Genomic DNA, 57,671 nt, shown 5'->3' with positions numbered 1-57,671 from the left:
TCCAAGAATGCCGCGCAGTCCTCGACAGACATGCGACTGATGTCCGCGATCGAGCGCTCCTGGCCCCCGGGTCCGGCGAGGGTGACGGCGAGGATCTCCGGCTTGAGGCGCGTGCCGTTGCAGCCCGGGCACGGCACCTCGCGCATGTAACCCTGGTAGCGCTCCTTCTGCGACTCCGATTCAGTCTGCTCCAGGCGCCGCTTGAGGAAGGACATCACGCCTTCGAACTTCGCGTCGTAGGTCCGGACGCGGCCGAACCGGTTGCGGTACTGCACTCGGACCTTGGTCGGGGCACCGCCCATCACGGCCTTACGCACCTTCGCGGGCAGATCCTGCCATGGAGTGCGGAGGTCAAATCCCATATCGCCGGCGAGCCCGGTGAGGAGCTGCTGGAAGTAGTCGGCGCTCTGACCACCCGACCAGGGAGCGATCGCGCCGTCAGCGAGCGACCGTTCGGGGTCCGGCACGACCAGGTCTGGGTCCACCTCGAGATGGGAGCCGAGACCGTCGCACACGGGGCAGGCGCCGTAGGGGTTGTTGAAGGAGAACGCCCGGGGCTCCATGTCGTCCAGGGCGATGGGGTGTCCGTTGGGGCAGGCCATGTGCTCGGAGAACCTGCGGTGACGGGCGGGGTCCGACTCGTCGAGGTCGACGTACTCGATCACGATCACACCGTCCGCCAGACCTAACGCGGTCTCCACGGAGTCAGTGAGCCGTTGCCGCGAGGACGGCTTGGCCGCCAGCCGGTCCACGACCACTTCGATGTCGTGCTTCTCCTGCTTTTTCAGGGTCGGCGGCTCGGCGAGCGTGTGCAACTCCCCGTCGACCCGCACGCGGCTGTAGCCGTCCGCCGCGAGCTGGGCGAAGAGGTCGACGAACTCGCCCTTTCGCGTACGGACGACGGGGGCCAGCACCTGGAACCGTGCGCCCTGGTCCCCCTCGAGGATCTGGTCGACGATTTGCTGCGGGGTCTGACGGGAGACCACCTCCCCGCAGGTGGGACAGTGCGGAACACCCGCGCGGGCGTAGAGCAGGCGCAGGTAGTCGTGGACTTCAGTGATGGTGCCGACGGTCGATCGGGGGTTGCGGTTGGTCGACTTCTGGTCGATCGACACCGCCGGCGACAAACCTTCAATGAAGTCGACGTCCGGTTTGTCCATCTGTCCCAGGAACATCCGGGCGTAGGAGGACAGTGACTCGACGTAGCGGCGCTGCCCCTCGGCGAAGATGGTGTCGAACGCCAGCGAGGATTTGCCGGATCCCGACAGCCCTGTGAACACGATCAGCGAGTCCCTGGGGACGTCGATGTCCACGCCCTTGAGGTTATGCTCCCGTGCGCCGCGGACGACCAGACGGTCCACCATGGGTTCTCCTTCCGAGTCGGGAGGCCGCCACGTCACCGTGGCGAGAGCCGTACTTGCCGCATGGCTGCCGTTCCCGCAAACGAAGGTACCAACGAAGTACGACATGCTTCCGATCACGGACTGAGCTCGACCTCGGTAGCCTGCAGTTATGGCGAATCCAACAGAGCCCCTACCCGACAGCATCACCCTCACCGAGGGCTACTCCGGCCGCACGGCCGGCCGACTGACCGGCGAGCGCTGGACCGTGGGCCCCGCACGCCTGACCAAGATCTCCGTCGGCGAAATGGACAACAACGTCTACGTGATCGAGTCGACCGCGACGGGCGAGGTGCTGCTCGTCGACGCCGCAAACGACGCGCCGCAGCTCATCTCACATCTGAGGGATCGCGCGCCCGGGGTCAAGGCGGTACTCACCACGCACCTTCACGCCGACCACTGGATCGGGCTCGCCGAGACGGTCGACGCCCTGGGACTGACCACCATTGCCTCCTCCGGTGACGCCGAGGGGATCGACGTTCCCACTGACCGCCACGTCTCGCACGGGGACGAGCTCGTGGTTGGCGACCTGCGACTCGGGGTGATCGGGCTGCGGGGACATACCCCCGACGGCATCGCGCTGCTTCTCCGCACCGAAGTGGGGACGCACCTGTTCTCCGGCGACTCCCTCTTCCCGGGCGGGCCAGGAAAGACTGGGTCGGAAGATGCCTTCACCACACTGATGAGCGACCTGGAGACCCGGATCTTCGATTCCCTCGGAGACGACGTGGTAGTCCACCCCGGCCACGGAGACGACACCACGATCGGCGCAGAGCGGCCGCATCTGGCCGAGTGGCGCGAGCGCGGCTGGTGACGGTGCCGGCGACCCCACCCCCATGGCCCGGCGGCTCGAAACCCAATCGTTATCAAACCGCCGCCGAATGCGGTCACCGCAGCGTAATCCCCCGGTGACAGCCCGAGCGCGGGCTGCCCCGCATCGCGACCGGAGGCGCCTTCACCGGGTTCAGACTAGGTTCGAGCACGCACTCCCAACTATTCAGGAGGAACGATGATCCGACGACTCGCACGACCCATGCTCGCCACGGTGTTTGTCATCGACGGCGTTGAGACGCTCCGCAATCCGCAGGCCCATGTCACCGACGCGGCGCCGCTCGTCGACAAGGCCGCCCCCCTGGTGGAGAAGGGCGAGCAGGCCGTCAATGAAGCGGTATCCGCATCTATCCCGCCTGTCCCCAAGGACACCGAGACCCTCGTGAAGGCTCTCGCCGGGGTCAAGATCGGCGCGGGAGTCCTGTTCGCGCTGGGCAAGGCCCCCCGGCTCTCCGCCATCGCGCTCACCGCCGCGCACGTGCCCTCCACCCTCAGCCGCCATGCGTTCTGGATGGAGTCCGACCCCGCCGCCCGCAGTCGTAAGACCACCGGCCTGGCGACCGACGTGGCCCTCCTCGGCGGGCTCATCCTCGCGTCTGTTGACACCGCGGGGCAGCCCGGTCTCGCGTGGCGTGCACGTAAGGCGGGCGACAAGGTTGCCGCGAAACTGCCCGGCGCGAAGGCCGAGTCCGCAGCCGCAGGAGCCGCGCTCGCCGGTGTCGCCCATACCGTGGCCGACCAGGCGCGAGGCGCCGCGGACACCGTCCGCGACAAGGCTCCCGAGGTGGCCGATACCGTCCGGGCAAAGGCCCCAGTGGTCGCCGATCAGGTCCGTGAACAGGCGACCGGCTTCGCAGAGGTCGTCCGCGATACCGCACCGGTGGTCGCTGCCCGAGTGCGGGAACGCGCGGCCGCCGCCCGCGATCAGGCCGCCCCGATCGCCGCGCAGGTCCGCGATCAGGCAGGTGCCGTGGCCCACTCCGCCGTCGAGGAGGCCCGGCCCTACGCCGCGCAGGTCCGCGAACAGGCCGGTATTGCTGCCCGGATCGCCTCAGATCAGGCCGACGATGCCCGCACGATCGCTCGTGCGGAAAAGAAGGACGCGCAAAAGAAGGCCGCCAGGGCGGGAAAGGACGTCAAGAAGAAGGCCGCCCAGCTCGAGAAGGACGCCGGCAAGAAGTTCGTCCAGGTACAGAAGAAGACCGATGAGATCCGCGCCAGGGCGGCCAACGCCATCCACCCCTGACGCCCGGACCGGTCCGACCTCCCGGATCACGGTCGGCCGCCGCTGCGGCCCTCCAACGACCCCGCCCGCACCCGGGCGGGGTCGTTGTCGTCGGAGGACTTCCCACGGTTCCCGGTAGCCTGGTCATCCTGCTCGAACCCCCACCCCGGAAGGAGCGCCCGTGACGGGACACGACGCCGTCGACGAGGAACAGCGTCACCTCGGCCGTCTCCTCGATCGCCTCGAGGAGCTGCGGGCGGATACCCGCGCGCGCCTGGACGGCGTCTTGCGTGAATCCGGCGGCACCCCTCAGGCACGCTCGGAGCGGGAGTCTTTCGCCCGGCTCTACTCCTCCGAGCTCGCGGCGTACAGTGCCGCGAACCTGGGCCTGTACTTCGGTCGGCTGGACATGGGGGACGGTGAGGTTCGGCGGATCGGACGTGTGGGTCTGCGGGACGACGACGAGGACCTCACGACCCTGCTGTTGGACTGGCGCGCCGACCACAGCCGACCCTTCTATCTAGCCACGACCGCGCGACCCGAGGGCGCTCATCGGCGCCGCCACCTGCGTACGATAGGCCGCCGGGTGATCGGTATCCACGATGAATACCTCACTGCCCCCGCCGACGGCGAACTCCCCGAAGACCACGACGATGTGGTGGGCGAGTCCGCGCTACTCGAAGCGCTGGACACCGCCCGCACCGCGCACATGACGGACATCGTGGCCACCATCCAGCGGGAGCAGGACGAGATCATCCGCAACCCGCACGCAGGGGTCCTGGTGGTCCAGGGTGGGCCGGGCACCGGCAAGACCGCCGTGGCCTTGCACCGCGCGGCCTACCTCCTCTACACGCATCGTCAGAGGTTGGACCGAAGCGGTGTACTCATCGTCGGGCCCAATGCGCGGTTCCTTGACTACATCGCGCGCGTACTGCCGTCCCTGGGCGAATCTGGCGTCGTCCTGCGCACTCTCGCCGACCTCTATCCGGGCGTCCGGGCCACCGGTCCGGAGACGCTTCGGGGCGAGGAGGTCAAGGGCTCCGACGAGATGGTGGGCATCCTCAAAGCCGCGGTTCGAGCCCGTCAGCTCGCCCCTGAGACCGACGTCGTCGTTCAGGTCGAGGGACACGAACTGACCCTGACCCCGGCGACAGTGCGCGCGGCGCGCGGACGTGGCCGGATGACCCGCCGACCCCATAACCAGTCCCGCGCCGCGTTCGCGACACGGATCATCGATGCCCTCACAGAGCAGTACGTGGCCGTGCTGACCGAGCCGGTCGGTCGGGCTGAGGACGACGCGTGGGCGCCGGAGGGCGACGGTGTCGGTGACCTCGGAGACCCCGCGCGCCCCCTGCTGGACGCGGGCGACCGTGCCGAGCTCCGGCGTGAGGTCGAGGCCTCCCGTGAGGTCGCAGAGATGATCGATGGCTGGTGGCCCGTCCTGCGCCCGGAGCAGGTCCTCGCCGACCTGCTGTCGAGCCGTGAGCGGATCGCCGAGGCGGCGGGCGACTATGTCACGGAGGACCAGGCAGCGCTGTATCGCGCCGACGGCGCGGCGTTCTCCGTCGCGGATGTGCCGCTGCTGGACGAACTCGCGGAACTACTCGGCGACGACCCGACCGCCGAAGACAGTGAAGCGGACCGCGCGTGGGCGGAGCAACTGCGTCAGGCGGAGGAGGCTCTCGAGATCCTCACCGGGTCGGCCGTCCAGGACATCGAGGACGATCTCGATCCCGAAGTGCTCATGGCCTACGACGTCGTCGACGCCGAATCCCTCGCCCGTCGCCACAGTGCGGATTCCGACCTCACAGTGGCCGACCGGGCGGGTGCGGACCGGACGTGGGCGTTCGGACACGTGATCGTCGACGAGGCCCAGGAACTGTCCGCCATGGCGTGGCGTGTGCTTATGCGCCGCTCCCCCAACAGATGGATGACCCTGGTCGGGGACGTCGCCCAGACTTCTAGTCCGGCAGGCATCGACTCATGGGACGACGCCCTGTCGCCGTACGTAGACGACCGGTGGGTACTCACCGAACTGACGGTCAACTACCGCACCCCCGAGACGATCTCCGCTGTGGCCCAGACGCTGCTTGCCGAGATCGACCCGGGCGCAACCTCGCCGCGGACGGTGCGTCCAGGGCACCGGCCGGTGGCGTGGCTCGAGCCGGATGCGAGGTCGGTTGCGAAGACGGTCGCCGAGGAAGTCGCGGCGGTACCCCCGGAACGGGCAGTTGCTGTGCTGGTGCCCGATACCGGCGGCGACGAGGACCAGGACGACGACGAGCGCGCAGACACGGGGCAACCCGGCCTCAGCGCGGCTGTCGAACACGCACGGCCGGGGACTTCGGTGCTGCCGCTGGCGTTGGCCAAGGGGCTGGAATTCGACGTGGTCGTAGTGGTGGATCCCGAACGGGTCCTCGCGCGCTCACCGCAAGGGATGCAGGATCTCTACGTCGGCGCCACCCGGGCAACCCAAGAGCTGGTCCTAGTCCAGGCCGGAGGCTTCGGCCCGTTACTCTCGACTATCCGGGACAGCCTCGGCGACCGTACACAGGAGCTCACCGCATGACCGACACCCGATACCGCGTGCTGGCGGCCTCGGCCATCGTCGCGGTAGCAACCGTGGCCGGCGCGTGCGGAACGGGCGGAGAGGCCCCCGACAGCACGATGTCAGCGGCCGCCGCAGCCGAGCCCGGTTCACGGACGTCGGAACCGACCCCCGTCAGTAGTCGAACTGCTGCCCGCACCGACGATGAGCAGGAGTTCCTCGCCGATCTGTCCGGGTTCGGTCTCCCCACCGAAATGACCGCTGACACCACCGTAGAGGTGGGGCTCGGCATCTGTAGGGGGATCGCCGACGGGGCGGACACGGAGACTATCCTCGACCGGATCCGCCCTCTGACCAGTGCGATCGCAGCCCAGAGCCCGGGTCTGGACACCGCCGCGGTGGGTGGAGCCCTCATTGAGGCGAGCCGGAACCACCTCTGTGAGTGAATCCCGCGAGACGGGTGCTTCGCCCCAGACCTAAGTGGTGTGAATGATGAGCACGTCGCAGGTCGCGCGACGCGCGGCATCGGCGGGCACTGATCCGAGCAATCGCCCGGTCAGGGAGTTCAGTCCTTTGTTGCCCACCACGAGCAGGTCGGCCCCCACCTCGTCGGCCAGCTTGATGAGTGATTCGACGGGAGCCCCCTTCACCGTTCGCGCCTCGATCTGGGTGGCCCCGGCCTTCAGCGCCCGTTCGCGGGCGCTGCGGACAATTTCCTCGGCGGGGTTGTCCCCGCGGATCTGATAGGCGTCTTCACCGAGCTGATCTGCGGCCTGGCTGACCGACCTCGGATCGGCGGGCACGTAGGCGCAGGCAATTACGAGGTCCGCCGAGGCATCGGCTGCCAGTTGGGCGGCGCGGTCGACGGCACGGTAGGACGACTCGGAACCGTCGGTTCCTACCACCACCTTGGTGTAGGCGCTCATTTGCTTCCTCTCCTCGGGAACACGTGTCATTCAGAGTAGTCCGCGGACGACGCCGACGCGCAGGGTAGCGCGGGAGAATGAGCAGAAGGTCAGTCGATTCCGGCCTCGCGCATCCCCTTGAGCTCCTTGCGTAGCTCGGCGATCTCGTCGCGGAGACGCCCCGCCAACTCGAACCGCAGGTCTGTGGCAGCAGACATCATCTGCTCGGTCATCTCCTCGATGAGTTTCTCCAACTCCCTGCGGGGCCGGGCGGCGCCACCGACCGCCCGCGCGCCCACCAGTTCCGGCCGGTCCCTGGCGTCTGCACTGTCTCCGCGGTCCTCGCCGACCCGGTCGAGGATGTCGGCGATCTTCTTTCGCAGCGGCTGGGGATCGATGCCGTGTTCGGTGTTGTAGGCGATCTGCTTCTCGCGGCGCCGCTCGGTCTCCTCCATCGCGTGCTGCATGGAATCCGTGACGCGGTCTGCGTACATGTGGACCTCACCCGAGACGTTTCGGGCGGCGCGGCCGATCGTCTGGATGAGCGAGGTGCTTGAACGCAGAAAGCCCTCCTTATCCGCGTCGAGGATCGCGACGAGGGAGACCTCAGGCAGGTCGAGGCCCTCCCGCAGCAGGTTGATGCCCACCAGGACGTCGTACTCGCCCCTCCGCAGATCTCGCAACAGTTCGACGCGCTGAAGGGTGTCGATCTCCGAGTGGAGGTACCGCACCCGGATCCCCAACTCGAGCAGATAGTCGGTGAGGTCCTCGGACATCTTCTTGGTCAGGGTCGTGACCAGCACTCGTTCGTCGCGTTCGGCGCGCTCACGGATCTCACCGATAAGGTCGTCGATCTGACCCTTAGTGGGTTTAACCACGATCTTCGGGTCGACCAGTCCGGTCGGCCGGATCACCTGCTCGACGAACTCCCCGCCGGCGCGGCCCATCTCATAGGGCCCCGGAGTGGCGGAAAGATAGACGGTCTGTCCTACCCGGCCAGAGAATTCCTCCCAGGTCAGCGGGCGGTTGTCCAGTGCGGACGGCAGCCGGAACCCGAAGTCGACGAGATTGCGTTTGCGGGAGGCGTCGCCCTCGTACATCGCGCCGATCTGGGGGACGGTCACGTGCGACTCGTCTATCACTGTGAGGAAGTCCTCGGGGAAGTAATCGATGAGCGTGGCGGGGGAACTTCCCGCCGGCCGACCGTCGATGTGCCGCGAGTAGTTCTCGATGCCTGAGCAGAACCCGACTTGCTGCATCATCTCGATGTCGTAGGAGGTCCTCATTCGTAGCCGCTGCGCTTCGAGTAGTTTGCCCTGATTCTCGAGCTCGGCGAGCCGCTCCTCGAGCTCGGCCTCGATGGAGGCGATCGCCTTGGCCATCCGTTCCGGACCTGCGACGTAGTGGGTGGCCGGGAAAATGCGTACCTCATCGACCCTGCGCACGACGTCACCGGTGAGCGGATGGATGTAGTACAGCGCATCGATCTCATCCCCGAAGAACTCGATGCGGATGGCGAGCTCCTCGTAGGTGGGGATGATGTCGACGGTGTCGCCTTTGGCCCGGAACGTGCCACGCGTCATGGACATGTCGTTGCGCTCGTATTGGACGTCCACCAGCAGCCGGAGCAGCTGGTCGCGGTCGACCTCTTGACCGATCGCTAGGGCAACGGACCTGTCGAGATAGGACTGGGGGGTGCCGAGACCGTAGATGCACGACACGGAACTGACGACGACGACATCGCGCCTGGACAACAGTGACGATGTAGCGGAGTGCCGAAGCCTCTCGACATCATCGTTGATTGATGAGTCCTTCTCGATGAAAGTGTCCGTCTGTGCGATGTACGCCTCTGGTTGGTAGTAGTCGTAATACGAAACGAAGTACTCGACCGCGTTGTTGGGCAGCATCTCGCGCAGTTCGTTGGCCAACTGCGCGGCGAGCGTCTTGTTGGGCGCCATCACGAGGGTCGGTCGCTGCACTTTCTCGATGAGCCATGCGGTTGTCGCCGACTTGCCGGTACCGGTCGCACCGAGTAGCACGACATCTCGCTCCCCCCGCGCCAAGCGCTCGGTCAGCTCTGCGATCGCGGTGGGTTGGTCCCCCGACGGCGTGAATTCGCTCACTACCTCGAACCGGGTCGTACTGCGTTCGACGTCGCCGATCGGTCGGAACTCCGAGTACGAGAGCACTGTCGGGTCGGCGGGGACCCCGTCGTCGGGGATCTCGGTCGCGAAAGCCATAGTCTCCAGCGTACGAGTCCGCGGCCGTAGTCGTCCCCTCGCGGTTACGCGACTGTCGGACCGAGCCACTACCCTGTTCGATGAATCATCGTTTACATCACTCACTCGTCTGGAGCCCCCCAGTGCGCAGCCGTTCTCGTCGTCGTCCCCAGCGGGGCCCCCATCCGGTCGCCGCGGTTATTACGGCCTCGCTCATCGCCGGCTCGCTTACGCTCTGGAGTCCGATCGCCGCGGCGGCCCCGTGCGATCCCTGGCCACCGACCGGCGACGGCACCGGTAGCTCGACGGGCTCGCTGAGCGGATCGCAGGGCGGTTCCCTCGGGGCGCCGTCGACTCCGGCCACCCCCTGGCACGACGGTGGTTCCGGGTACATCCCCATTCTCAAGGGGCTCACCACCACCGTCGAGCTACTGACCGGTCCGACCAGCCCCAACGACACGGTCGACCGCTTCGGGATCAGCGGAACAGACCTGGGCATCCTCTGGGACAACGGCGCCTCCGGCAACGACCGGCGGATCATGATGGCGCTCGGTGACACCATGGGTGATTGCAGCGTCGACGGCGATGAGTGGCGTAGCAACATCCTTTTCCGCTCGTCCGACCGCGAACTGTCCGACGGCATGCGCATCAACGACGCACCGATGGAGCGGGAGGGCATGGCCAAGTCGATCCTTCCCAGATCCAGTCTCCCGGGTGAATTCACCGTGATCCCGACGGCGGGAATCGAGGTCGGGGGGAAGCAGTACCTCCGGTACATGTCCGTGGCCAGCTGGGACGAACCCGGTGAGTGGACCACGAACTACTCCGCCCTCGCCAAGTCGGAGGACAACGGCGAGAACTGGGCGCCGGTCGCGGGCAGCGGCCGGATCGGTGAGGGCAACGCGGCCCTCGTGCCCGAGAACGTCGGGACCCCGTACGTCACGCAGCCGACTGGTCAGATGAGCGCGTTCCTTAAGCACACCGACGGCGGAGTCGACTACGTCTACGAGTACATGACCCCGTCCGGCCGTAGCGGTTCAGCCAAGCTCGCCCGCGTCCCCGCAGCGCAGATCGAAGATATGGGGGCGTACCGGTTCTGGGACGGCTCCACGTGGGTCGCGGACCACGCCGACGCCAGGGTCGTGCTCGACGGACAAGTAAGCGAGTTGTCGGTCACCTGGAGCGCCCGCCTCGGCCGGTTCATCGCCCTCTACACGGACGAGAACAACAACATCGTCATGCGACAGGCCAGCACCCCAGAGGGACCGTGGTCCGGCAAGGACATCCTGCTTTCGTACCAACACGTCCCCACCCTCTACGGCGCGTTCGCCCACCCGTGGAGTCCGGCAGTCGAGTCCAATGGCAAGGACCTGTACTTCACCATGTCCACTTGGGACGCCTACAACGTTTTCCTCATGAAGACCGATCTGTCGAAGCTTCAGACTCGCCGCCCGCCGGATCCGAACTCGCGGATGCGGACTGCGGACGACAGCTGGACCCGCGACACTCCCGACCCCGCCGATACCGGCGAGACTGTGCTCGTCGACACGATCCCCATCCCGGAAGGCTGACGCATGACCCGCCCCCTCCCCCGACGTCTTCACCGTCGCCTCACCTCGGCCCTCACCGCGACTGCGACCGTCGCGGCAACGGTCACCGCGATGGGCACCTTCGGCTCGGGCACGGCTTCCGCAGGCCCCTGCAGCGAGATGTTCGGCAACTTCGGCTCACTGCTCGAGCACCGGACCGGCGCGGGGATGGCTACGGGCTCCCTCGGATCACTCGGCTCCTCCGGAGGCTCAGGATCGATCGGCTCCGTCTCAGGTTCGCTGGGTTCCGAGGACCGAAGCGGTTCGCTGGTGCAGCAGCTCGAAACCGGGTCGCTTGGAAACGGAATCTCCGGCTCGCTGGACCTGATGGTCGGGTCTGTCTACGGAATGCCACCGTGGATCACCGGCGAGGAGGGCACCGTGCCCGTCCTGCGCGGCCCAACCCAGTTCCTGCAGCTGGTCACCGGCCCGACGAGCCCCACCGAATCGATCAATAAGTACGGTGTCGCGGGCACCGACCTGGGCATTATGTGGGACAACGGGGCAACCGGGGACAACCGGCAGGTACTCATGGCCTTCGGCGACACCATGGGTGACTGCACTGTGCCAGGAAACCAGTGGCGGTCCAACGTTCTGTTCCGCTCGGGCGACGCCGACCTCTCCGACGGCATCACCGTTGACTCCGCCGCTATGGACACCGACGGCTTGGCCAAGTCAATCGTGCCGCGGACAGGGCTGCCGGGAGAGGTCACCATTATCCCCACTGCCGGAATATCGGTTAACGGGGTCCAATACCTGCGGTTCATGTCCGTCGCGCACTGGGGCCAACCGGGATCGTGGACCACCAATTACTCGGGGATGGCCTACTCCACCGACAACGGCGAGAACTGGACGGTCGTGCCCGAGCTGGCCCGACCGATCACCAACGCCGTCCCGCTCGACGACGGTGCCCCCGCCGCGGACAGCTCCTGGCGCACTGCGCAGATGAGCTCGTTTCTCAAGACGAACGATTATTTATACGAGTACCTGACGCCCTCAGGCCGGCAGGGCCATGCGATCCTCGCCAGGGCTGCGCTCGACGGGTCCCCCACGGCTGACGAGCTGGACGCCTCGGACACCGCGCTGCTCAGTGGGGTGCTCGACCCACAGGGCTATGAGTACTGGGACGGCTCACGGTGGAGCGCCGACATCGCCGACGCCTCGAAAGTTCTTCCCTCCCCCGCCAGCGAGCTGTCAACCATGTGGAACGAGCACCTCGGCAAGTTCACGGCGATGTACTCCCAGGGCTACAACTCGGTAGTCATGCGCACCGCTGACCGGCCAGAGGGTCCTTGGAGCCCGCCGACCGTTCTCATCGACTATTCGGTACTGCCGGGTGTGTACGGGGCATTCATGCACCCGTGGGCCCAGGAGGATGATCTCTACTACCTAGTCACCACCTGGAACGCCTACAACGTGTTCCTCGTGCGCACCCGGCTATCGGAGGTCTTCCCCAGCCCGAACCTGCGCCGCGCGGCCCCGCAGGGAGCGACCACCGAGGTCATCAGGCAGGTGCCGGTCACCGAACTGGTGAACGGCGTGGTGCCAACCGAGTGACCCCTGCCGTGGGCGGGTCTACAGACCTGCCCACGGCACTACATGCCCCGCAAAGAAGCCTCAGTCAAGGTGCGCTCCCACTGACGCGTCTCCTCGCGGTTAGCGCGGCGCAAGATCTCCGCGTACTCGGATCGGGCGCCGGGATCCGAGCCGATCACCTCCGCCATGAGAAGAGAGAACTTGTGCTCCGGGTCATCCTCCGCGAGAATCGACACCTCCAGGGGCCGCGCAGGGTCACACCAGTGCAGTAATGGGCGTTCGCTCAGACGGTCGCGTACGTAACCCGCCTCGGTGAGCTTGCGCAATACAGCCCCGACCGCCGATGCATCCTGAACTGTCACCTGCAGGTCGATCACATCGGGCGCGTCCAGTCCCTCCACTGCTGTCGGACCGACGTGATCGATCCTGCGAGCGATGTCCCCCACTACATGGCGCAGTCTGGCGCACGCCCGTTCCGCCTCACCCGTCCACTCAGGCCGGAACGGGACGACGGTACGGTCGCCCACGACCGGGGTGCCGGTACGCAGATTGTGCTCGAACGGACTCAGACGGACCTCCACAAGGGCGCGGGTCAGGTCCACGACTGTCTGCCGATCGCCGGAGTTGTCAATCAGGATGTCCGCGGCGGCGCGCCGGTCCTCATCGGTCGCCTGCCTCGCCATTCGTGCGCGCGCATCGTCCTCCGGCATACCTCGCTGCTCCACGAGTCTCTGCAAGCGAATCTCCGCCGGGGTATCGACCACGATCACCAAGTGGTAGCCGGGTGTCATCCCGCCCTCGACGAGTAGTGGCATGTCATGAACGACTATCGCGTCTTCCGGCGCGGAGCCGAACAGCTCCGCGGTGCGCTCCCCGATCAAAGGGTGAGTGATGGCGTTGAGCGCCGCGGTCCGTTCGGCGTCGACGAACGCCCGGGCGGCAAGGGCCGCTCGATCTAGCGCACCGTCCGGCCTCAGGATGTCCTCACCGAACTCGGCCACGAGCATCGCCAGGCCTGGGGATCCCGGCTCCACGACCTGTCTCGCGATTCGATCGGCGTCGACGATTACCGCGCCGGACTCCTCTAGCACTGCCGTCACCGTCGACTTGCCGGCGCCGATCCCACCGGTCAGACCCACCATCAGCATGATGCGGATTCTAGGTGACCAGTGGCCGAGTCTGCCGGAGCGACGAACTATAGAGTGTCACGTGTGAACCTGATTAACTCTGTGCCACGTGCCCTCGCGGCAGTTCCACTTGCAGTTGCGCTCGCAATCGCGGTTGCTCCAGCGCATTCAGCGGCTCAATCCGAAGGATCGCTCGGATCCTCCGGTTCCACCGGATCAACGGGCTCCACCGGATCCTCCGGCTCGACCGGTTCGCTGTTCGGAGAGAGCGGTCCGTGCAACAGCTTCTTCGGGAACCTCCCCCCAGGCTCCCTCGGCCCCCTGCCCGCGACGGGCTCACTCGCCAACGCCACCAATTCGGTTCTCGACGCCACCGCATCCTCGGTTCGTCGCTTCCCACGATGGGTCACTGGCGCCAACGGCACGATCCCTGTCCTCAAGGGCGCCACGTCGGTGCGGCAGCTCGTCACCGGCCCCACCAGTCCCGCGAAGACGGACGAACTATACGACATCCACGGCACGGATCTCGGGATCACCTTTACCCACCAGGGTAAGACGATGGCCCTGTTCGGCGACACCTTCGGGGACTGTACCCCAAACGGAAACCAATGGCGGTCCAACGTCATGCTCGCCACCAGCGGCGGCAGCCCCGATGGCGGGATGAACGTCCTCAGGGCTGTTCCCGCTGATGCGCAGGGCAAGGCCACCGCCCTCGTCCAGGGTGCGCATCAGCCGAACGGTGTCGGCGAGGTGACCGTGATCCCGACGGCCGCGGTCAGCAACGGCACGGACATGTACATGCGGGTCATGTCGGTGCGGGACTGGAACGCCCCCGGCGGTTGGAACACCAACTACTCAGGGCTGGCCAAGTCCACAGATGGTGGGAACACGTGGAAACTGCTCCCCGCCACGATGCGGCGGGTCACTGATTTCTCCGGATGGCACAGCAGCGAGATGCTAGCGCCCGGCGACCTGCCCGCTCCCGATAAGAAGCAGTGGTACGGCGCCCAGATGAGCGCGTTCCTCCAGGACGGCGAGTGGCTGTACGAGTACGTCACGCCGTCGGGTCGACGCGGACCGGCGATGCTGGCCCGCGTGAAGCTCGCTGACATCGAGGACCCCACCGCCTACAAGTGGTACGCGGGTCCTGGCCTGGACTGGGCCGACGCACCGACCGGTTACGAGGTCATCCCGGCACGCGTCGAGGAACTTTCGGTGCAATACAACAAGCACCTGGACAAGTACACCGCCATGACCCCCTCACCCACCGGCGTCGTCTCCATGCGCGTGTCTGACAATCCCTGGGGCCCGTGGTCAGAGCCCCAGACCATCGTCGACCGGCGCATGTTCCCCAACGGCTACGCTCCGATGATCCATCCCTTCACCACGGATAACGACAGTCGATACCTGTACTACACGCTCTCCACGTGGGACGCGTACAACGTTTTCCTCATGCGCACCGACCTCGACGCATTCAACTTCGCCGTCCCGGACGCGAACCCCCGGACCGCAGTGGAATCGCGTGTGACAGTCAAGACCGCCGCTGACGCCGGGGCCATCAACGACCAGGGCGTCATCGACGAGCAGCGCCTCGAAGAGATCGCGGAGATCGAGCCCGCCGCGGCCGAGCCAATCGTCGAGCCGCCGGGACGCTGATAGATCGACCCGCGTCACTCGCGGCCATCGTCGGGCAGGCCCCCGCCGATGGCCGCGAGTTCATTGTCGGTCTTGAGCAAGGCCGTCTGCACCCGAATCTCACCAGATTCGGCGTCCGCGGTGGCGACCAGAGTCCGGGCACAGCGTGGATGTGAAGGGCGTAATCGTTGTGTGGCTTACCCCCCAGGTCCCCTCCCGATCCACCGCAAGCAACGAAAAGAGAGCGGCCCCGCACCGGATTCCGGTGCGGGGCCGCTCTCTAGCGACTATCCGACGGTCACTCGCCTCCGGCGAGCTTCGCGCGCAGGGCGGCGAGCTGCTCGTCCGACGCAAGCGATCCACCGGTCGACTCCGCCGGGCTGGTCTCCGCAGCGGCGGGACGGGCAGACGGGGCGGACTCCGACGAGTAGTTGGTCGGGGCGGCCTCGGCGGCCTCCGCCGCGGCAACGCGACCCTTCTCGATCTGGGCCGTGTGCATCTTGTGGCGACGCTCGGCCTCCGCGTAGCGGTTCTCCCACTCCTCGCGCTGCTTCTCGAAGCCCTCGAGCCACTCGTTGGTCTCGGGATCGAAGCCCTCGGGGAAGATGTAGTTGCCGGCCTCGTCGTAGCTGTCGGCCATGCCGTACTTGGACGGGTCGAACTCTTCCGTGTAGTCCTCGTCCGCCTGCTTGAGCGAGAGCGAGATACGGCGACGGTCGAGGTCGATGTCGATGACCTTGACCATGGCGTCGTCGTTGACGGACACGACCTGGTCGGGGACCTCGACGTGGCGCTCGGCCAGCTCGGAGATGTGGACCAGGCCCTCGATGCCTTCCTCGACACGGACGAAGGCGCCGAACGGGACGAGCTTGGTGACCTTGCCCGGGACGATCTGACCGATCGCGTGGGTCCGGGCGAAGTGCCGCCACGGATCCTCCTGGGTGGCCTTCAGCGAGAGCGAGACGCGCTCGCGATCCAGGTCGACGTCGAGCACCTCGACGGTGACCTCCTGGCCGACCTCGACAACCTCGGACGGGTGGTCGATGTGCTTCCAGGACAGCTCGGAGACGTGGACGAGACCGTCGACGCCGCCGAGGTCGACGAACGCACCGAAGTTGACGATCGAGGACACGACGCCCTTGCGGACCTGGCCCTTCTGCAGCTGGTGCAGGAACTCGGAGCGCACAGCCGACTGGGTCTGCTCGAGCCATGCGCGACGCGAGAGCACGACGTTGTTGCGGTTCTTGTCCAGCTCGATGATCTTGGCCTCGAGCTCCTGGCCCACGTAGGGCAGGAGGTCGCGGACGCGGCGCATCTCCACCAGCGAGGCGGGGAGGAAGCCACGGAGACCGATGTCGAGGATGAGGCCGCCCTTGACGACCTCGATGACGGTGCCCTTGACGGCCTCGTCCTTCTCCTTGAGCTCCTCGATCGTGCCCCAGGCGCGCTCGTACTGGGCGCGCTTCTTGGACAGGATCAGACGGCCGTCCTTGTCCTCCTTGGTCAGGACTAGGGCCTCAACCTCATCGCCCACCTCGACGACCTCGCCCGGGTCGACATCGTGCTTGATGGAGAGCTCGCGCGAGGGGATGACGCCCTCGGTCTTGTACCCGATGTCGAGCAGGACCTCGTCGCGATCGACCTTGACGATCGTGCCCTCGACGATGTCACCATCGTTGAAGTACTTGATCGTGGCGTCGATAGCGGCGAGGAAGTCCTCAGCAGAGCCGATGTCGTTGATGGCTACCTGCGGGGACGTGGTGTTGGTGGTCATATGGTGGGGTGCTCCGGAGTGGATAGAAATCGTAGCGGACAGGAAGAAAGCGAACGCGTACGCACGCGACCGTCAACTGTACGCTTCACACGTGACGTCCACAAACCCCCCCGGACATGGAGAGTCGGTCCGAGCCTCACGACTGTGGTGGGACTCGGAAGCGACCGATTACCACGATCAACACGGCGACTTCCTCGGCGCCCACTCGCCCGAGGGCGAGTTCGTCTGGTGCCCTGAGGGGCTCCACGAGGGCGACTGGCACCTGCTCGGTGACGTGGAGGGCCGCCACGTGCTCGAAATCGGGTGCGGGTCTGCCCCGTGTTCGCGGTGGCTTGCCGGCCGGGGCGCCCACGCCGTGGCCGTGGACCTGTCAGCCGGGATGCTCCGCGTGGGAGCGGAGGTGGCAGGCCGGGCAGCGGGCCGGGCGGCGAGGGTCCCCCTGATCCAGGCTGACGCCGGACGATTGCCCTTCGCGGACGACAGTTTCGACGTCGCGTTCTCGGCATTCGGCGCAATCCCCTTCGTGGCGGACTCGGCGGGCGTGATGGCGGAGGCAGCGCGCGTCCTGCGTCCGGGTGGCCGCTTCGTCTTCTCGGTCAACCACCCCATGCGGTGGATTTTCCGCGATGACCCGGGCCCGGAGGGGCTGCTGGCCATGTTTCCGTACTTCGACCGATCGCCGTACACGGAGTATGGCGACGACGGCGAGCTGACCTATGTCGAGCACCACAGGACGGTAGGCGACCGGATCCGGGAACTGGTCGCGGCCGGGTTCGTCGTGCGGGACCTCATCGAGCCGGAGTGGCCGGAGTGGTTGGACCGGGAGTGGGGGCAGTGGAGCCCACTCCGGGGCGGGATATTCCCCGGCACGGCGATCTTCGTGGCCACTCTGCCCTGACCCGCGGATGGACGCCGTCGAGTGCCGACTCCGGCGGCCCTGACACCGGCACCACACGGGTGCGGGCGTCAGGGCCGCGGGGCGTCAGAGAATCTTGGACAGGAAGTCCTTGGTGCGTTGGTGCGACGGCGACTTGAGCACGTCGGCAGGCTTACCGGCCTCCACCACCACACCGTCGTCCATGAACGCGACGGTGTCGGCGACCTCGCGGGCGAAACCCATCTCGTGGGTGACCACGACCATGGTCATCCCCGCGTCCGCGAGATCTCGCATCACGCCCAGGACCTCCCCGACAAGTTCGGGGTCGAGCGCCGACGTGGGCTCGTCGAACAGCATCAGTTTGGGGTCCATGGCCAGGGCGCGGGCGATCGCCACGCGCTGCTGCTGCCCGCCCGACAGTTGGGCAGGATAGGTGTCGGCTTTGGCGGCGAGGCCGACCTTGGCGAGCAATTCGCGGCCCCGTTCGGTGGCCTCCGCGCGTGAGTGTCCCTTGACCAGCATCGGCGCCTCGATCACGTTCTGTAAAGCGGTGCGGTGGAGGAACAGGTTGAAGTGCTGGAACACCATGCCGATGTCTCGGCGCTGGCGGGCGGCGTGCTTCGGAGAGATCTCGTAGAGTTTGTCACCCTTCTCGCGGTATCCCACCAGTTCGCCGTCAACGTAGAGCCTGCCCGCATCCACCCTCTCCAGATGGTTGATGCATCGGAGGAAGGTGGACTTGCCTGAACCGGAGGGCCCCACCAGGCACAGGACCTCACCGGCGGCGACCTCAAGGTCTATGCCTTTAAGGACGCGCAACGAACCGAAGTTTTTGCAGACCTGATCGGCCCTGACCATCGCCGTCATGGTGTGCCTCCGGACGGGTTGGCGGCCTCGGCCGCGGCGAGAGCGGACGGGGTGAGTCCGTCCGCGTTGGCGAGCGCGCGCAGTTGTCGGCCGGTGAGCTGCCGGGTGGCACCGCGAGAGAATCGCTTTTCGAGGTAGTGCTGGCCAACCATGAGCACGCTGGTGATGACCAAATACCACGTTGCGGCCACGAGCAGCAGCGGGATGGGCTGGAAGTTGACGCCCGAGATGTCCCGTGCCTGCCCGTAGAGCTCTCCGGAGAACGGGATTGCCACGACGAGCGAAGTGGTCTTGAGCAGTGAGATGAATTCGTTGCCCGTCGGCGGGATGATCACCCGCATCGCCTGCGGGAGAATCGTCCGTCGCATCGTCTGACCCCACGTCATGCCCAGGGCGGTCGATGCCTCGGACTGCCCCTCTGGCACAGAGGAGATGCCCGCGCGGACGATCTCGGCCATGTATGCGGCTTCGTTCATGGCCAGACCCACCACTGCCAGCCAGAAAGCCGAGTACAGGACCATGGTGTCCTCGAACCGGACGAACTGGATGTCGGTGAACGGGATGCCGAACTGGACCTGCCGGTAAAGCGTGAAGATGAGCCCCCAGAACAGCAACTGCACATAGATCGGGGTGCCGCGGAAGATCCACAAGTAGACCCAGGCCACGCCTTTGAGGACGGGGTTGCTGCTCATCCGCATCACGGACAGGAGGACGCCCAGGACCACAGCGAGAACCATCGACAGCACGGTCAGCGCGATTGTGTAGAACACGGCCGTGCCGAATCTGGTGTCGAACAGGTATCGGAAATAGGTGTCCCAGCCGTAGGCCGGGTTGGTCGCCGCGCCCCAGATGAACAGGAATACGAGGACCAGGACGATGGTCGCCGACACCCAACGCCAGGGGTGCCGCAGGGGCACCGCCTGGATGGGGTCTGGGGCCTCCGCCGCGGGGGCGTCCGGCCCCTTCTGCGCGGTACTCACCTAGCGGTCACTCAGCCCTTCCGGATTTCGGCGTCGGTGACGAGTCCGTCCTCGACACCCCAGTTCTCGGCAATCTTCTTGAAGTCCCCGGTCTCGATGAGCTTGTCGGCTGCGGCTTCGAGAGCGGCCGAGAGCTTAGCGCCCTTGCGTACGGGCCAGCCGTAGGGGGCAGAGTCGAAGACCTCGCCGGCGAGCTGCAGCTTGCCCCCGGACTGCTTGACCGCGTATGCGGAGATCGGCGAGTCGGCGGACATCGCGTCAACCTTGCCGAGCGCGACGGCGGTCGAGGCCTCGTCCTGCGAGTCGAACTGGACTTTCTCGATCGCGGGTTTGCCGGCCGCGACGCAGGCTTCACTGCGGGCGGGTATGTCTTCCTGGTCGGAGACGGTGGTCCGCTGGACGGCGACGTTGAGACCGCACGCGTCATCGGGGTCGATGTCGTTGCCTGCCGCGGAGGCCCACTGGATGCCAGCCTCGAAGTATGTGACGAAGTCGACGGTCTGGAGCCGCTCGTCGTTGACGGTGAACGAGGAGGCACCCATATCCATGGTGCCTCCCTCGATGGCCGGGATGATCTTCTCGAAGTCGGCCTCGCGGAACTCGGCACGCAGCCCCATCAGCTGGGCGGCGGCGGTCATCACGTCGATGTCGAATCCGACCATCTCCCCCCGCTCGTTCTTGAACTCGTTGGGCGCATACGGCGGGTTGGTGCCGATCACGATGACGCCCTTGTCCCGGATCTCGGCTGGGACGAGCGCGGCGATCGCGTCGTCTTTCTCGAGCGACACCTCGTTGCGCGGCTCCCCGGAGTCCTGCGGGCCCTCGGTATTGGTGGTGCATCCGGTCAGCGAGATGGCTGCGGTTGCGGTCAGTGCCAGGGCGGCGCGCAGACCGCGCCGAGGGGTGAGGGTCATGTGTGTGCCCTTTCAGGCGTCGGGGAGCCGAATCTGCAATGAACCTAAGTCATCCGGGGACCGGTACAAAACACATCGGCCCGATTCGCCGGTCTTCTCTGCGAGTCGCTTGCCCTCGGTCAGTGGGCCGCCGAGTCCCAGTTCGGACCTGTTCCAGTGGATACGTCCAGCGGGACGTCGAGTTCGATGGCAGAGTACATGCGGTCCACGACGATATCTCGGACCTCGTCGAGCTCGCCCTGGGCCACTTCGAGGACCAATTCGTCGTGAACCTGGAGCAGGAGACGACTCTTCAGCCCCCGTTCGGTGAGGTCGGCGTCGACCGTGAGCATGGCGGCCTTGATGATGTCGGCGGCCGTGCCCTGGATGGGCGCGTTGAGCGCGGCACGTTCGGCGTTCTCGCGCTTGAGCCTGTTGTCCGAGTTGAGTTCGGGCAGGTATCGGCGCCGACCGAACAGAGTCTCCGTGTAGCCGTCACGGCGGGCCTGCTCGACCACCGCGCGCAGGTAGTCGCGCACGCCGCCGAAGCGTGAGAAGTACGCCTCCATCTGCTCTCGGGCCTCGCCCTGGCTGATCCCGAGCTGGGCGGCGAGACCGAACGCGCTGAGCCCGTACGCGAGGCCGTAACTCATCGCCTTGACTCGACGTCGCAGCTCCGGGGTCACCTCGTCGATGGGCACGCCGAACGCACGCGAGCCCACGAACGAATGCAGGTCCTCCCCTGTCCGAAACGCCTCGATGAGCCCGGCGTCGCCGGACAGATGAGCCATCACACGCATCTCGATCTGGCTGTAGTCGGCAGTGAGCAGACAGTCGTACCCCTCACCCACCACGAAGGACTCGCGGATGCGACGCCCGTCCTCAGTGCGCACGGGGATGTTCTGCAGGTTGGGGTCGGTCGAGGACAGTCGGCCGGTGGCGGCCACGGTCTGGTTGAACGTGGTGTGGATGCGTCGGTCGTCGCCGATGGTCTTGATGAGTCCTTCCACCGTCGTACGCATCTTGGTGGTCTCGCGGTGCAGCAACAGTGCCTCGAGGAACGCCCGCCCCGGGGTGTCACCGGTCTCTTTGGCGAGTAGTTCCTCCAGCGCCTTGGCGTCCGTGGTGTACCCAGTCTTGGTCTTCTTGGTCTTGGGCATACCGAGGGTCTCGAACAGCACCACTTGCAGTTGCTTGGGCGAGCCCAAGTTGATCTGCTCGCCTCCGATCGCGGCGTAGGCTGCCTCGGCGGCCTGGCGTCCGCGGTCGGCGAAGTCGTCGCGCAGCCCGTCCAAAGCAGCCCCGTCCACCCCGATGCCGATCGACTCCATCCGCGCCAGCACCGGCACGAGCGGCAGTTCCATCTCCGCCATCAGCTTCGCGCCGTGCACCTGTTCCAGTTCGATGTCGAGTCGCTCCGCGAGGTCGACCACCGCTCGTGCCCGAGTCGCCGCGGAATCGGCGACTTTCTGCTCGGCCTCCGCGTCATCGACCTCGTCGAGCAGCGACAGCTGCTTGTCACCCGCCTCCGCCTCGGGCAGTTCGCGCCGGAGGTGACGTTGGAACAGCTCCCCCAGGCCGTAACTGCGTTGACCGGGACGCACCAGGTAGGCGGCCAGTGCCACGTCCATGGTGACGCCTCCCAACCGGAGGTCGCGCCCCTGCAGCGCATGGGTGGCGGCCTTGGCATCGTGGACCGCCTTGTGCACCGCATCGTCGGAAAGCCAGGCCCTCAGGGCCTGCTCATCGTCGGGGCCGATGGCCACGAGGTCGAGGTGACCGGAGGCACCGTCGGCAGCGGCAATCGTGATGGTCCGAGTGTCGCCCGAGCCGGGCCGGGAGGTTCCGACGACGACGAGACCGTGCCGCTGTCCGGCCGGCGCGTGGGCGGCGAGCCAATCGGAGACCTCGCCGGAGTGCAGCACCGAGGCCTGCTCGAGTTCGACCTCGGCGGCTGGCTCGGGGGCTCCCTCGGGCAGGAAAGCCGAGAGGAAGCGATCCCGTGCCTGGGGTCCGAACTCCAGTCGGTCGAACAGTGCGTTGACGTCCGCGCGTTCTGGCGTCGCCCGGACGAGGTCCGTGAGTTCGACGCCGAGATCCAGGTCGCGAGAGAGCTCGGTGATCCGCCGATTGAGCTGCACTTGCGGCAGATGATCTCGAAAGCTCTCCCCGACTTTGCCCTTGACCTCGTCCGCGTGCGCGATGAGTTCGGAGAGCGATCCGTACTGGGTGATCCATTTGGCGGCCGTCTTGTCGCCCACCTTCGGCACTCCCGGGAGGTTGTCCGAGGTGTCGCCGCGCAGGGCGGCGACATCCGGGTACTGGGTGGGCGTGACTCCATACTTCGCCTTGACCGCTTCGGGCGTGAAGCGGGCTAGTTCGGAGACGCCCTTGACCGGATAGAGAACGGTGACCTCGTCGGAAACCAACTGCAGCGCGTCACGGTCCCCGGTACAGATGAGGGTCTCGGCTCCGCCTGCCTGTGTCGCCAGGGTTGCGATGATGTCGTCGGCCTCGTGCCCCTCCAACGACAGCGTCCGAACCCCTAGTGCCACGAGGGCTTCCTGGATGAGTTCGACCTGACCCTTGAATTCCTCGGGCGCCGCTGACCGGGTGGACTTGTACTCCGGGTACTCGGCGGTACGGTGCAGCGTCGCTCGCGAGACATCGAAAGCCACGGCCAGGTGGGTGGGCACCTCCTCGGTCACCAGGTTGGCGACCATCGACAGGAATCCGTACACCGCATTGGTGTGCTGGCCGGAGGCTGTCGAAAAATTCTCGGCCGGCAGCGCGTAGAACGCGCGGAACGCCAGCGAGTGCCCGTCCAGGAGCAGCAGTCGGGCGGGCCCATCCGCCTCGGTGGCCGCGGGGGCGGCGCTGGGGTCGGTCCTGGCTTCTGCGGTCTGACTCGTGGTGCTCACACGGCCACTCTAGGGTGGGCGTCGGACAGACGCTCATCGGTCGTCAGTTAGACTTTCCCACCAGCGGTTCGCCGCGCCCGCCCCCGTAGCCCAATTGGCAGAGGCAACGGATTCAAAACCCGTCCAGTGTCGGTTCGAGTCCGACCGGGGGCACCACATTCGAGCAGTTGAGAATGTTCCGCTGAGCGTCTGAGTTCCGTAAAGGCTTCTCCGTGTCGCTCCTACTCCTCTGAAAAAATATTGGGATGGGGTGCGGTCAGAGGCGTCGCAGGACCATTGTCTTGACGCGGATCCGCCACCGTGTCAGCGTGGAGTTGCGAAGCCTTTGCTGCATCGCGGCCATCGCCGCGCCCACCTCATCGAGCTCGCGTTGCCCGATCAGGCGGGCCTGCGGAAACATGTCGCGCTCCTCTTCGGCAGCGTGATGATGCAGAGTCGTAGCGAACGCTTGCCACTCGACTTCGAACGCGTCGCTTGTCGCCTCGCAACGCAACGCAGCGGCGAGCCGATCGGAGACCTCTCGGTGTTCGGCGTGCGCCACCGCCACCAGAGGACTGGCTTTCGCCACCGCCGGGTAATACAGCGAGTCCTCGATTTGCATGTGAATGTCTAGCTCGAGCACGAGGCGGTCGATCAATTCGCGGTGCCCGGCGCTGTCCGTCGGCGCGCCGTCAATCTGGTCTGTCAACTCGCGCAGCATTCTGTGGTGCGCAGCGAGTACCTCGTTCGCATCCGCCGCCTCCGAGTCTTCCGCCCGTGCATCTTCAGCCCTCATATGCGCTCACCTCATCTGGGGGCTCCGAGCGCACGCCGCGTTGCCGACGGACCTCGATCTGGCCGTCCTGAATCCGCGTTTCGAAGGTTGGCAGCGGAGCACTGGCCGGGCCCCGTATCGCGGTCCCGGTGCCGAGATCAAAACACGACCCGTGCCACGGGCACACCAACGAGTCGCGGTAGAGCCAACCGTCCACCATCGGCGCCCCTAGATGCGGGCACCGTTCCCCGAGCGCGTGCACCGCGCCGTTGTGGGCGATCAGCACTATGCCCACCTCATCGGCCACGACCCGCTGCGGCACACCATCGTCGAGGTGGTCCGCCGGCAACACCGGCACAAACTTGGCGGGCCCCAGCTCATTGGTCGAATGGTCGACCCCGACCTGGTGCCGGTAGACGAGGTTGCCGCCAAGGAAGCTGGAGGCCACTGTCAGCCCGTACCCGAGGCCGCTCAGTACCCGGCCGCGTCCGTGCAATCCCCTATGTCGGTCCCACCAGGACGCGATGCACAGCCCCAAAGCCGCGATGTTGACGAGTCCGTGCACCAGCCCAGCCCGGCGCATCTCGTCATGTGTGTACTGCCAATCTGCAAGCCCGGTCACCGAAGCCGCGGCGCTGCCGAGGATGCCAACCCCCACGGTGAGCTGCGCGGCTTCACGAAATCCGGGTCGCTGGCGGTTGGCGATGTCAGCCACGTCCAGGACCACGGCGGCCGACCATGCCCCCACCGGCACCGCGGTCAGCGCCGGGTGCACCGGATGGCCAATGTAGGTGCCGTTCAGCGCATTGCGCATCCGATCGCTGCCCGCTCCAAGCAGGTTAAAACCCCACGCTATGACGTGCTCGAGCCGGTAACTGGGCCGGTCCAGCCAGGTCAGGCGCTCGCTGGCCCGTGTGGCCCACTCGACCACATCACCGATCCATTCCTGCCCGTGTGCCATCAACACAGTGTGCTCCTAGCAGCCCCGGCGCGGTACCTATCCAAAATCTCCGGTCGCATCTCGCGATCGGTCACTGGTGGTTGAGCTCGATCTCGCCTCGCGGCAAACCCACCCCGCTCGCCTCAACAACCCGTCTACTGTCGGTTCGAGATCGACTGGGGGCGCCACGCCGCGCGCGAGGACGAACTCGCAACACCACCTACCGGCCCTACCTCTTCCGCACCACCGCCCCGTTCAGTGGCGCGAGCGCCCGGCCTGCGCGTAATGTTTGCTTGTTGCAAACAATCGGATCGTGGGGCAGGTATGGCGATAGACGCAGAACGCGGCGGGCAATTGGTCCTGGATCTGACGCGGGTGGTCAAACTGCTGCGCGCGGTGAACATCTCGGTCCCCCGCTTTGACGACGCCGTGGAGGCGTCCGCACACCCACTGATGTTCGCCCTCCATGACGGGCCGGCGCGAGTCACCGATCTGGCCGCGCGGGTCCACACCGACGTCTCGGTGGTGAGCCGACAGGTCAGCCAACTCGAAACCCGCGGACTCATCACTAAAGTCCCCGACCCCGATGACGGGCGCGCAAATCTCGTCACGCTCACTCCTGCGGGCACAGAGCTCGTTACCCGCGTCTTCGACCGCAGCGGCGAATGGATGGCCCGTCTCCTCGAGGACTGGACCCCGGATCAGACGGACACCTTCAGCTCGAACCTCGGCCGTCTGGCCGACTCCCTACACACCGAACTCCGCACCCTGACAACCGCCGAGGAGAACCGATGACCGCCCCCGATACCGCGTCGGCGAAGGCCGGGGAGAACGGAGAACTGTCGCACCGTCAGATCCTCGTGATCCTGGCCGGCCTCATGTCCGCCATGTTCCTCGCCAGCCTCGACCAGACGATCGTGAGCACGGCGATCCGCACGATCGCCGATGACCTGCACGGGTTGGACGCACAGGCGTGGGTTACCACCGCCTACCTCATGACGTCGACGATCTCGACGCCCCTGTACGGGAAGCTCTCCGACATCTACGGGCGCAAGCCGTTCTTCGTCATCGGCATCGTGATCTTCGTGTTCGGATCACTGCTGTGCACGTTCGCCACCTCGATGTACATGCTCGCAGTGTTCCGCGGTATCCAGGGGCTCGGCGCCGGTGCTCTGATGTCTCTCGCGCTCGCGATCATCGGTGACATCATCCCGCCCCGCGACCGCGCGAAGTACCAGGGTTACATGCTCGCCGTGTTCGCGTCATCGTCGGTTCTCGGTCCGGTGATCGGTGGGTTCTTCGCCGGCGCCGACACGATCTTTGGCATCGACGGCTGGCGCTGGATCTTCCTCATCAACGTTCCCATCGGCGCGGCGGCACTGACCCTCGTGATCATGACCCTCAACGTCAAGAACGTCCGAGTCGACCATCGCGTCGATTGGGCGGGAGCCGCGACGATCGTCGTGGGGCTGGTGCCCCTCCTGCTGGTGGCCGAGCAAGGGAACACTTGGGGATGGGGATCCCCTGCCGCTCTCGGCTGCTACGTCATCGGGCTGGCCGGAATCGGCCTGTTCCTGATCGTGGAAGCCCGCGCGGGCGACCAGGCGCTCATACCCCTGCGCCTGTTCCGCGACAGAACCTTCGCGATCGTCACCGCCGGCGGTGTGATTGTGGGTATGGCCATGTTCGGCGGCATGATGACCCTGCCGCTCTACATGCAGATCGTGCACGGCGCCGACCCCATGCAGTCCGGGCTCATGATGCTCCCACTCGTGGCGGGGTTGATGGGTGCCTCGATAGTGTCGGGCCAGCTCATCTCAAAGACCGGGCGGGTCCGTGAGTTCCCGATCTTCGGCACCGCCGTGGCAGCTCTCGGCCTGTTCCTACTGTGGACAATCGACGCCGATACGTCGCTGACACTGGTGATGTTCTACATGTTGGTGCTGGGCATCGGCCTCGGCAACTGCATGCAGCCGCTCACCCTCATCGTCCAGAACGCCGTGAGTCCGCGCGAGATCGGTGTCGCAACCGCGTCGGCGACCTTCTTCCGCCAACTCGGTGGCACCGCTGGCGTCGCCGTGTTCCTCTCGATCCTGTTCAGCCGGGTCGGCGGTTCCATCTCAAGCCAGCTGCAGCAGGCCGCCGCCGACGGAAGTCTCGCCCGTGGTATCCAGGAGGGCCTCGCCGATCCCGCCCTGCGGCAGGACCCCGACGCGTACGGGATCGTCCGCGCGCTTGCCGACCCCACGACTGGCGCCGGGGCTCTCGAAATGGTCACCAAGGACTCGTCCGTGATCAACCGGCTGCCCGAGTTGATCGCCCACCCCTTCGAACAGGGCTACGCGCTGAGCATGTCGGATATCTACCTGGTGGCCGGCATCCTCGCAGTGATCGCCTCGGTGCTCCTCGCGTTTGTACCGCCAATCGTGCTCAGGACCGGTTCCGCCCAGGCCGAGGCGGCGCGTGAGGCTGCCGCAGCGGCCGCTGCGGCAGCACCGACGGGGACGGACGCCGACGCGGCCGAGACGATCACCACCGGCACCGCCGCCGATGCGCCGCAGAGCGCGACGGGAACAGTGACGACGACGAGAGGCACGTCCACGCACAGTGGTGCCGTCCGGGTGGCTACCCCTCGACCTCAGCCTTGAGGTTGGAGAGCAGCTCGTGCTGGATCCTCCTGAGACCGGCGGGTGCGAAGGCCCGCTCGAAGAACCCGCCCACGCCCCCGGCGCCGTCCCAGGAGGTTGTCATCTCGACCAGCGAGCCCGCGGTTGCCTCGCGCACGGTGTAGGTGGTGGCCATGGACGAGTTCTCGTCCTTCTCCACCAGCGACCAGTGCGCGGCGTCGGCGTCCACCGTGACATTTGCCTTGACGTCCCGGCTGCGCTTCTTGGTGGCCCGAAGGTTCCACGCCGCGACGGTCCCCTGTCCCTGACCACCCTGGATCAGGCGGTAGGCGCTGAACTGCTCGGGCTGGATGCGCGGACGGACCTGCGCATAATCGGCAATCGCTGCGGACACCGCCTCGACGGGCGCCTCGATGACGACGGTGTTGGTGGCAGTAACCCTAGCCATATCTGTAACTCCTCCTCATCGGTCTGACCGACCGTCTCGCACCCGACGCGGTCACGGCGGTGGCGCCCCCAGGGGCGCATCAGACGACCTCTATCCTGCCCGACGGAATGACGCGTCGAGCCGTCCACCTCGCTCCGGCCTTCCGCACCTCCTCCAGCCAGAGGATCGTCGACCCCACCGACGCGGCCAGGAGCCACTCGTCCGCCCGCAACGAGGTGGTGTCGAAGATCCCCTGGAGGACCGGCACCTCGACCACTGCTACGAGAAGCAACGGCACCGCTGCCAATGCCACCCAGATCGGCGCATTGTGCGCCATGTCGCGGGAGAACACGGACCCAGTCGTCGACCGCACGTTCATGAGGTTGAACACCTGATAGAAAACGAAGGTCGCGTAGGCGAGAGTCGTGGCGAAAAGCGGGACTCCCGCGCGCTCCGGGAACAGCGAATCGGCAAACGCGAGTATCAGAAGTGTCCCTGTCGCCATGACCACGCCCAACCACAGGATCCGGATGAGCCTAACCGGGGTGAGAATCTGCTCGTGGCCCGGGCGCGGACTGCGACGCATGGTGTCCCTTTCCACGGGCTCGACGCCCAACGCCATGGCCGGCGGGCCATCCATGACGATGTTGACCAGCAGGACCTGCAGGGCGGTGAACGGTACCGCCGCGAGACCGAAGAGGCCGCCGGCGAGGAACACCAGTACGAACGCCCACGCGGTGGTGAGTTGGAACTTCACGAATTTGACGATGTTGTCGTAGATCCCTCGCCCCTCACGCACCGCGGAGACGATCGTCGCGAAGTTGTCATCGGTGAGCACCATGTTCGCGGCCCCCTTGGACACGTCAGTGCCGGTGATGCCCATTGCTATGCCGATGTCGGCCTGGCTGAGGGCCGGGGCGTCGTTGACGCCGTCGCCGGTCATCGCCACCACATTCCCGTCCGACTGCAGGGCCCGGACCATCCGGATCTTGTGCTCGGGAGTGACACGTGCCAACACGCCGAGTCGACCGGCGCGACCGGAGAGTTCGTCGTCGTCGATCTCGTCCAGGTCCCGACCGCTGACTGCCTCTCCGCCGATTCCCAGGCCACGTGCGACAGCGGACGCGGTGACCAGATGGTCGCCGGTGATCATGTGAACAGAGATGCCCGCCTCGTGTGCGATCCGGATCGCCTCGGCTGCCTCCCTGCGCGGCGGGTCGACAATACCGAGCACGGCCAAAACGGTCAGGTCCCGCACCTCGTCGAGTGTCACGCCCTCGGGCATCACGTCGTCATCGCCGGCCGGGCCGGCGTTCAGGGTGCGCGCTGCGATCAGCAGCGTCCGCAAACCCGATCCGGCGAGCGCATCGGTGGCGGCTCGGACGTCCTGTCGCAACTCCTCCGTCAGTTCGACCGCGTCGGCGCCGTCCCACACGTGCGTGGCGCGCGGAAGCAGCGCTCCCGTGGCCCCCTTCGCATGCAACGTGAGCTGGCCTTTCGGTGAACGGTTCACCGTCGCCATGAACTTGTATTCCGAATCGAAGGGCACCTCCGCGATTCGCGGGCAAGCACCCCGGAGACCGGAGACATCGATTCCGCATTTCTCGGCTGCGACCACCAGAGCGCCCTCGGTGGGGTCACCCACCAGGTCACCGTCGGCGACGATCGCGTCGTTGCACAGCGCCATGGCCACGGCGGCGCGGCGCAGATCGGGTTCGATGTCCGGGTCCGCCGACAGGACGGTTCCGGGGTCGCGGTAACCGGTGCCCGTAACGGAGTACGACCCCCCGTTGGCGACGATCCGCGTCACGGTCATCTCGTTGAGTGTGAGCGTGCCGGTCTTGTCGGTGGCAATGTGACTCGTCGACCCGAGCGTCTCTACTGCGGCGAGATTCTTGATGATCGCGCCCTCGCAGGACAACCTCGATGCGCCCATGGCGAGGGTGAACGCGACCACCGCCGTGAGCCCTTCGGGAATCGTCGCCACCGCCAGGGACACCGCCGACAACAGCATGTCCTCCCAGGATTGCCCCCGGGCCAAACCGATCGCCAGCACAAGGGTGACCACGCTGAGGGCTATCACGGTGAGCGCCCGGGCTAGCACGCCTATCCGCCGCTGGAGCGGGGTGCTGCCGGCCTCCGCGCCCTCGAGCAGGCCCGCAATCGCGCCGAGCTCGGTGTGGGTACCAGTGCCGGTCACCACCATCCGGGCGCGGCCACGCGTCACCTCGGTGTTCATGAACACCATGCCCGTGCGGTCACCGAGCGGGGCGTCGACGTCGCTCACCGCCCGGGGCGACTTGTCGACGGGGACAGACTCCCCGGTTAACGCCGCTTCGGCTAGCTGCAACCGGGTCGCCTCGAGGACCCGCCCGTCTGCTGGCACCCTGTCCCCGGATGCGAGCACCACCACGTCTCCGGGGACCAGGTCAACGCTGTCAATCTCCGACTCGGCACCGTCGCGGACCACTCGGCTGTGGGATACGGACATGTCCCGCAGCGCCGCCAGCCCGGCCTCAGCCCTGGCCTCCTGGACGTAGTTGAGGACCGTGTTGAGGACCACCACTATAAGGATGACCGCGGGGGTCTCCCACTCCCGGGAGACGCTCGCGCTCACCGCGGCCGCAATCCCCAGGACAAGCACCATCGGGTCGGCGAGCAAACGCAGTACACGCTGCCACGCGGGTACCCGGGCGGACGAGGGCAACGCGTTCGGCCCGTATTGGGCCAACCTCCGCTCGGCCTCCCCAGACGACAATCCACCCGGTTCCGCGCCGAGGCGGGACAGCACATCCTGTGGCGGCAGCGTGTGCCACGGCGTCTGAGCACCACTCGCCCCGGCGCGGTTCAGGGTCGGCATCTCCGTTCCCGGTGTCGGCTTCCCGACGCGTCAGTGACCGCGCCGGATCCATTCCTCGAGGTGAGGTGACTCGTCTCCGACCTTGGTGCCGTCACCGTGGCCGGTGTGCACGAGAGTCTCCTCGGGCAGGGTGAGAATGCGCTCCCGTATGGAAGTGATGATGGTCGGGAAATCCGAGTACGAACGCCCTGTCGCGCCCGGCCCGCCCGAGAACAGGGTGTCACCCGAGAACAGGACGCCCGCCTCGGGAACGTGGAACACGCACGACCCGGGCGAGTGTCCGGGTGTGTTCATCACATCAATGCGCGTGCCGGCGATTTCCAGGCGCTGCCCATCCTCCAGGTCTGAGTGGGAGACCGTGGGGTGGGTCTCGTCCCACAGCATCTTGTCACCCGGGTGGACGAGGATCGGGGCCTCGAACTTCTCCGACAACTCCGGTGCCACGGTGATGTGGTCATTGTGCGCGTGGGAGCACAAGATGCCCTTGACCTTCCTCCCGGCCACCGCGTCGATGATCGGCTGCGCGGTGTGGGCGGCATCGATCACGAACACCTCAGAGTCGTCTCCGAGGATCCAGATGTTGTTGTCCACCTCCCACTCGCCACCGTCGAGCGCAAAGATGCCGCTCGTCACCACCTTGTCGATACGCAGTCCACCGGCGTAACCGGCGCTGGTGTAGGTCTCGTTCACAACGTCACCACCGATCTGAGGACGGAACCGGACTTCATATGGTCGAACGCGGCCTCGACCGCGTCCAGGCTGATGCGCTCGGAGACGAATTTCTCGAGCGGTAACCGGCCCTGCAGGTGCAGGTCTACGAGCATCGGGAAATCGCGCTCGGGGAGGCAGTCGCCGTACCAGGACGACTTCAGCGATCCACCCCGACCGAAGAAGTCGAGCAGCGGCATCTCCAGCCGCATCTCGGGGGTGGGGACACCAACGAGGACAACCGTGCCGGCCAGGTCGCGGGCGTAGAAGGCCTGTTCGTAGGTCTCCGGCCGGCCGACCGCGTCGATCACGACGTCGGCGCCGAAACTTCCCGTGAACTCCTGGATCGCGGCCACTGGATCGGTCTCGGAGGAGTTCACCACATGGGTGGCGCCGAAATCACGGGCCCATTCGAGCTTGGTGTCATCGACATCCACGGCGATGATGGTCGACGCGCCGGCCAGGCGGGCTCCCGCGACCGCGGAGATGCCCACGCCGCCACATCCGATGACAGCGACGGACTGTCCCCGGGTCACGCCACCGGTGTTCATCGCCGCGCCCAGCCCAGCCATCACACCGCAGCCCAGCAGCCCCGCCACGGCGGGATCCGCCGCGGGGTCCACCTTGGTGCACTGCCCCTCGTGAACGAGGGTCTTGTCGATGAATGCCCCGATTCCGAGCGCGGGGGTGAGAATAGTGCCGTCGGTGAGCGTCATATCCTTCGACGCGTTGTGCGTGGCGAAGCAGTACTGCTGCTGTCCGCGCTTGCAGGCGCGGCACTCGCCGCACACCGCGCGCCAGTTGAGCACGACGAAGTCGCCCTCGGCCACGTGGGTGACCCGTTCGCCCACAGTCTCGACGATGCCGGCTGCCTCATGGCCGAGGAGGAACGGGTACTCGTCGTTGATCCCGCCGTCCCGGTAAGCCAGGTCCGTGTGGCAGACGCCGCAGGCTTGCACCCGCACGACGACATCGTTCGGTCCAGGATCGGGGACGACGACGTCGACCAACTCGACCTCGGCCCCTTTACTACGGGCGATGACGCCCTTGACGGTCTGCGACATGGATCGCCTCTCGACTGGTTCTGGGTTCTCCCCTCCCACTGTGTCAGACATGCCGATCCGACCGCCACGCAATGCACTGCACCCCGTTTCCCTCGATCGGGAGACGGGGTGCAGGGGCGTTCAGATGAGTGCTGCGAATCAGACGACGACCCCGTTGGCGGCGAGCCACGGAACGGGATCGATCCACTGACCGGCCGGGTTCTGCACGCCAAAGTGAAGATGCGGGCCGGTCGAGTAGCCGCGGTTGCCTACGGTGCCGATGACTTGGCCGGCGTTCACCCGTTGCCCCACCGAGACGTTGACGGTCTGGTTGTGGCCGTACTCGAGCAGGTATCCGTCGTCGGTCTTGATACGGATCCACAACCCGTAACCCGAGGCGGGGCCCGCAGCTACGACGGTGCCGGACTTGGCGGCGTACATCGGTGCGTTCATGGGGGCTCCGATGTCGGTGCCGTTGTGCGATGCGCCCCAACGGTAACCGAAGCCGGAGGTAACAGGGCCGAACGCCGGAGCGTGCGCGCCACCAACAGACGGGATACCGACCGAACCGAGAGCGGCCGCCGGGTCGATCGCGTACTGACGGAGCTGGTCTTCGGACACGCCCAGGCCCTGGAGGGCGCCCTGCGCCATCTCGGTGAGCTGGTCTACGTTGACCTCCGCGGACTGGGCGGAGGCGACGGGGGCCGCGGCCATCGCCGCTCCCCCGGAGAGCGCGGCGCCCGCGACGGCACCGGCCACAATGCGACCCATGTGGGAAGAACGGACAGCGCGATGGCGCCCGGCGGACGCGCCGGAGCCCTCGACGCCGAGTCGACCGGCGAGCTCGGCGAAGGTAATGCGTGTGGCGTCTGACATCAGGGAACCTCGGAGACTGGAGCGGGTGAAGCAGTGCGCAGACCGGATTACCGGCCGCCTCCAAGAAGGTAACAGAAGCATCTCGACAATGTCACGCCAAAAGCACGACCGGACGAGAAAGCGCCGGTGAGCGAGGTGCTCACCGGCGCTTGCAGTGTTATCTGATGGTGATCAGTGGTCGGCCTCGCCAATCCGGTGGACCAGGATGAAGTTAGTGGAACCTTCGACGCCCGGGACGTTACCGGCAACGATCACGATGATGTCGTCCTCGTTGTACCCCTCCACCGGCAACAGCATCTCGTCGGTGACCTTGACCAGTTCGGCGGTCTCGTTGACCCGATCGGTGAGGAAGGTCTCGGTCCCCCACGTCAGGGCCAGCTGACTACGAATTCGGGGGTCACCGGTGATGGCGATGAGCGGCAACGGGCTGTGTAAACGGGCCAGACGCCGCACCGTGTCGCCGGTCGAGGTGACCGCCACGAGGGCCTTGGCGCCCAGTCGCTCGCCGATCTCACGGGCCGAGGCCGAGATGACGCCGCGCTTGGTACGCGGGATGTGAACCAACTCGGGCGCAGCCGTGGAATCCGCCTCCACCGCGAGCGCGATGGAGGACATCGTGCGGACCGCGTCGATGGGGTACTTGCCCACCGATGTCTCCCCCGACAGCATCACCGCGTCCGCCCCGTCGAGGACGGCATTGGCCACGTCGGACGCCTCGGCCCGGGTGGGCCGGGAATTCGTGATCATGGACTCGAGCATCTGGGTGGCCACGATGACGGGCTTGGCGTTCTCTCGGGCGATCTGGATGGCTCGCTTCTGGACCAGCGGAACCTCCTGCAGCGGCAGTTCCACGCCCAGGTCGCCCCGGGCCACCATGATGGCGTCGAACGCCAGGACAATCGACTCGAGGTTCTTGACGGCTTCCGGCTTCTCGAGCTTGGCAATGACGGGCACGTGCACACCCATCTCTTCCATCACCTCGTGTACGAGGTCAACGTCCGCAGGTGACCGCACAAACGACAGTGCGATGAAGTCAACCCCTAAGTTGAGCGCGAACCGCAGGTCCGCTATATCCTTCTCGCTCAGCGCGGGGACCGAAACGTTCATGCCTGGCAGGGACACACCCTTGTTGTTGGAGACTGTGCCCCCCTCGGTAACGACGCAGTGGACGTCGTCACCGTCGACCCGCTCGACGGTGAGTCCGATGTTGCCGTCATCGACGAGCAGACGGTCTCCCGGACGGGCGTCGTTCGCCAGCCCCTTGTAGGTCGTGGAGACGCGGTCCTTGGTGCCCTCCACCTCAGCGACAGTGATGACGACACGGTCGCCTTCCGCCCATTCGTGCCTGCCCTCGATGAAGCGGCCGAGCCGGATTTTAGGACCTTGAAGGTCCGCGAGCACACCGACCGCCCTGCCGGACTCGTCGGAGGCCCTGCGGACCCAGCGATAGTTGGCCTCGTGGTCGGAGTGTTCTCCGTGGCTGAAGTTGAGGCGGGCAACATCCATACCCGCGTCGACCAGCTCGCGGATACCCGCCTCGGAGGCGACGGCGGGACCCAGGGTGCAGACGATCTTCGTACGACGATTCACTTGACCCAATCTAGTCCTTACAACCGGTTGCCTGGTTAACCCGAGGTCAACGACCGGACAACGGGGGTGCGTCGCCGTGAGGGGCCCCGTTGCTGGCGTCGCCTTCGGCACCGCCCAGCGCACGCAGCTCGGACGGGCTCTCCCGACCGCGGCGCGCCCTCCAGAGATACAGCAGCGCGAAGAGCATGACTACTACGGAGACGATGGTGTTGATCCGCAGACCGAACACCTCCGTGGCGGCGTCCGCTCGAAGCAGTTCGACCCAGAATCGACCAAAGCAGTACAGCGCCACGTATAGAGCGAAGAGCCGACCGTGTCCCAGGCGGAACCGTCGGTCGACCAAGACCAGCACGATCGCGACGAGTACGTTCCACAGCAGTTCGTAGAGGAAAGTCGGGTGGACTGTCGCCAGCACCTGGCCGGTCGACCGCCCGATCGTCTCGGAATAGCCGTAGGACTCGTCGTAACGTTGGTAGATCTCCAGTGCCCAGGGCACGTCGGTCTCACGGCCGTAGAGCTCCTGGTTGAAATAGTTGCCCAGCCGGCCGATCCCCTGCGCCAGCACGATACCCGGCGCGATCGAGTCGCCCAGAGCCCCCAACGCCCGGATTCCCTGCTGGCGCAGACCGATATAGGCGCCGAGCGCACCAAAGGCGACCGCACCCCAGATGCCCAGACCCCCGTCCCAGATCTTCAGTGCGTCGACCGGATTGCGGCCCTCTCCGAAGTAGCGGTACCAGTCGGTTGCCACGTGGTAGACGCGGCCACCGATCAGTCCGAACGGAATGGCCCACAGGGCGGTGTCGAGCACAACCCCCGGCTGCCCGCCGCGGGCGATCCAGCGCTTCTCGCCCCACCAGATGGCGATGACGATGCCCAGGATGATCCACAGCGCGTAGGCGCGGAGTGGGAAAGGTCCGATCTCCCAGACCCCCTGGGGAGGACTGGGGATCACGAGCCCGCCCCGGGCCGACGGACGCCCTCCGCCAACTCGGACGTCAGACGCCTGAGGGAGTCGAGCCCCTCAGAAGCCGCCGTGATGAGCGCGGAACCGACGATCACACCATCAGCGTAGGAGGCGATCTCGGCCGCCTGGGCACCATTGCGGACTCCCAGCCCGACCCCACAAGCGAGGTCGGAGATTTCGCGGACCCGCGCAGTGAGTGTCCGGGGTGCGTCCGAGACGACGTCCCGGGCTCCGGTGACGCCCATGACTGCCTGGACGTAGACGAATCCGCCGGTAAGGGACAATGTCATCGCGAGGCGCTCAGGGGTCGAGGACGGAGCCACGAGGAACACTCGGTCGATGCCGTGGGAATCCGACGCCGCGATCCAGTCCTCCGCCTCGTCGGGGATGAGGTCGGGAGTGATGACACCCGTCCCGCCAGCTGCGGCGAGGTCGGCCGCGAAACGCTCGATACCGTACTGCAACACCGGGTTCCAGTAGGTCATCACCACAGGCACCGCACCGGCGTCGGCGACCGCACGGACCACCTCGAACGTGTCCGCCACCCGGAAACCGGCCTCAAGTGCGGTGTCGGCGGCGGCCTGGATGGTCGGTCCGTCCATCATCGGATCGGAGTAGGGGATGCCGACCTCGATGATGTCGCATCCACCTTCGACCATCGTGCGCACGGCTTCGATCGATCCTTCGAGGGTCGGGTAACCGGCCGGGTAGTACCCGATGAGTGCGGCCCGGTTCTCGCCCCGGCACCGCTCGAACACGTCACTGAGAACGCTCATCCCTCGACTCCCCCGTCCGCGTACTCGCCCTCGCCGTCGTCGGCGCCCCGGCTCGAATCGACCCCAGCCTCGGGCGGGGTCCCACCGTCCACCAGCCCGAACCACCGTGCAGCGGTGTCCACGTCCTTGTCGCCTCGGCCGGAGACATTGACCAGGATCAGATCCACGCCTTCTGCTGCCAGCTGGGCGGTCCCCGCCACCGCGTGGGCCGACTCGATTGCAGGGATGATGCCCTCGGTACGGCACAGCTGCGCGAACGCATCCATGGCCTGAGTGTCCGTGACGGGCCGGTACTCTGCCCGTCCGATCTCCGCCAGGCGCGAGTGCTCCGGTCCGACACCCGGGTAGTCCAGGCCGGCGGAGATGGAGTACGACTCGACGGTCTGCCCGTCCGAGTTCTGCATGAGATGGGCGTACGACCCCTGGAAGACGCCGGGTGTGCCCGCGTTGACGGTCGCTGCCGTGCGTCCCGACTCCACGCCGTCGCCGCCGGCCTCGCAACCGACTAGACGGACCGATTCATCATTAAGGAACGCATGGAACAACCCGATCGCGTTGGAACCGCCGCCGACACACGCCACGGCGGCGTCCGGTAGCCGACCGGCCTGGTCGAGGATCTGCGCCCGCGCCTCCGCGCCGACGATGCGCTGGAAGTCGCGGACCATCGTCGGGAAAGGATGCGGCCCGGCCGCCGTCCCAAACGCATAGTAAGTGTCATCCGCATGGGCGACCCAGTCCCGCATCGCCTCGTTGATCGCGTCCTTGAGCGTGGCCGAACCGATTTCGACGGCCTCCACCTCCGCGCCGAGCAGTCGCATGCGGGCCACGTTGAGCGACTGCCTGCGCACATCCACCGCACCCATATAAACCTTGCACTCGAGTCCGAGCAGGGCGCACGCCGTAGCAGTGGCCACGCCGTGCTGACCGGCGCCGGTCTCCGCGATCACACGCTTCTTGCCCATCCGCTGCGCGAGCAGAGCCTGACCGAGGACGTTGTTGATCTTATGTGAGCCAGTATGATTAAGGTCCTCGCGCTTGAGGAACACGCGGGCACCGATCTCCCCGCCGAATCGTGCCGCCTCGTACAACGGGGACGGCCTGCCGGAGTAATGACGCTGCAGCCGGTCGAGCTCGTCGAGGTACCCGTCGTCGGACCGCGCCTTCGCATACGCGTCGGCCACCTCGTCGACCACCGCCATCAGCGCCTCGGGGACGTACCTACCGCCGAACGGCCCCCAGTGGCCCCGTTGGTCAGGTTCGTGTCCGGTGGTCGTCCGGAGCACCTCTCCCATGGTGGGCAGTGACGAAAGATCCTTGGAGTTCACGGTCCCAGTCTGCCGGAAGCCCACGGCAGTGGACTAGCGGGGTCCCTGCGGGCAGGACGGGTGGGCACCCGCCGTGGCCAGAGCATTGCACGCCGCACGCGGATCGCCCTTCGTCACCAGTCCCTCGCCCACGAGCACGGCGTCCGCACCCACGCTGGCGTACGCCAGCAGATCCGAGGAGTCCCGCACACCGGACTCGGCGATCTTCACCACGTCCGACGGCAACCCCGGTGCGATCCGGGAGAATACATCCCTGTCCACCTCGAGGGTCTTGAGGTTGCGGGCGTTGACGCCGATGACCGTGGCACCGGCTTCCAGCGCGCGGTCGGCCTCCTCCTCGGTGTGGACTTCGACGAGCGCCGTCATTCCCAACGACTCCGTGCGGTCGAGCAGCGACACCAGTGCGTCCTGTTCGAGCGCGGCCACGATGAGTAGGACCAGGTCCGCGCCGTGCGCCCGCGCCTCATGGATCTGATAGGGCCCCACCACGAAATCCTTGCGGAGGACGGGGATGTCCACGGCGCGACGGACCGCGTCGAGATCGGCCAGGCTGCCGTGAAAACGGCGCTCCTCGGTCAGGCATGAGATGACGCGTGCCCCACCCTCCTCGTACATCCGGGCCAGCACCGCGGGGTCGGGAATCTCGGCGAGGGCACCCTTGGAAGGGCTCGCCCTCTTGACCTCGGCGATGACACCCACCCCGGGGTCCCGCAGCACCTTGAGAGCATCGAGCGGATCCGGGGCCGACTGGGCGGCCTTCTTCACCGACGCCATGTCGATGACGGCCTCACGGGCTGCGACGTCCTTGCGGACGCCGTCGAGAATTGAGTCCAGCACGGTACCCACCGTGACCTCCCTCTGCAGTCGTGGGGCGGAAAGTGTGATCGACATCAACAATAGAGGTCCCCCGCGCGGTTCCCGAATCGGGCCCGCGCATGGACTGTCAGCCGGTCGGGTCCCGCCCGTCGTCCAATTCCTGCCAGAGGTCCCGCCCGTCGTCCTTTCCCGGGTCCGGCCCGACCGCGGCCCCTTCCCGACGCGCTGCCGGGGTCACGTACCGGTCGTCGCGTCGCACCGGTCGGGCCGGCCAGGCGAGGACGACGATCCCCGACGCGATCAGCGCAGCCGCACCCACGCCGGTGGTCACGGGCCCCGCGGGCCGTGTCGACAAGTCGGTGATCTGCGACCACTGCGGGATCGACTCGGAACCCGCGACACCCGGCCCGGCGTCGGTCCGGGCCAGCCCCTCGTCGCTGGTGATCACGGAGTGGACCCGCTCGGCGTCGACGTCGCCCACGGAGGTCAGCATGAGGCCCCCGGCGGCCACGCCGAGCAGTGCAATGACCACCCCCACGGCGCGGGCAGCCGCGCCGCGCACCAGCGCCACGGCTGCGACCGCCGCCACGGCGCCCAATGCGAGCGGGACCAGGGCGGGCTGCCAGTCACTTCCGGTCAGGGCCCGCCGTGCCTGCCCCGACTGGTCGTTGAAGGCGACGACGTCCAGCCAGACGACTCGGGAGGCGACCCACAGCAGGGCCGCAGCCGATAGCAACAGGACCACGGGAAGAAGTAGGCGCACGCGTCGGGTCATCGACTCTCCCCCGCATCTCGCAACGTCTCCGCAGCGGCGACGGCCCGCAGGACCGCCATCGCCTTGTTGGCACACTCGGCATCCTCCGAGGCCGCTATCGAGTCGGCGACGATTCCGGCCCCTGCCTGGACGTACGCCGTGCCGCCCTTGATCACGGCCGAACGTATCGCGATGGCCTGATCGGTGTTGCCGGCGAAGTCGACGTAGCCGACCACTCCTCCGTAGACCCCGCGCCGTGTGTCCTCGAGGTCCTCGATGATCTGCAGTGCGCGCGGTTTGGGCGATCCGGACAGGGTGCCGGCCGGGAAACACGCGGTCACCGCGTCGATGCCCGTCTGCCCATCGGCCAGTCGCCCGGTCACCGTGGACACGAGGTGCATCACGTGGCTGTACCGCTCCACCTGGCGGAACTCCGTCACCTCCACCGTGCCCGGCACGCAGACCCGGCCGAGGTCGTTGCGACCGAGATCGACCAGCATCAAGTGTTCGGCGTTCTCCTTCGCGTCATCCACCAGCTCCTTGGCGAGCAGGGTGTCGTGCTCGTCGTCGTCACCCCTCGGTCTGGTGCCCGCGATCGGGTGGGTCTTCGCCTCTCCGTCCTGGACGGTCACCAACGCCTCCGGGCTCGATCCCACGATGGTGAAGGCGGTACCGCCGAAACCGTCCTCCCCGCTGCCGTCCGGGATCGTCATGAGGAACATGTACGGACTCGGGTTGGTGGTCCGCAGGATCCTGTAGACGTCCCGCGGCGAGGCCGCGGTGTCGACCTCGAAGCGTTGGCTGAGGACCACCTGGAAGGCCTCGCCCGAATGGATCTGCTCGATGATGTCAGCGACCCGCGCGTGGTAGGTGTCCTCGTCGGTGCAGCGGCGCACGTCGGGTACCGGGGTCTCGAATACGCTCACCCCGCCCGCGCCGGGCTCGGCGAGTCGCGCGGTCATCGCATCGACCCGGCCCACCGCGTCCGCGTAGGCCTGGTCGACCCGCTCGTCGCTGCCGTCCCAGTTGACCGCATTAGCGATGAGATGGATCCGACCCTCGTGGTGGTCAAACGCGGCGATGTCCGTGGCCAACAATTGCACGAGCTCCGGAACAGCCAGATCGTCGGTGGTGTCGGGCACGATCCGTTCAAGCCGACGAACGATGTCGTACCCGAGGTAGCCGACCATCCCGGACGTCAGCGGCGGCAGACCCGGGATCTGATCGGTGCGCAAGAGATCAAGGGTCCTCCGGAGTGCTTCCAGCGGATCACCACCGGTGGGCGCGCCCGCTGGCACATGTCCCCACCACGTCGCCTCGCCGGCGTCGTCAACGGTCAGCGCGGCAGCAGAACCGCAGCCGATGAACGACCATCTGGACCAGGATCGCCCGTGCTCGGCGGACTCCAGCAGGAACGTCCCCGGCCTGTCGCCGGCGAGTTTGACGTACGCCGACAACGGGGTGTCGGAGTCTGCCAACACCGTGCGCACCACGGGCACAACTCGGTGGCCAGCAGCAAGCGTCCGGAACTGGTCGAATGTGGTGGTCTCGGTGCTCATCCGAATGCCTTGCCACCGATCCCGAAGGAGTCGTGCGGCATGTCGCGGATGTGGACCCACACCTTGTCTGGGTCCTTGCCCGAGGCGTCGGCGTACGCGGCCGTGACGGCCTTGATAACGCTGGCCTTGTCCGTCGCGGTCATCCCGTCGAGCTGGTTAATCTGGATGAAGGGCACGCCGATCAGTCCTCTCCGAGCAAAGTGGCGGTGTCGAAACAGCTGATGGTGCCGTTGTGGCAGGCCGCACCGGTCTGTTCGACACTGAGCAGGACGGTGTCGCCGTCGCAGTCGATCTCCACACTGCGGACGTGCTGCACATGCCCGGAAGTCTCCCCCTTGACCCACCTTTGGCCCCGCGAGCGGGAGAAGTAGACGCCCCGTCGGGTTTCCAGGGTTTCGGCCAGGGCGGCGTCATCCATCCACGCCATCATGAGCACACGGCCCGAGGTGGCGTCCTGCACGACCGCCGCGATCAGGCCGTCGTCGTTGCGGGAGAGCCGATCGGCGACGGCAGGGTCGAGAACGAACTCTCTCATCGGACCGTGATCCCTTCTGCCGCGAGTGCCTTCTTGACGTCCCCGATGGTCATCTCGCCGAAGTGAAAAACACTCGCGGCGAGGACAGCGTCGGCCCCGGCATGGACCGCCGGAGCGAAGTGTTCGACCGAACCGGCACCGCCCGAGGCGATGACGGGGATCGACACTGCCTCGCGGACCGCCCGCACCATCGCCAGATCGAAGCCCGCCTTGGTGCCGTCGGCATCCATGGAGTTGAGCAGGATTTCGCCCACTCCGAGGTCCTGTCCGCGACGGGCCCATTCGACGGCGTCGATGCCGGTGCCGCGGCGTCCACCGTGAGTGGTGACCTCCCAGCCGGACGGGGTGGGAGCGGAACCCTCGGGAACGGTACGCGCGTCCACGGACAGGACGATGCACTGCGATCCGAAGCGACGACTGAGCTCTCCGAGAAGCTCGGGGCGGGCGATGGCGGCGGTGTTGACACTCACTTTGTCCGCGCCCGCGCGCAGCAATTGGTTGACGTCCTCTTCCGTTCGTACCCCTCCTCCCACGGTGAGGGGGATGAAGATCTGCTCGGCGGTCCGTTTGACCACGTCGATCATCGTGCCGCGTCCCGATGACGACGCAGTGACGTCGAGGAAGGTGAGCTCGTCGGCCCCCTGCTCGTCGTAGGCGGCGGCCAGTTCGACGGGGTCGCCCGCGTCACGGAGGTCGAGGAAGTTCACTCCCTTGACCACGCGGCCGGCGTCCACGTCCAAACACGGGATGATCCTTGTTGCAAGTGTCATGACCGGGTCACCGCTCACTCTCGAGCCACGGGCGCGGACTGTCGGGTTCCGGAGTAGCGCGCCGTCGCCCAGCCTCAAGGAAGTTGCTCGGCTCGCCGAGCTGCCGAATGGTGTCGAGGACCTCAGCGTGAGCCCGCGGACCCGCGGCGAGGATGGACAGGGAGTCGGTCGACCACGGCTCACCTGTGAGGTCCGTGACCACCCCACCCGCGGAGCGGATATGTGACGCCCCGGCCGCGTTGTCCCACGCGAAATTGCCGAAGCTCACCGCTGCGGACAGTCTCCCCGATGCGACGAACGACAAGTCGACTCCTGTGGATCCGAACTTCCGGGTCCGCGCCGCGTCGAGCGTGAGTTGCTCGAATACCTCGCGGCGATACGCCGGCGGGTACGTCGCGCGCGCACCGGTGTTGAGCGATCCCAGCCCCAGCGCGACGTCGCGGATGGAGGCGTCGGGAATCTGCGGGACCTCTACGCCGTTCTCCTTGAGCCGGCTCCCCGCGATAGAGGTGAACGACAACCCCAGCAGCGGCAGCCACGTCAGACCGAGAACCGGCTGACGCTCGTGGACCAACGAGACCAGTATGCCAGCGGTCGGTATGCCCAGCGAATAGTTAGCGGTGCCGTCGACGGGATCCACCACCCAGATGGTGCCCTCGTTCACGGGTGGACCGCCGTATTCCTCACCGTGCACGTCGAGCCCTGTCTCCGTCCGCAGGGATTCCGAGATACGGCGCTCCAGTTCCAGGTCCAGTTCGGTCGCGAAATCGTTGCGCGATCCCTTGTTCTGGATGCTCTTCGCCCCGACTCCCTCGATGAACCTGGGTGCCACCTCGTCGAGCACGCGTACGGCCAGCGCGAGCGCCTCGACCGGGTCGACGGGGAGGTCCGTCGGCAGGGCGTTTCCTGTCTGATCGTCCATCTCGGGCCTCCTGCTCGAGGTCGTGCGGGGTCGGGAAGCTACCAGGCGGTCACCGCGCGCGGCACTCAGCGCCGACTGACGGCGGCGAGTGCCTCGGGCAGGGTGAATCGGCCCGCATAGAGGGCCTTGCCCACGATCGCACCTTCCACGCCCTGCGGCACCAGCGTGGCGATGGCCTCGAGGTCCGCAACCGAGGAGACGCCCCCCGACGCCACCACCGGGGCGTCGGTGGCCGCGCACACCTGCGAGAGCATCTCCAGGTTGGGGCCGTTGAGCATGCCGTCCTTGGAGACGTCAGTGACCACGTACCGGGCGCAACCGTCCTTGTCCAGACGCTCGAGAACCTCCCAGAGGTTGCCGCCATCGGAAACCCACCCGCGGCCCCGCAACCTGGGCTCGCCGTCGATCACGCGAACGTCGAGGCCGACCGCGATGCGGTCACCGTGACGAGCGATGGCCGAGGCGCACCACTCCGGATTCTCCAACGCGGCCGTGCCCAGGTTGACACGGGCGCACCCAGTTGCCAGGGCAGCCTCGAGCGAATCGTCATCGCGGATCCCACCGGACATCTCGACCTTGACGTCGAGCGCTCCCACGACCTCGGCGAGGAGTTCGCGGTTCGAGCCCCGGCCGAAAGCAGCATCGAGGTCCACGAGGTGGACCCATTCCGCCCCGTCACGCTGCCACTGAAGCGCCGCGTCGATCGGCGCGCCGTAAGAAGTCTCGGTACCGGCCTCCCCCTGCACGAGACGGACGGCCTGCCCGTCGGCGACGTCGACAGCAGGAAGGAGTTCGAGGTATCTGGCGTTGGTCACGGCGATCAGCCTAGTCCGTCCCCATCGGGGGTCTCCGCCTGCCCGCCGGGGTCCTCGCCGTATTCGGCGCGGATCGCGCGATCGGTGATGCGGTTGGAGACCAGGCCCATCGCCACGACTGCCATGATCATGCCCACCAACGCGACAATGGCCCTGACGGCCGGCGGAACGGGGAGCAGGGCGACTGCGACCGCGGTCACCGCCAGCACCAGCACCCCTGCCCCCGCTACCCCCAGCGCGAGCACGGCGAACGACACCGGAGCGGGGCCCCGCCCACCCCTAGCGGACAAAACGGATCCAGTTCTCGAGGAGGTGTAAGCCCGCGTCACCCGATTTTTCGGGATGGAACTGGGTGGCGGCCAGGGGCCCGTTCTCTACCGCAGCGATGAACCTGGTGCCGTGCTCGGCCCAGGTGACATCCGGGGGACGGAGGTGATCCGAGGGTTCCATCTCCCAGCGTCTAACGCCGTAGGAGTGGACGAAGTAGAAGCGTTCGTCGGCGGGCATGCCGGCAAACAGAATAGTGTCCGAGGGCGCCTCGACAGTGTTCCAACCCATGTGCGGCAACACGGGTGCGTCCAGCTTCTCGACGACACCGGGCCACTCACCGCACCCCGGCACACCTGGCGAACCTTCGTGCTCCCCATCAGCGAATTCGGTGCCGCGCTCGAACATCACCTGCATACCAACGCAGATGCCCAGAACGGGCCGACTGCCCGCGAGACGCTCCCCGATGATCCGTGGCCCCTTAACCGCTTCGAGGCCCTTCATGCACGCGGCGAACGCACCGACCCCTGGCACGACCAACGCCTCCGCCTCTGTGGCAACGCGCGGATCCGAGGTGAGCTCGACCCGGGCTCCCACGCGCTCGAGCGCGCGCTGTGCCGACCGCAGGTTTCCCGAGCCATAATCCAGGAGCGCTACCCGCGTGGCCGAATTCGTCATTGGTTCACCTTATCCCCGGGGTCCGTCACGGGCAGATCGCGCGTAGGTCTGGTGCGCCGGCCACCCACCGCCGCCGGGCCACCGACCGCCAGTACGACCCCCGCCGCCACGGCAAACAGCACGACGTAACCAAAACCTGCGAACCCTCCCATCACCACAGACCCGAGACCAGTGCCCGCGTCGAAGGAGATATTCCACGATGCGGACGCCGTCCCCAGTCGCGAGCGCGGCATCCGCTCGAACGACGCGACAAGAGCCTCGTTCTGCACCGCACCGAACCCGAGGCCGAAGACGACCGTCGGCACGAGGAACCACCAGGGGTTTACCTCAATCATCAACAGACCCGCGATGCCGAGCATTCCCACCGCCGCTACAACGAGACCAGGCCAGACCAACGCTCCAGGGCCGCGCCGGTCCGAGATGAGTCCGGCGAACGTGCGGCCGACGATCACACCGGCGCCCAACAACCCGAGCCCGACCCCGGCGACCACCGCGCCGCTGCCGGAGGCGAGGGAATCCAGGGCGGGCGACAAGAACGATGCCGCGGCGCCATAGGGCAGGGTGACCGCCACCATGACCAGAAACGGACCGGCGAGAAGGATCAATACCTGCTTGGCACTGAGGGTCAACTGCCCCGATGGTTCCGGTGGACTCGGGTACACGTGTGGCAGGCGTGCGGCCGCGACCAGACCGACCACGCCGAACGCGGTGGCGGACCACGCCACAGTGGGCAACCCAAAGATGTCGAGCAGCCACAGCCCGACCGGAAGGAAGATCGCCTCGGAGATCCCCACGGCGAGGCCGATCAGCGATGTAGCCCGCCCGAGCATGCCGGGCGGGGCCAACTCTGCAACGAGGGCGGAACCAGCAACGGTCATCATTCCGAAGCCTGCGCCACGCACACCGCTGATCGCCAACACCGCAAACGAGCCGTCGAACAGGGCGAGCAGCCCCGAGGGCAGTCCGAGCAGCGAGCTTCCGATCGCCAAAACCCAGCGATAACCGATCACGCTCGTCAGACGGGGGGTGGCGAGTTGGAACAGAACCGTCACAGTCATGAACACGCCGGTGGTGGCGCCGGCAACGAACTCACTACCGCCTCCGCGAACCACGGCGAGCGGAACCACGGGCAGAAGCAGGGAGAAACCACCGAACGCGAGGAGCACCAGCACGAACGCGGCCGAGACTCCAGGGGTGCGGGCCAGCTGAGTGAACGCCCCAGGGGCGGCGACGCGCGGGGTCACGCCGGCATCACAACGCGCCCTTGGTGGAGGGGATCCCGGTGATCCTCTGATCCGGCTCGACAGCTGCTCGCAGGGCTCGGGCCACGGCTTTGTACTCAGCCTCGGTGATGTGGTGCGGATCGCGGCCATAATGCACGCGGACGTGCAGCGCGATCCGGGCGTTGTAGGCGAGGGTCTCGAATACGTGGCGATTGAGCACCGTGCCGTACGGCGCACTGTCGTGGCCGATCACGACGTAGCCGATCATCATCTCGGGCTCACCGGTGTGGACGAAGTAGGGCCGGCCGGAGACGTCGACGACGGCCTCGGCAAGAGTCTCGTCCATGGGGAGCGAGCACTGGCCGAAGCGACGGATGCCGCGCTTGTCGCCGAGTGCGTGGGCGAGCGCCTGGCCCAGGACGATCGCTGTGTCCTCCACCGTGTGGTGCCCTTCGATCTCGACATCACCCGTCGCGCGGACGGTGAGGTCGAACGCTCCGTGCTGCCCGAAAGCCGTGAGCATGTGGTCGAAGAACGGCACCCCGGTCGAGATGTCAGTCCGTCCCGTGCCGTCGAGGTCGATCTCCACGACGATCGACGATTCCTTGGTCGTTCTCTCGGCTCGTCCCCGTCGCGCGGTCTGTTCACTCATCGGTTCTCCTCGGTTCCGGTCTCGATCTCCTTGACCGCCAACTCGGCGCTCACCTGCAGCAGCCGATTGTTCTCGTGCTCGAGTCCGATGGTCGCACGAAGTCGGCCCGGGATGCCGACGTCGCGGATCAGCACACCGGAGTCCAGATAACGCTGCCACGCTCGCGGCGCGTCGACGAACGGCCCGTAGAGCACGAAGTTGGCCTCGCTGGGGAGCACCTCGTAGCCCAGCTCCTCGAGCCCGACGGTGACGCGCTTACGCTCCTGAGCCAGCAGGGCGACTGAGGCCAGCGTCTCGTCGGCGTGACGCAGGGCGGCCCGGGCGGCGGCCTGCGCGATCATGGACAGATGGTAAGGCAACCTCACGAGTAGCACCGCCTCGACGAAGGACGGGTCGGCCGCGAAGTAGCCCAGCCTGCCCCCGGCGAAGGCGAACGCTTTGCTCATGGTCCGCGAGACGACGAGCTTGGCCGGGTATTCGGCGAGCAGTGTGCACGCGCTCGGGGACGGTGAGAATTCCGCGTATGCCTCGTCCACCACCACGACCCCGGGTGATGCATCAAGTAGGCGGCGCAGATCGTCGAGTTCGATCACGTGCCCTGTGGGGTTGTTGGGAGTGGTGACGAACACCACCTCGGGCCGGTGCTGCTCGATTGCTGCCACCGCGTTCTCGATATCAATGGAGAGATCAGCCCCGCGGTCCACGGGGAGCCACTCGGTGTCGGTGCCGGCGGCGAGGATCGGATGCATCGAGTAACTGGGGACGAAGCCCATGGCGCTGCGTCCCGGCCCACCGAAAGCCTGGAGAATCTGCTGAAGGATCTCGTTGGAACCGTTGGCCGCCCACAGCATGTCGACGTCCAGGGGGACGCCGGTCTGGCGAGTCAGGTAAGCGGCCAGGTCGGTGCGCAGCGCGACGGCGTCGCGGTCGGGGTAGCGGTTGAGGCCCGCGGCGGCCGCAGAGACTGCCTCGGCGATGTCGGCGACGAGTTCCGGACTTGGCGGGTGCGGGTTCTCGTTGGTGTTGAGCTGGACAGGTACCTCCAGTTGAGGGGCGCCGTAGGCGCTCCGCCCGCGCAGATTCTCGCGCAGCGGAAGCGCGTCCAAGCCCACCCCGGGACGCGGGGAGTCGGTCATCGTTCCCCCTCCCCCGCCGTGAGGTCCTCGAAACGGGAACGCACGGCCTCGCCGTGTGCGGGCAGCCGCTCCGCGTCCGCCAGGGCGACGACGGTCGGCGCGATCTCCTTGAGGGCGGCCTGGTCATAGTCGACCACGTGGATACCCCGCAGGAAGGTCTGCACGCTCAACCCCGAAGAGTGACGGGCCGTTCCGGACGTGGGCAACACATGGTTGGACCCGGCCGCGTAGTCGCCGAGCGGAACCGGCGAGTAGGCACCCACGAAGATCGCGCCGGCATTGCGCACCCGAGCGGCATCGGCCGCCGAATCGCGGGTCTGGACCTCGAGGTGCTCGGCAGCGTAGGCGTCGACCACCCGCAGCCCCGCCTCGATGTCGTCCACCAGGATGATGCCCGACTGCGGGCCCTCGAGCGCCTCGCGTACTCGACCCGAATTGAGGGTCACGTCGTAGCGCGCCTCAATCTCGCGGTCCACATTGTCAGCCAACGCCTCAGAGTCGGTGACCAGGACGCTCGCGGCGTTCGGATCATGTTCCGCCTGGCTTATGAGGTCGTAGGCTACGTGGACCGGGTCGGCGGTGTCGTCCGCGAGAACGGCGATCTCTGTGGGGCCGGCCTCGGAGTCGATGCCCACGACACTCCGGCACAAACGCTTGGCCGCGGTGACGTACACGTTGCCGGGGCCGGTGACCATGTCGACCGGCTCGAGAACAGAGTCATCCATGTCCTGACCCCCGTACGCCAGGAGCGCCACGGCCTGCGCGCCACCCACGGCCCAGACCTCCTCAACCCCGAGCAGAGCACACGCGGCGAGGATGGTCGGGTGCGGCCACCCACCGGAGTCGACCTGGGGCGGTGAGGCCACCACCAATGACCCGACACCGGCGACCTGCGCCGGCACAACGTTCATGATGACGCTCGACGGGTAGACGGCCTTGCCACCCGGAACGTAGAGACCCACCCGTTCGACCGGCACCCAGCGTTCGGTGACGAATCCGCCGGGAGCGACCTCTGTGACGGTGTCGCTTCGACGCTGCGCGGAATGGACGATGCGGGCACGACGAATCGCCTCGGACAGCGCGGCACGGATGCCCGGATCCAACTCCTCGACCGCTCGGCCGATAACCTCGGCCGGCACTCGGACCGACGTCGGTCGGACCCCGTCGAACTTCTCTCCGTAGTCGAGCGCCGCCGAGGCCCCGTGCTCACGGATCGCCTCAACCACCGGACGTACGGTGTCGACGACCGAGTCGACGTCAGCGGCACCGCGCGGGAGTGTGCGTCGCAACTCGGCCGTGCCGAATTTGCGACCGCGCAGGTCGATGCGGGAGAGCATGGTGTGGCCTTTCCTCGGGATCACCGTGACCGCGTGCGGGAACCGGGCCATGAGATCCGGGAGGAGGTCTACGACCGTGACCCGCGCGGCCACCTGGCTCCAGTCTAGTTATGAGGAACCCGACCGCGACTCGGGCACCTGCGTGGGCGCCCTCCTGTCTGCCCCGACTGAGTTGCTGTCTCTTACGCGGCTTCTCCCATCAGCACACTCCGCCCGGGATGGACGCCAGGTGCGGCGCGATCGCGTCCACCATTGTCGTTATCGCCGCGGTCCCCTCCCCGAAGGACGGGGCGTCGACCGCCAGAGAGATCGCGACGTCTCCCCCCGCGGCGCGCACCACTCCGAACTGGCGGACCAGGTAGCCACCACTTTCCCCAGGGCCCCATCCACCCTTGAACCGGGCGCCGGGCAGCCGCCCGAGCCCCCAGCGCTGGTCGGGAGCGATCTGACCCATGAGGTCGATCACCTGCTCCGCGCCGGGCAAGCAGGGCAGCGCGGAGGCGAACCGTGTCTGATCGACCAACGACCACCGGGTCTGACCAAAGATGGAGTATCCGGGGCGACTCGGGACCGAGGGCACTTCAGTGCTCACGTCCCCGCCCTCGGCGAGGAGTCTGCCGACTGCAGTGGCCGATACCGCGCCCCCGCCCAGGCGCTCCCACAGGCTCTCCGCCGCCTGATTGTCGGACACGGTGATGGCAGCAGCGTTGTGCAGAACGGCCTGCGGGTCGGTACGTGCCACGGCGACAGCCAGTGGGATCTTGATCGTCGACCAGGCGACCCCGGTCCGCCAGGCGCCCGCCTCCCTGATCTGGCCGCCACCGACCGGTGCGACGGCGATTCCCGCCGTGACAGTGACAGCACCCGTGACGGCCTCGAGATCCATCGGCGCTGTCGACGGAGACGACCGGGGTAAGAGCTCGGCGGGGGTCTCGACGAGAACCCCGGGAGAGTCCACCCCACCCTGGACAGGAACTCCGGACACGGTGGCCACGGTCTCTGTCACCACGACCTGCGGGGCGCCGCCCGTGGGCTGGAGCACTGCGCACCCGCCGCCTGCCAACCCGACCACGGTGAGGGCCGCCAGTCCGAGCGCCCCCACCGCCCGTCTACGTGACCCCGGCACCATCAGTAGATGTGGACGACTGCGTTGCTGCCGCCCGTGCAGGTCACGACCGACCCACCGACGCACGACATCGCGTAGCTCTTTCCGGTTACCGGGCTGTACGCATTCACCGTCATAGACTGACCGCTTCCTCCTGCTAGTACGTATTGCGACCACACCACCTGGGCGAATTCACAGGAGGTTACCGATGACCCGACCGCCACCGCGGTGTACTGACCCGCGCCCCTGGACATGCACTCGTAAGCACCAGCAAGCCGATCCCCCTGTGCGGGCTGCACAGGTTGGACGTTGGGCGGAGCGTCGGGCGCCGCGGGGGCGGTGACGGTCGCGGAGACCGTCGAGGTTGCCGGGACCGCCGGCGTGCCCGTGAGCCGAGGGGCCAAGACGATCGCGCCGGCGATCAAGAAACCAAGCAGGAGGACCGAGCTCAGGACCAACGACACGATCAACGCGGTGGTCGGCCCGCGCCGCTGGGGCGGCTCCGGGGGTACGGGGCTGAACTGCTCGGTGGGCGGGGAGTCCCAGTTCGGGGGGCCGGTCCATCCGGGGGGCTGGTTATGGGTCAAGGCGAGTCCTGATGTGTCGCTGCGTCGCCGGATGCCCGCAGTAGAGAATTACTTTATCGCACGATGTAAACCAGACCGTCGAATCAGGTCAGGCGCACCGGCATGGGGAGCTGAGCCGGGGCCAAGCCCACCAGGAGCGCGGATGAGCAGCCGAAAGCGAAACCTGAGTCGGGAATACTCAACTATGCGTAGTCGTTGTTCAGGATGCGCCCCCCAAAAACACTGGGCGCTCCCGACCAGTCCTGAAGGAGACCTTCAATGGCCACCAGTAACCGCTTTGATCCGTTCCGTGAGCTCGACCGCCTCTTCGGAGAGGGGCTGCGCACCGCCACTGGGGCGACCTCCTTGCCGATGGACCTGTACAAAGAGGACGACCGGTTTATCGGGCTGATCGATATGCCCGGTGTGGATCCCGAGAGCATCAACATCGATGTGGAGGACCGCACCCTGACCGTCCGCGCCGAACGCCCCGCGCCCGTCGAGGGTGATGCGCAGTGGCTCATGCACGAGCGCCAAGCTGGCACGTTCGCCCGCCAGCTAGCACTCGGCAAGGGGCTGGCCACCGACAAGATCGAAGCCGACTACACCGACGGTGTCCTCCGACTCGTCATTCCGGTGGCCGAGGAGGCGCAGCCCCGCAAGATCGCCGTCTCGCACGGGACCCAGCGCGCTGAGCAGCCGGAGATCGTCGAGGGCTCGTCCGACGTGAGTAACTGATCTGCTCCTCGCGAACGCAGTGTCGCCCCGGCCTCATGCGAGGCCGGGGCGACTCGGCTTCTCTCTAGCGATTCAGATCTCGACCTCCCCCACAGCCACCAGCACATCCGTGGCCCGTGACAGCCCTACATAAAGCCGTTCGCGGAGACGGTCGATTCCCTTGTACCCGTTGCACACCAGGACGACTGCCCGCCGCTCCAGGCCCTTGAAGCCCAACACGTGACCGTAGAAGATGTCGTCCCCGCTCCAGAACGTCTCCCAGTAGGCGTCGTTTCCGTCCTCCTGCAGCTCGACCTGCATCGGATGTCGCGAGCCGATGGTCAACAATGCCACGTCGCGGGGCTCCCAGCCCTCGTCGAGTAACCGCATCGCCTCGTCGTCGCCGACCGCAATCGGGTCCGCACCCTCCGGGACGTCCACGTACCGGACGGCCGGCCCGATACCACCGCGCAATTCCATCCGCTGGCCGGCCAGTGGCATGAACGCACTGGCGATCTGCCGGGTGTTACGCAGGTTGTGGTCCAGTACGAGCGGCACCAGGTCGACGGGCGGGCGGCCGGCACGCTGGAAGACGCTCTGGCCTACGTCCCCGACGATCATCAGCCGACCGTTCTCCCGATCGCGCAGTGCCCCGACCACAGGCGGCCACCAGCTGTCAGCGAAATCCTGGGCCTCGTCCACGATCACCGCGTCGAATCTCTTGCCGTCGGGCAGCTCGTCGGCCAAGTCTGACATCAGAAGGGGCAGTTCCTCCTCCCACCACCGCACCGTCTCCGTCGACCGGATCCGCTCGTCCGGCCCCGCTGGCGCTCCCCATTCCACGCCCAGTGCGTGGAACTCACCCACATACGCGGGTTGCTCCCGTCGCTTCCATCCGCTCGTCACGCGCTTGAGGTAGCTCGCCAACCCGTGCGAGTAGCAGATCAACGCGACCCGCTTCCCGTCCCTCGACAACCGTCGAGCCTGTTCCAGCGCGAGGTAGGTTTTGCCGCTACCGGCGCCACCGCGGATCTCCACCCTCGGCAGCGCATCGACCGCCCGCAACAGCACGGACTGCTCACGGGTGAGGGCGTCGGCGATATCGGCATTCTCGGCGGCACGAGCAACCACGTCTCGTTGCGGCAGACCCCGACCCCCGAGGATCTCCGCCAGCCGGTCGACAGTGTCCGCTGACAGGAACGGGCGGTCCGTCGGCCCCGCCTCGCGAGACAACCGGTAGGCGATCGTCGCAAGCTCGTCGAGCTGACCGCGGTCCACGATCCGATTACGTTGAATCTCCGGCCTAGCGAAATCGTCGGGAATCGAGGCGTTCGGGAAGACCAGCATGTGAGTCCAACGCTGGCGACGCTCGGGCCACCGCGGGTCAGCGCTGACGTACCCCCGCACTGCGTAGAGGGCGTCACGACACTGAGTGACCGGGTCGATCGTGAACCTCTTGGAGCCGCTGCCCTGCACCCATAGCCCGTCCTCGATCTCTATCTGCCCGGCCTTGACCTCCATCGCCACGATCCCCGCGCCGGGCATCGCCACCAGGATGTCGACCTCGTGTTCCTTCTCGCCGGTCGACACCCGCTGCCCCACCACGATGAGGCTGTCGTCGGAGAGTTGGTCGCGCAGGAGGTCCACCACCTTCTCCTCGGTGGGATGACCGTAGACGGGGTGAGCGGGGATAACACGAGGCATGTACAAGGACTACCTTCATCACCGCCGCGCGGAAGGGGCACACGCCGCGCTCGACCGCCACACGTCCGCCGGTCGGCCTTTGAAGCTGTGTTTATCCAGCGTCAAGGCTTACCCGGTGTCGACGACCCACCCCGTGGTCATCTGGCCGATGAACTCCGGCAGACGCACCAGGATCCGGTTCTGCTCGGCCCTGGGATGGAACTCCACCCCGAAATAGCGCACCGCCTCGGCGGGCCGGTCGCGGACCAGCGACCTGAACGCGGGCACGAGATCGTGCTCGATGTACTCCCACCGTGGTTCTCGATCGGCCCAGTTGAACGCCGGCAAGGGGGCGCGCAGTGCTGTAGGTCGGCCGTTCACGTCCGCACGGACGGTCAGCGGCCGGAATTCGCCGAGCGAGGAGGCGCCGGGGATGTCCGGTGCGCCGCCGACGGTGGTCATGTAGGTGAGCACCCTGCCGACGCCAGCGCGAGCAGCTGCGGTGGCGTCCCACTGGTCGGCGATGATCTGATTCTGCTCTCGGGACGCGAGCCGCAGCAGCGCCTCCGACCGGCCTTCCTCACTGCCCCCGTCGAGCATCCGCCAGGCATCGAGTGCGTAGTCGTCGTACGTCCCACCCGCGGCGAGTTCCTCGACTGCCGACAGCCCCTCGGCCGCGTAGGCCTCGTGTACCGGCACCATGTCCATGAAGATGTTGCGCTGCATGATCAGCAGTCGGTGCAGGTACCAGTCCACGTCGGGTTGCTGCAGAGTCGGCCCCACCGTCGCCAGCAGGTGTACGTCGCGTGGCATCTCGCGTGCCAGCTCCCACGGCAGCCCGGCCATCGCTCCCCCGACCCCGAGCCCCGCCTCGTGCACCCCGGGCACGGTGAGCACCTCCCCGATGTCGTCGAGGTCCCAGAAACCGGCCGCGAACGACATCCCGGCGAGACCTGCCATTCCGGGCCACCAAAACCCGTCGTGGGAGTTGTAGAGCCGTAGGTAGTTGATGTACACCTTGTCGACGGTGCCGAGGTTCGCCGCCAAACCCCGTGCCGGCTCCCATTGGTCAAGGTCAATCTGGGCGTTCTCCGCACCCACGGCCAGCCAGTACTGGCGCGCTAGCGTCGAGTAGCGCCCGGGGTCCACACCTGCGGCTCTCGCGGCGTCGAGCGCGGCTCGGAGCTCGCCCACGTCGGAAGTCATGGTGGTGGCGAGCCCTCCGGCGTACTCGCCGTCCGCATTGTCTACGGGGACGTCCAGGTACGCCGCAACCGGCTGCGCGACGCCGACCGCCGGGGAGGCCAGCCCGGGCACCAGCGCCGCGAGCAGCAGGACGGCGAGCAGTCGGGCGAGGCGCTCGCCGGGTCCACGCGGGGTTCGTCTCATCACCATCCCCCAGACCTTGAAGGTGATCCACATCACCTTAGGTGAGTGCGTGGGCGAGCGGATCGGTTCCGGGAGCGCAGCGGGGCCGACAACCCGGTTACCCGCGCGGACGTGACAGGCGCGACAATGGAGCACGAGGGCGCCACCCGGCAGCCCCCCCGCCTGTCAAGGAGTCCAGTTGAGCATCCCCGTCGACCGGGCCCCGGCCCGCAGCGCCACGCGAGACCTCGCCCAGATCGCGGTCTTCGCCGCCCTCATCGTGGTCCTCGGCCTACCCGGCCAGATCAGCATCGGCTCGGCAGGCGTGCCCATCACGCTGCAGACCCTCGGCGTGATGCTGACCGGTTCACTCCTGGGGTGGCGCAAGGGCGCCCTGTCCGTGCTGGCGGTGATGATCATCGGCCTCGCGCTGCCCGTGCTCGCCGGCGGACGCACGACACTGACCTCCCTGGCCGGCCCCACGGCAGGCTTCCTCATCGGGTGGATCCCGGCAGTGATCGTCATCGGCCTGCTCACGGCGTGGTTCATGCCGCGATACCGGCTCATCCCCGGACTACTCATCAACATTCTTGGCGGCATCGTCGTCATCTACGCCTTCGGTGTCGCGGGAATGCTCATCCGCACCGAACTCACGCTCGGCGGTGCTGTTGCCGCCAACACGGTGTTCCTCCCGGGAGATCTGCTCAAGGCAGTCGTCACGGCGATTGTCGCGGTGCAGGTCCACAAGGCCCGCCCCGGTCTGATCGCCCCGCTGCGCAGGCAGCGCGTCACCTCGGCGTGACCGAGATCCGATTCGACGGGGTCGGCCACGCCTACGGTGACCGGACCGTCCTCGCCGACGTCGACCTCACGCTCACCGAGCGGCGCATCGGCATCGTCGGCGTTAATGGCGGGGGCAAGTCCACGCTCGCGCGAATGATCAACGGTCTCGTCGTCCCCACCTCCGGGAAGGTGACCATCGGCGGTCTCGACACCCGCCGAAAGGGCGCCCAGATCCGTCGGCGGGTGGGCTTCTGCTTCACCGATCCGGACACCCAGATCGTCATGCCGACCGTAGCGGAGGACGTGGATTTTTCCCTGCGCCGGTCGGGGTTGAACCGGGAGGAACGACGACGACGAGTGGCTCAGGTGCTCGAGGCCTATGGCCTGGCAGACCATGCCGATCATCCGTGCCATCTCCTGTCCGGGGGACAGAAGCAGTTACTGGCGCTGGCTGCGGTGTTGGTGATCGAACCCGCCGTGATCGTCGCCGACGAGCCGACGACCCTGCTCGATCTGCGTAACCGCGCGCTGGTGGCCGAGACGTTCGCCGGGCTGGAGCAGCAGCTCGTGGTGGTCACTCACGACCTGGACCTGGTGGCCGACTTCGACCGCGTGGTGGTCGTGGATGGCGGCCGCGTGGTGATCGACGACGCCCCCGGACCCGCGCTGGCTGGCTACCGGCGCATCGCGCTGACTTCGGGACCGCGCTCGGGCTCGGATCGGTGTCCGGGTTCGGATCCCGACCACTCTCCGGGGGCCTAGGTGTTCGCCACCTACCAGCCGGGGGATTCGCTCCTGCACCGACTACCCGCTGGCCTGAAGGTCCTGTTGGTGTGCATCTTCATCCTCGCCGCGACCCTCATGATCCGTGAACCGTGGCAGGTGCTGCCCGCTCTCGGCCTCACCGCGATCCTGTATGCGGTCGGCCGGATCCGCCCACGTGCCGCCTGGGAGCAGGTCCGCCCGGTCGTGCCCATGCTCATCGCAATCCTGGTGCTGCAGTGGATCGTCGCCGACCTCGACACGGCCCTGCGCGTGTGCGGCGCACTACTGGTGGCGATCATGGTGGCGGGACTGGTCGCGCTGACCACCCGCATTTCGGACATGCTCGATGCGGTGACGCGCGCGGCGCAGCCACTGCGGCATATCGGCGTTTCGCCGGACCGGATCGCTCTCGTGCTGGTGCTCACCATCCGGGCCATCCCCCTGCTGGCGCGCCAATTGCGCCAGGTCACCGAGGCTCGCAAGGCCCGCGGGCTGGGCATGTCGATCCGGGCGCTCGTTGTGCCTACCGTGCTCGGAGCGTTGACCACCGCCGACCAGTTGGGCGACGCACTGGCCGCCCGCGGCGTCGACGACTGAACACGAAACCGTGCTGCCCACCGCTGCGTATCGTGGGGCCATGTCCCGACGCACCCGGAATGCCGTCCGCGACGACGCCGCAGCGGGCCCCATATCCGAGTCCTCCGCTCTCTTGCCCACCACGAAGGAGTCGAAGGAGGTCGCGCTGCGCTCGGCCCCGCTGTCCAGCCTGGCCGGGTCCGCGATCGGCGCCGTGGCCGCGGTGGCGCGACTCGCGCGCCCGAAGGCGCTGCATCCCAAGGGCGTGATCGCCGAGGCCACACTGAGCGTGGCCGGGGTCGGACGCACCGGGTCGTCCCTGCTGGATGTGACGGGCCGCTGGCCTGCGACGATCCGATTCTCCCGCGCGGTGGGCCTTCCGGACGCGTTACCCGACATCGGCGGGATGGCCGTCCGCATCCAC

At 67.0% G+C, this 57,671-nt stretch carries 52 protein-coding genes and 1 tRNA gene (2 of these 53 cut by a window edge); 16 read left to right on the top strand and 37 right to left on the bottom strand.

The features are described from left to right. Positions 1-1,364, bottom strand: the 5' end (the start) of a protein-coding gene (uvrA, locus tag FQ137_RS14330) for an excinuclease ABC subunit UvrA (RefSeq protein ID WP_149293254.1). 1,669 nt of this gene lie to the left of the window's left edge; the window shows 1,364 of its 3,033 coding nt (coding positions 1-1,364); the start codon lies at positions 1,362-1,364; the stop codon falls past the left edge of the window. 148 nt (positions 1,365-1,512) lie between these two features. Here uvrA and FQ137_RS14325 point away from each other — a divergent pair, with 148 nt between their 5' ends. From FQ137_RS14325 to FQ137_RS14310, 4 genes are all read left to right on the top strand, one after another. Then, positions 1,513-2,214, top strand: a complete 702-nt coding sequence (locus FQ137_RS14325) for an MBL fold metallo-hydrolase (RefSeq protein WP_149293253.1) — start codon at positions 1,513-1,515, stop codon at positions 2,212-2,214. A gap of 195 nt (positions 2,215-2,409) precedes the next feature. Then, complete coding sequence (locus tag FQ137_RS14320) at positions 2,410-3,477, top strand: DoxX family protein (protein ID WP_149293252.1); 1,068 nt, start codon at positions 2,410-2,412, stop codon at positions 3,475-3,477. Positions 3,478-3,637: 160 nt separating this feature from the next. Then, positions 3,638-6,025 carry an ATP-binding domain-containing protein gene (locus FQ137_RS14315; RefSeq protein ID WP_149293251.1) on the top strand — a complete coding sequence of 796 codons (2,388 nt, stop codon included), beginning with the start codon at positions 3,638-3,640 and terminating at the stop codon, positions 6,023-6,025. After that, positions 6,022-6,450, top strand: a complete 429-nt coding sequence (locus FQ137_RS14310) for a DUF732 domain-containing protein (protein WP_223146518.1) — start codon at positions 6,022-6,024, stop codon at positions 6,448-6,450. Before FQ137_RS14315 ends, FQ137_RS14310 begins: the two co-directional genes overlap by 4 nt. A gap of 30 nt (positions 6,451-6,480) precedes the next feature. Here the strand turns inward: FQ137_RS14310 and FQ137_RS14305 are convergent, their stop codons facing one another. Together FQ137_RS14305 and uvrB are read right to left on the bottom strand one after the other, a co-directional pair. Then, the gene (locus FQ137_RS14305) at positions 6,481-6,930 is read right to left on the bottom strand and encodes a universal stress protein (protein WP_149293250.1); all 450 of its coding nucleotides are present in this window, start codon (positions 6,928-6,930) and stop codon (positions 6,481-6,483) included. 89 nt (positions 6,931-7,019) lie between these two features. Then, complete coding sequence (gene uvrB, locus FQ137_RS14300; RefSeq protein ID WP_149293249.1) at positions 7,020-9,149, bottom strand: excinuclease ABC subunit UvrB; 2,130 nt, start codon at positions 9,147-9,149, stop codon at positions 7,020-7,022. 122 nt (positions 9,150-9,271) lie between these two features. On the opposite strand from uvrB, the gene FQ137_RS14295 reads away from it, so the two are divergent. Together FQ137_RS14295 and FQ137_RS14290 are read left to right on the top strand one after the other, a co-directional pair. Then, complete coding sequence (locus FQ137_RS14295) at positions 9,272-10,699, top strand: DUF4185 domain-containing protein (protein ID WP_255584385.1); 1,428 nt, start codon at positions 9,272-9,274, stop codon at positions 10,697-10,699. A 3-nt stretch (positions 10,700-10,702) separates the two neighbouring features. Continuing rightward, positions 10,703-12,274, top strand: a complete 1,572-nt coding sequence (locus tag FQ137_RS14290) for a DUF4185 domain-containing protein (RefSeq protein WP_149293247.1) — start codon at positions 10,703-10,705, stop codon at positions 12,272-12,274. Between the two features lie 38 nt (positions 12,275-12,312). Here FQ137_RS14290 and coaE read toward each other — a convergent pair whose 3' ends face one another. Beyond that, positions 12,313-13,401, bottom strand: coding sequence for a dephospho-CoA kinase (coaE, locus tag FQ137_RS14285; RefSeq protein WP_149293246.1), 1,089 nt, complete (start codon positions 13,399-13,401; stop codon positions 12,313-12,315). Between the two features lie 63 nt (positions 13,402-13,464). Here coaE and FQ137_RS14280 point away from each other — a divergent pair, with 63 nt between their 5' ends. Then, positions 13,465-15,036, top strand: coding sequence for a DUF4185 domain-containing protein (locus FQ137_RS14280; RefSeq protein WP_188065051.1), 1,572 nt, complete (start codon positions 13,465-13,467; stop codon positions 15,034-15,036). 277 nt (positions 15,037-15,313) lie between these two features. Here the strand turns inward: FQ137_RS14280 and rpsA are convergent, their stop codons facing one another. After that, positions 15,314-16,789 carry a 30S ribosomal protein S1 gene (gene rpsA, locus FQ137_RS14275; protein WP_149293244.1) on the bottom strand — a complete coding sequence of 492 codons (1,476 nt, stop codon included), beginning with the start codon at positions 16,787-16,789 and terminating at the stop codon, positions 15,314-15,316. Between the two features lie 91 nt (positions 16,790-16,880). Here rpsA and FQ137_RS14270 point away from each other — a divergent pair, with 91 nt between their 5' ends. Then, positions 16,881-17,687, top strand: a complete 807-nt coding sequence (locus tag FQ137_RS14270; RefSeq protein WP_255584384.1) for a class I SAM-dependent methyltransferase — start codon at positions 16,881-16,883, stop codon at positions 17,685-17,687. Positions 17,688-17,771: 84 nt separating this feature from the next. Here the strand turns inward: FQ137_RS14270 and FQ137_RS14265 are convergent, their stop codons facing one another. The 4 genes from FQ137_RS14265 to polA form a co-directional block, all read right to left on the bottom strand. Next, the gene (locus FQ137_RS14265; protein WP_149293243.1) at positions 17,772-18,533 is read right to left on the bottom strand and encodes an amino acid ABC transporter ATP-binding protein; all 762 of its coding nucleotides are present in this window, start codon (positions 18,531-18,533) and stop codon (positions 17,772-17,774) included. After that, on the bottom strand, positions 18,530-19,513 hold the full coding sequence (locus FQ137_RS14260; protein ID WP_149293242.1) for an amino acid ABC transporter permease: 984 nt from the start codon (positions 19,511-19,513) through the stop codon (positions 18,530-18,532). Before FQ137_RS14260 ends, FQ137_RS14265 begins: the two co-directional genes overlap by 4 nt. Before the next feature lie 11 nt (positions 19,514-19,524). Then, positions 19,525-20,427, bottom strand: coding sequence for an ABC transporter substrate-binding protein (locus FQ137_RS14255; RefSeq protein WP_149293241.1), 903 nt, complete (start codon positions 20,425-20,427; stop codon positions 19,525-19,527). Positions 20,428-20,546: 119 nt separating this feature from the next. Further along, positions 20,547-23,327 (bottom strand): DNA polymerase I, encoded by a 2,781-nt coding sequence (gene polA, locus FQ137_RS14250; RefSeq protein WP_149293240.1) that lies wholly within the window; start codon positions 23,325-23,327, stop codon positions 20,547-20,549. Positions 23,328-23,406: 79 nt separating this feature from the next. Here polA and FQ137_RS14245 point away from each other — a divergent pair. After that, positions 23,407-23,483, top strand: a tRNA-Leu gene (locus FQ137_RS14245). A 100-nt stretch (positions 23,484-23,583) separates the two neighbouring features. Here FQ137_RS14245 and FQ137_RS14240 read toward each other — a convergent pair. Then, positions 23,584-24,102 carry a hemerythrin domain-containing protein gene (locus tag FQ137_RS14240; protein WP_149293239.1) on the bottom strand — a complete coding sequence of 173 codons (519 nt, stop codon included), beginning with the start codon at positions 24,100-24,102 and terminating at the stop codon, positions 23,584-23,586. Continuing rightward, positions 24,092-25,042 carry a DUF2231 domain-containing protein gene (locus FQ137_RS14235; protein ID WP_149293238.1) on the bottom strand — a complete coding sequence of 317 codons (951 nt, stop codon included), beginning with the start codon at positions 25,040-25,042 and terminating at the stop codon, positions 24,092-24,094. The genes FQ137_RS14240 and FQ137_RS14235 overlap by 11 nt, the downstream gene beginning before the upstream one ends. A 303-nt stretch (positions 25,043-25,345) precedes the next feature. On the opposite strand from FQ137_RS14235, the gene FQ137_RS14230 reads away from it, so the two are divergent. Both FQ137_RS14230 and FQ137_RS14225 read left to right on the top strand, forming a co-directional pair. After that, positions 25,346-25,816, top strand: coding sequence for a MarR family winged helix-turn-helix transcriptional regulator (locus tag FQ137_RS14230; RefSeq protein WP_188065047.1), 471 nt, complete (start codon positions 25,346-25,348; stop codon positions 25,814-25,816). After that, positions 25,813-27,669: an MDR family MFS transporter gene (locus tag FQ137_RS14225; RefSeq protein WP_255584380.1), complete on the top strand. Its 1,857-nt coding sequence runs from the start codon at positions 25,813-25,815 to the stop codon at positions 27,667-27,669. Before FQ137_RS14230 ends, FQ137_RS14225 begins: the two co-directional genes overlap by 4 nt. On the opposite strand, the gene FQ137_RS14220 is transcribed toward FQ137_RS14225, so the two are convergent. From FQ137_RS14220 to FQ137_RS14105, 24 genes are all read right to left on the bottom strand, one after another. Beyond that, the gene (locus FQ137_RS14220) at positions 27,647-28,096 is read right to left on the bottom strand and encodes an SRPBCC family protein (RefSeq protein WP_149293236.1); all 450 of its coding nucleotides are present in this window, start codon (positions 28,094-28,096) and stop codon (positions 27,647-27,649) included. The genes FQ137_RS14225 and FQ137_RS14220 overlap by 23 nt on opposite strands. Before the next feature lie 79 nt (positions 28,097-28,175). Then, entirely contained in the window at positions 28,176-30,935 is a 2,760-nt protein-coding gene (locus tag FQ137_RS14215; protein ID WP_149293235.1) for a cation-translocating P-type ATPase, read from the bottom strand. A gap of 30 nt (positions 30,936-30,965) precedes the next feature. Then, positions 30,966-31,625, bottom strand: a complete 660-nt coding sequence (locus tag FQ137_RS14210) for an MBL fold metallo-hydrolase (protein ID WP_188065045.1) — start codon at positions 31,623-31,625, stop codon at positions 30,966-30,968. Continuing rightward, on the bottom strand, positions 31,622-32,707 hold the full coding sequence (locus FQ137_RS14205) for an S-(hydroxymethyl)mycothiol dehydrogenase (protein ID WP_149293234.1): 1,086 nt from the start codon (positions 32,705-32,707) through the stop codon (positions 31,622-31,624). The genes FQ137_RS14210 and FQ137_RS14205 overlap by 4 nt, the downstream gene beginning before the upstream one ends. A gap of 138 nt (positions 32,708-32,845) precedes the next feature. Then, positions 32,846-33,562, bottom strand: coding sequence for a M23 family metallopeptidase (locus tag FQ137_RS14200; protein ID WP_149293233.1), 717 nt, complete (start codon positions 33,560-33,562; stop codon positions 32,846-32,848). A gap of 171 nt (positions 33,563-33,733) precedes the next feature. Then, positions 33,734-35,152, bottom strand: coding sequence for a pyruvate kinase (pyk, locus tag FQ137_RS14195; RefSeq protein WP_149293232.1), 1,419 nt, complete (start codon positions 35,150-35,152; stop codon positions 33,734-33,736). A 46-nt stretch (positions 35,153-35,198) separates the two neighbouring features. Then, complete coding sequence (lgt, locus tag FQ137_RS14190) at positions 35,199-36,107, bottom strand: prolipoprotein diacylglyceryl transferase (protein WP_149293231.1); 909 nt, start codon at positions 36,105-36,107, stop codon at positions 35,199-35,201. Next, the gene (trpA, locus tag FQ137_RS14185) at positions 36,104-36,895 is read right to left on the bottom strand and encodes a tryptophan synthase subunit alpha (protein WP_149293230.1); all 792 of its coding nucleotides are present in this window, start codon (positions 36,893-36,895) and stop codon (positions 36,104-36,106) included. Before trpA ends, lgt begins: the two co-directional genes overlap by 4 nt. After that, positions 36,892-38,187, bottom strand: a complete 1,296-nt coding sequence (gene trpB, locus FQ137_RS14180) for a tryptophan synthase subunit beta (RefSeq protein ID WP_149293328.1) — start codon at positions 38,185-38,187, stop codon at positions 36,892-36,894. Before trpB ends, trpA begins: the two co-directional genes overlap by 4 nt. A gap of 66 nt (positions 38,188-38,253) precedes the next feature. Then, positions 38,254-39,111, bottom strand: coding sequence for an indole-3-glycerol phosphate synthase TrpC (trpC, locus tag FQ137_RS14175; protein ID WP_149293229.1), 858 nt, complete (start codon positions 39,109-39,111; stop codon positions 38,254-38,256). A 52-nt stretch (positions 39,112-39,163) separates the two neighbouring features. Beyond that, the gene (locus FQ137_RS14170; RefSeq protein WP_255584378.1) at positions 39,164-39,811 is read right to left on the bottom strand and encodes a TIGR02234 family membrane protein; all 648 of its coding nucleotides are present in this window, start codon (positions 39,809-39,811) and stop codon (positions 39,164-39,166) included. Next, on the bottom strand, positions 39,808-41,349 hold the full coding sequence (locus FQ137_RS14165) for an anthranilate synthase component I (protein WP_149293228.1): 1,542 nt from the start codon (positions 41,347-41,349) through the stop codon (positions 39,808-39,810). The genes FQ137_RS14170 and FQ137_RS14165 overlap by 4 nt, the downstream gene beginning before the upstream one ends. Beyond that, complete coding sequence (locus FQ137_RS14160; protein WP_149293227.1) at positions 41,346-41,525, bottom strand: tautomerase family protein; 180 nt, start codon at positions 41,523-41,525, stop codon at positions 41,346-41,348. The genes FQ137_RS14165 and FQ137_RS14160 overlap by 4 nt, the downstream gene beginning before the upstream one ends. Positions 41,526-41,530: 5 nt before the next feature. After that, positions 41,531-41,884: a phosphoribosyl-AMP cyclohydrolase gene (gene hisI, locus FQ137_RS14155; protein WP_149293226.1), complete on the bottom strand. Its 354-nt coding sequence runs from the start codon at positions 41,882-41,884 to the stop codon at positions 41,531-41,533. Then, complete coding sequence (gene hisF, locus FQ137_RS14150; RefSeq protein WP_149293225.1) at positions 41,881-42,654, bottom strand: imidazole glycerol phosphate synthase subunit HisF; 774 nt, start codon at positions 42,652-42,654, stop codon at positions 41,881-41,883. Before hisF ends, hisI begins: the two co-directional genes overlap by 4 nt. A gap of 7 nt (positions 42,655-42,661) precedes the next feature. Further along, positions 42,662-43,576, bottom strand: a complete 915-nt coding sequence (locus tag FQ137_RS14145; RefSeq protein ID WP_149293224.1) for an inositol monophosphatase family protein — start codon at positions 43,574-43,576, stop codon at positions 42,662-42,664. A 65-nt stretch (positions 43,577-43,641) separates the two neighbouring features. Next, positions 43,642-44,391, bottom strand: coding sequence for a bifunctional 1-(5-phosphoribosyl)-5-((5-phosphoribosylamino)methylideneamino)imidazole-4-carboxamide isomerase/phosphoribosylanthranilate isomerase PriA (priA, locus tag FQ137_RS14140; protein ID WP_149293223.1), 750 nt, complete (start codon positions 44,389-44,391; stop codon positions 43,642-43,644). Between the two features lie 5 nt (positions 44,392-44,396). Next, a complete protein-coding gene (locus FQ137_RS14135) occupies positions 44,397-44,648 on the bottom strand; it encodes a hypothetical protein (RefSeq protein ID WP_149293222.1) in 252 nt (83 codons plus the stop codon). Between the two features lie 22 nt (positions 44,649-44,670). Next, entirely contained in the window at positions 44,671-45,336 is a 666-nt protein-coding gene (hisH, locus tag FQ137_RS14130; protein ID WP_149293221.1) for an imidazole glycerol phosphate synthase subunit HisH, read from the bottom strand. Beyond that, positions 45,333-46,580, bottom strand: coding sequence for an MFS transporter (locus tag FQ137_RS14125; RefSeq protein WP_188065089.1), 1,248 nt, complete (start codon positions 46,578-46,580; stop codon positions 45,333-45,335). Before FQ137_RS14125 ends, hisH begins: the two co-directional genes overlap by 4 nt. A 7-nt stretch (positions 46,581-46,587) precedes the next feature. Then, the gene (gene hisB, locus FQ137_RS14120) at positions 46,588-47,211 is read right to left on the bottom strand and encodes an imidazoleglycerol-phosphate dehydratase HisB (protein ID WP_149293219.1); all 624 of its coding nucleotides are present in this window, start codon (positions 47,209-47,211) and stop codon (positions 46,588-46,590) included. Beyond that, positions 47,208-48,347 (bottom strand): histidinol-phosphate transaminase, encoded by a 1,140-nt coding sequence (locus tag FQ137_RS14115; protein WP_149293218.1) that lies wholly within the window; start codon positions 48,345-48,347, stop codon positions 47,208-47,210. The genes hisB and FQ137_RS14115 overlap by 4 nt, the downstream gene beginning before the upstream one ends. After that, a complete protein-coding gene (gene hisD / locus FQ137_RS14110) occupies positions 48,344-49,684 on the bottom strand; it encodes a histidinol dehydrogenase (protein WP_149293326.1) in 1,341 nt (446 codons plus the stop codon). The genes FQ137_RS14115 and hisD overlap by 4 nt, the downstream gene beginning before the upstream one ends. Positions 49,685-49,883: 199 nt before the next feature. Then, on the bottom strand, positions 49,884-50,813 hold the full coding sequence (locus FQ137_RS14105) for a hypothetical protein (RefSeq protein ID WP_149293217.1): 930 nt from the start codon (positions 50,811-50,813) through the stop codon (positions 49,884-49,886). A gap of 821 nt (positions 50,814-51,634) precedes the next feature. Here FQ137_RS14105 and FQ137_RS14095 point away from each other — a divergent pair. Further along, positions 51,635-52,093, top strand: a complete 459-nt coding sequence (locus FQ137_RS14095) for an Hsp20/alpha crystallin family protein (protein WP_149293216.1) — start codon at positions 51,635-51,637, stop codon at positions 52,091-52,093. 72 nt (positions 52,094-52,165) lie between these two features. Here the strand turns inward: FQ137_RS14095 and FQ137_RS14090 are convergent, their stop codons facing one another. Together FQ137_RS14090 and FQ137_RS14085 are read right to left on the bottom strand one after the other, a co-directional pair. Beyond that, complete coding sequence (locus tag FQ137_RS14090) at positions 52,166-53,776, bottom strand: NERD domain-containing protein (RefSeq protein ID WP_149293215.1); 1,611 nt, start codon at positions 53,774-53,776, stop codon at positions 52,166-52,168. A 108-nt stretch (positions 53,777-53,884) separates the two neighbouring features. Then, positions 53,885-55,177: a hypothetical protein gene (locus tag FQ137_RS14085; RefSeq protein ID WP_255584376.1), complete on the bottom strand. Its 1,293-nt coding sequence runs from the start codon at positions 55,175-55,177 to the stop codon at positions 53,885-53,887. A gap of 145 nt (positions 55,178-55,322) precedes the next feature. Between FQ137_RS14085 and FQ137_RS14080 the strand changes: the two genes are divergently transcribed. The 4 genes in view from FQ137_RS14080 to FQ137_RS14065 are tightly spaced (at most 40 nt apart) and all read left to right on the top strand, a layout consistent with a single transcriptional unit that may run on beyond the window. After that, positions 55,323-55,925: a biotin transporter BioY gene (locus FQ137_RS14080; protein WP_149293214.1), complete on the top strand. Its 603-nt coding sequence runs from the start codon at positions 55,323-55,325 to the stop codon at positions 55,923-55,925. Beyond that, positions 55,922-56,668, top strand: a complete 747-nt coding sequence (locus FQ137_RS14075) for an energy-coupling factor ABC transporter ATP-binding protein (RefSeq protein WP_149293213.1) — start codon at positions 55,922-55,924, stop codon at positions 56,666-56,668. The genes FQ137_RS14080 and FQ137_RS14075 overlap by 4 nt, the downstream gene beginning before the upstream one ends. Beyond that, entirely contained in the window at positions 56,669-57,268 is a 600-nt protein-coding gene (locus FQ137_RS14070; RefSeq protein WP_149293212.1) for an energy-coupling factor transporter transmembrane protein EcfT, read from the top strand. A gap of 40 nt (positions 57,269-57,308) precedes the next feature. Further along, a protein-coding gene (locus tag FQ137_RS14065) for a phosphodiesterase (RefSeq protein ID WP_255584375.1) crosses the window boundary here: on the top strand, positions 57,309-57,671 show its 5' end (the start). The gene runs 366 nt beyond the window's last position; only the first 363 of its 729 coding nucleotides appear in the window; the start codon lies at positions 57,309-57,311; its stop codon lies beyond the right edge, outside the window.

Source organism: Dietzia sp. ANT_WB102, from assembly GCF_008369165.1.
GTDB lineage: Bacteria > Actinomycetota > Actinomycetes > Mycobacteriales > Mycobacteriaceae > Dietzia.
This window is presented reverse-complemented; position numbering and strand designations above follow the sequence as displayed.

Bases quoted from the DNA above. Each gene is read 5' to 3' on its own strand.
- hisH (WP_149293221.1), bottom strand. From the start codon at position 45,336: ATGACGAATTCGGCCACGCGGGTAGCGCTCCTGGATTATGGCTCGGGA.
- FQ137_RS14265 (WP_149293243.1), bottom strand. From the start codon at position 18,533: ATGACGGCGATGGTCAGGGCCGATCAGGTCTGCAAAAACTTCGGTTCG.
- FQ137_RS14325 (WP_149293253.1), top strand. From the start codon at position 1,513: ATGGCGAATCCAACAGAGCCCCTACCCGACAGCATCACCCTCACCGAG.
- FQ137_RS14240 (WP_149293239.1), bottom strand. From the start codon at position 24,102: ATGAGGGCTGAAGATGCACGGGCGGAAGACTCGGAGGCGGCGGATGCG.
- hisB (WP_149293219.1), bottom strand. From the start codon at position 47,211: ATGAGTGAACAGACCGCGCGACGGGGACGAGCCGAGAGAACGACCAAG.
- FQ137_RS14230 (WP_188065047.1), top strand. From the start codon at position 25,346: ATGGCGATAGACGCAGAACGCGGCGGGCAATTGGTCCTGGATCTGACG.
- hisF (WP_149293225.1), bottom strand. From the start codon at position 42,654: ATGACACTTGCAACAAGGATCATCCCGTGTTTGGACGTGGACGCCGGC.
- trpA (WP_149293230.1), bottom strand. From the start codon at position 36,895: ATGAGCGTTCTCAGTGACGTGTTCGAGCGGTGCCGGGGCGAGAACCGG.
- FQ137_RS14095 (WP_149293216.1), top strand. From the start codon at position 51,635: ATGGCCACCAGTAACCGCTTTGATCCGTTCCGTGAGCTCGACCGCCTC.
- FQ137_RS14085 (WP_255584376.1), bottom strand. From the start codon at position 55,177: ATGTGGATCACCTTCAAGGTCTGGGGGATGGTGATGAGACGAACCCCG.
- coaE (WP_149293246.1), bottom strand. From the start codon at position 13,401: ATGCTGATGGTGGGTCTGACCGGTGGGATCGGCGCCGGCAAGTCGACG.
- FQ137_RS14310 (WP_223146518.1), top strand. From the start codon at position 6,022: ATGACCGACACCCGATACCGCGTGCTGGCGGCCTCGGCCATCGTCGCG.
- FQ137_RS14170 (WP_255584378.1), bottom strand. From the start codon at position 39,811: ATGACCCGACGCGTGCGCCTACTTCTTCCCGTGGTCCTGTTGCTATCG.
- FQ137_RS14165 (WP_149293228.1), bottom strand. From the start codon at position 41,349: ATGAGCACCGAGACCACCACATTCGACCAGTTCCGGACGCTTGCTGCT.
- FQ137_RS14215 (WP_149293235.1), bottom strand. From the start codon at position 30,935: ATGCCGACCCTGAACCGCGCCGGGGCGAGTGGTGCTCAGACGCCGTGG.
- FQ137_RS14105 (WP_149293217.1), bottom strand. From the start codon at position 50,813: ATGGTGCCGGGGTCACGTAGACGGGCGGTGGGGGCGCTCGGACTGGCG.
- FQ137_RS14225 (WP_255584380.1), top strand. From the start codon at position 25,813: ATGACCGCCCCCGATACCGCGTCGGCGAAGGCCGGGGAGAACGGAGAA.
- trpB (WP_149293328.1), bottom strand. From the start codon at position 38,187: ATGGGAGAGGTGCTCCGGACGACCACCGGACACGAACCTGACCAACGG.
- FQ137_RS14255 (WP_149293241.1), bottom strand. From the start codon at position 20,427: ATGACCCTCACCCCTCGGCGCGGTCTGCGCGCCGCCCTGGCACTGACC.
- FQ137_RS14305 (WP_149293250.1), bottom strand. From the start codon at position 6,930: ATGAGCGCCTACACCAAGGTGGTGGTAGGAACCGACGGTTCCGAGTCG.
- FQ137_RS14235 (WP_149293238.1), bottom strand. From the start codon at position 25,042: ATGGCACACGGGCAGGAATGGATCGGTGATGTGGTCGAGTGGGCCACA.
- hisI (WP_149293226.1), bottom strand. From the start codon at position 41,884: ATGAGAGAGTTCGTTCTCGACCCTGCCGTCGCCGATCGGCTCTCCCGC.
- FQ137_RS14205 (WP_149293234.1), bottom strand. From the start codon at position 32,707: ATGTCGCAGACCGTCAAGGGCGTCATCGCCCGTAGTAAAGGGGCCGAG.
- FQ137_RS14320 (WP_149293252.1), top strand. From the start codon at position 2,410: ATGATCCGACGACTCGCACGACCCATGCTCGCCACGGTGTTTGTCATC.
- FQ137_RS14145 (WP_149293224.1), bottom strand. From the start codon at position 43,576: ATGGACGATCAGACAGGAAACGCCCTGCCGACGGACCTCCCCGTCGAC.
- FQ137_RS14290 (WP_149293247.1), top strand. From the start codon at position 10,703: ATGACCCGCCCCCTCCCCCGACGTCTTCACCGTCGCCTCACCTCGGCC.
- hisD (WP_149293326.1), bottom strand. From the start codon at position 49,684: ATGCTCTCCCGCATCGACCTGCGCGGTCGCAAATTCGGCACGGCCGAG.
- FQ137_RS14220 (WP_149293236.1), bottom strand. From the start codon at position 28,096: ATGGCTAGGGTTACTGCCACCAACACCGTCGTCATCGAGGCGCCCGTC.
- rpsA (WP_149293244.1), bottom strand. From the start codon at position 16,789: ATGACCACCAACACCACGTCCCCGCAGGTAGCCATCAACGACATCGGC.
- uvrB (WP_149293249.1), bottom strand. From the start codon at position 9,149: ATGGCTTTCGCGACCGAGATCCCCGACGACGGGGTCCCCGCCGACCCG.
- FQ137_RS14115 (WP_149293218.1), bottom strand. From the start codon at position 48,347: ATGACCGACTCCCCGCGTCCCGGGGTGGGCTTGGACGCGCTTCCGCTG.
- trpC (WP_149293229.1), bottom strand. From the start codon at position 39,111: ATGTCGATCACACTTTCCGCCCCACGACTGCAGAGGGAGGTCACGGTG.
- FQ137_RS14200 (WP_149293233.1), bottom strand. From the start codon at position 33,562: ATGTCAGACGCCACACGCATTACCTTCGCCGAGCTCGCCGGTCGACTC.
- FQ137_RS14090 (WP_149293215.1), bottom strand. From the start codon at position 53,776: ATGCCTCGTGTTATCCCCGCTCACCCCGTCTACGGTCATCCCACCGAG.